The sequence below is a fragment of the Pseudomonas sp. UBA4617 genome, assembly GCF_002386445.1.
Lineage (GTDB): Bacteria > Pseudomonadota > Gammaproteobacteria > Pseudomonadales > Pseudomonadaceae > Aquipseudomonas.
Map to the genome: position 1 here is coordinate 225,876 of NZ_DGIR01000026.1, position 55,945 is coordinate 281,820.

Annotated in this window: 47 protein-coding genes and 1 pseudogene (1 of these 48 running past the window's edge); 29 read left to right on the top strand and 19 right to left on the bottom strand. The window is 62.9% G+C overall.

Annotated features, from left to right (window positions below; translation table 11 throughout):
• Positions 1–270, bottom strand: partial view of a murein hydrolase activator EnvC family protein gene (locus tag B4L76_RS12135; RefSeq protein WP_296232751.1) — the 5' end (the start) only. Its footprint begins 1,035 nt before the window's first position; only the first 270 of its 1,305 coding nucleotides appear in the window; the start codon lies at positions 268–270; its stop codon lies off the left edge, out of view.
• A 140-nt stretch (positions 271–410) separates the two neighbouring features.
• Positions 411–1,946, bottom strand: a complete 1,536-nt coding sequence (gene gpmI, locus B4L76_RS12140) for a 2,3-bisphosphoglycerate-independent phosphoglycerate mutase (RefSeq protein WP_296232752.1) — start codon at positions 1,944–1,946, stop codon at positions 411–413.
• Between the two features lie 204 nt (positions 1,947–2,150).
• Here gpmI and B4L76_RS12145 point away from each other — a divergent pair, with 204 nt between their 5' ends.
• From B4L76_RS12145 to secB, 3 genes are read left to right on the top strand one after another with little or no spacing between them, the layout of a single operon-like run.
• Positions 2,151–2,564, top strand: coding sequence for a rhodanese-like domain-containing protein (locus B4L76_RS12145; protein WP_186672247.1), 414 nt, complete (start codon positions 2,151–2,153; stop codon positions 2,562–2,564).
• Between the two features lies 1 nt (position 2,565).
• Positions 2,566–2,820 (top strand): glutaredoxin 3, encoded by a 255-nt coding sequence (gene grxC, locus B4L76_RS12150; protein ID WP_003249204.1) that lies wholly within the window; start codon positions 2,566–2,568, stop codon positions 2,818–2,820.
• A 39-nt stretch (positions 2,821–2,859) separates the two neighbouring features.
• Complete coding sequence (gene secB / locus B4L76_RS12155; RefSeq protein WP_296232758.1) at positions 2,860–3,345, top strand: protein-export chaperone SecB; 486 nt, start codon at positions 2,860–2,862, stop codon at positions 3,343–3,345.
• A gap of 73 nt (positions 3,346–3,418) precedes the next feature.
• Here secB and trmL read toward each other — a convergent pair whose 3' ends face one another.
• Positions 3,419–3,880 (bottom strand): tRNA (uridine(34)/cytosine(34)/5-carboxymethylaminomethyluridine(34)-2'-O)-methyltransferase TrmL, encoded by a 462-nt coding sequence (gene trmL, locus B4L76_RS12160; RefSeq protein ID WP_296232759.1) that lies wholly within the window; start codon positions 3,878–3,880, stop codon positions 3,419–3,421.
• On the opposite strand from trmL, the gene B4L76_RS12165 reads away from it, so the two are divergent.
• Positions 3,879–4,316, top strand: a complete 438-nt coding sequence (locus B4L76_RS12165) for a hypothetical protein (protein WP_296232760.1) — start codon at positions 3,879–3,881, stop codon at positions 4,314–4,316. The two genes, trmL and B4L76_RS12165, sit on opposite strands and share 2 nt — an antisense overlap.
• 300 nt (positions 4,317–4,616) lie before the next feature.
• Here the strand turns inward: B4L76_RS12165 and ntrC are convergent, their stop codons facing one another.
• The 4 genes from ntrC to glnA form a co-directional block, all read right to left on the bottom strand.
• Positions 4,617–6,053 carry a nitrogen regulation protein NR(I) gene (gene ntrC, locus B4L76_RS12170; protein ID WP_296232762.1) on the bottom strand — a complete coding sequence of 479 codons (1,437 nt, stop codon included), beginning with the start codon at positions 6,051–6,053 and terminating at the stop codon, positions 4,617–4,619.
• Entirely contained in the window at positions 6,050–7,135 is a 1,086-nt protein-coding gene (gene glnL / locus B4L76_RS12175) for a nitrogen regulation protein NR(II) (protein ID WP_296232763.1), read from the bottom strand. The genes ntrC and glnL overlap by 4 nt, the downstream gene beginning before the upstream one ends.
• Positions 7,136–7,405: 270 nt before the next feature.
• Entirely contained in the window at positions 7,406–8,059 is a 654-nt protein-coding gene (locus B4L76_RS12180; RefSeq protein WP_296232764.1) for a chorismate mutase, read from the bottom strand.
• A gap of 423 nt (positions 8,060–8,482) precedes the next feature.
• Positions 8,483–9,889: a type I glutamate--ammonia ligase gene (glnA, locus tag B4L76_RS12185; RefSeq protein ID WP_296232765.1), complete on the bottom strand. Its 1,407-nt coding sequence runs from the start codon at positions 9,887–9,889 to the stop codon at positions 8,483–8,485.
• Positions 9,890–10,378: 489 nt separating this feature from the next.
• On the opposite strand from glnA, the gene thiI reads away from it, so the two are divergent.
• Positions 10,379–11,833: a tRNA uracil 4-sulfurtransferase ThiI gene (gene thiI, locus B4L76_RS12190; RefSeq protein ID WP_296232766.1), complete on the top strand. Its 1,455-nt coding sequence runs from the start codon at positions 10,379–10,381 to the stop codon at positions 11,831–11,833.
• Between the two features lie 127 nt (positions 11,834–11,960).
• Complete coding sequence (gene typA / locus B4L76_RS12195; RefSeq protein ID WP_225779565.1) at positions 11,961–13,781, top strand: translational GTPase TypA; 1,821 nt, start codon at positions 11,961–11,963, stop codon at positions 13,779–13,781.
• Positions 13,782–13,896: 115 nt separating this feature from the next.
• Here typA and B4L76_RS12200 read toward each other — a convergent pair whose 3' ends face one another.
• The gene (locus B4L76_RS12200) at positions 13,897–14,301 is read right to left on the bottom strand and encodes a YkgJ family cysteine cluster protein (protein ID WP_296232767.1); all 405 of its coding nucleotides are present in this window, start codon (positions 14,299–14,301) and stop codon (positions 13,897–13,899) included.
• Between the two features lie 185 nt (positions 14,302–14,486).
• Between B4L76_RS12200 and B4L76_RS12205 the strand changes: the two genes are divergently transcribed.
• From B4L76_RS12205 to B4L76_RS12225, 5 genes are all read left to right on the top strand, one after another.
• Positions 14,487–16,937 carry a glycogen/starch/alpha-glucan phosphorylase gene (locus B4L76_RS12205; protein WP_296232768.1) on the top strand — a complete coding sequence of 817 codons (2,451 nt, stop codon included), beginning with the start codon at positions 14,487–14,489 and terminating at the stop codon, positions 16,935–16,937.
• 193 nt (positions 16,938–17,130) lie between these two features.
• Entirely contained in the window at positions 17,131–18,141 is a 1,011-nt protein-coding gene (locus B4L76_RS12210) for a class 1 fructose-bisphosphatase (RefSeq protein WP_296232770.1), read from the top strand.
• A 3-nt stretch (positions 18,142–18,144) separates the two neighbouring features.
• Entirely contained in the window at positions 18,145–18,741 is a 597-nt protein-coding gene (locus tag B4L76_RS12215) for a DUF924 family protein (protein WP_296232771.1), read from the top strand.
• Between the two features lie 227 nt (positions 18,742–18,968).
• Entirely contained in the window at positions 18,969–19,223 is a 255-nt protein-coding gene (gene bamE / locus B4L76_RS12220) for an outer membrane protein assembly factor BamE domain-containing protein (RefSeq protein ID WP_296232772.1), read from the top strand.
• A complete protein-coding gene (locus tag B4L76_RS12225; RefSeq protein ID WP_296232773.1) occupies positions 19,220–19,792 on the top strand; it encodes a lipocalin family protein in 573 nt (190 codons plus the stop codon). The genes bamE and B4L76_RS12225 overlap by 4 nt, the downstream gene beginning before the upstream one ends.
• Positions 19,793–19,825: 33 nt before the next feature.
• On the opposite strand, the gene B4L76_RS12230 is transcribed toward B4L76_RS12225, so the two are convergent.
• Positions 19,826–21,190, bottom strand: a complete 1,365-nt coding sequence (locus tag B4L76_RS12230; protein WP_296232775.1) for a formimidoylglutamate deiminase — start codon at positions 21,188–21,190, stop codon at positions 19,826–19,828.
• 143 nt (positions 21,191–21,333) lie between these two features.
• On the opposite strand from B4L76_RS12230, the gene hutC reads away from it, so the two are divergent.
• The 11 genes from hutC (at position 21,334) to hutG (ending at position 34,048) form a co-directional block, all read left to right on the top strand.
• On the top strand, positions 21,334–22,044 hold the full coding sequence (hutC, locus tag B4L76_RS12235; protein ID WP_296232820.1) for a histidine utilization repressor: 711 nt from the start codon (positions 21,334–21,336) through the stop codon (positions 22,042–22,044).
• Positions 22,041–22,616, top strand: a complete 576-nt coding sequence (locus B4L76_RS12240; RefSeq protein ID WP_296232777.1) for a HutD family protein — start codon at positions 22,041–22,043, stop codon at positions 22,614–22,616. Before hutC ends, B4L76_RS12240 begins: the two co-directional genes overlap by 4 nt.
• A 383-nt stretch (positions 22,617–22,999) precedes the next feature.
• Positions 23,000–24,679: a urocanate hydratase gene (hutU, locus tag B4L76_RS12245; protein ID WP_296232779.1), complete on the top strand. Its 1,680-nt coding sequence runs from the start codon at positions 23,000–23,002 to the stop codon at positions 24,677–24,679.
• 106 nt (positions 24,680–24,785) lie between these two features.
• On the top strand, positions 24,786–25,754 hold the full coding sequence (locus B4L76_RS12250; RefSeq protein ID WP_296232781.1) for an ABC transporter substrate-binding protein: 969 nt from the start codon (positions 24,786–24,788) through the stop codon (positions 25,752–25,754).
• Between the two features lie 26 nt (positions 25,755–25,780).
• Entirely contained in the window at positions 25,781–26,632 is an 852-nt protein-coding gene (locus tag B4L76_RS12255; RefSeq protein WP_296232782.1) for an ABC transporter permease, read from the top strand.
• Positions 26,629–27,459 carry a quaternary amine ABC transporter ATP-binding protein gene (locus B4L76_RS12260; RefSeq protein WP_296232783.1) on the top strand — a complete coding sequence of 277 codons (831 nt, stop codon included), beginning with the start codon at positions 26,629–26,631 and terminating at the stop codon, positions 27,457–27,459. Before B4L76_RS12255 ends, B4L76_RS12260 begins: the two co-directional genes overlap by 4 nt.
• A gap of 8 nt (positions 27,460–27,467) precedes the next feature.
• Positions 27,468–28,991: an HAL/PAL/TAL family ammonia-lyase gene (locus B4L76_RS12265; protein ID WP_296232785.1), complete on the top strand. Its 1,524-nt coding sequence runs from the start codon at positions 27,468–27,470 to the stop codon at positions 28,989–28,991.
• Between the two features lie 21 nt (positions 28,992–29,012).
• On the top strand, positions 29,013–30,545 hold the full coding sequence (gene hutH / locus B4L76_RS12270; protein WP_296232786.1) for a histidine ammonia-lyase: 1,533 nt from the start codon (positions 29,013–29,015) through the stop codon (positions 30,543–30,545).
• Between the two features lie 64 nt (positions 30,546–30,609).
• The gene (locus B4L76_RS12275; RefSeq protein WP_296232788.1) at positions 30,610–32,013 is read left to right on the top strand and encodes an amino acid permease; all 1,404 of its coding nucleotides are present in this window, start codon (positions 30,610–30,612) and stop codon (positions 32,011–32,013) included.
• Between the two features lie 15 nt (positions 32,014–32,028).
• Complete coding sequence (gene hutI, locus B4L76_RS12280) at positions 32,029–33,234, top strand: imidazolonepropionase (RefSeq protein ID WP_296232789.1); 1,206 nt, start codon at positions 32,029–32,031, stop codon at positions 33,232–33,234.
• Between the two features lie 10 nt (positions 33,235–33,244).
• The gene (gene hutG, locus B4L76_RS12285; protein WP_296232791.1) at positions 33,245–34,048 is read left to right on the top strand and encodes an N-formylglutamate deformylase; all 804 of its coding nucleotides are present in this window, start codon (positions 33,245–33,247) and stop codon (positions 34,046–34,048) included.
• A gap of 58 nt (positions 34,049–34,106) precedes the next feature.
• Here the strand turns inward: hutG and B4L76_RS12290 are convergent, their stop codons facing one another.
• Entirely contained in the window at positions 34,107–39,632 is a 5,526-nt protein-coding gene (locus B4L76_RS12290; protein ID WP_296232792.1) for a dermonecrotic toxin domain-containing protein, read from the bottom strand.
• Between the two features lie 168 nt (positions 39,633–39,800).
• On the opposite strand from B4L76_RS12290, the gene pip reads away from it, so the two are divergent.
• From pip to B4L76_RS12325, 7 genes are all read left to right on the top strand, one after another.
• Positions 39,801–40,772, top strand: a complete 972-nt coding sequence (pip, locus tag B4L76_RS12295) for a prolyl aminopeptidase (protein WP_296232793.1) — start codon at positions 39,801–39,803, stop codon at positions 40,770–40,772.
• Positions 40,769–41,206 (top strand): D-aminoacyl-tRNA deacylase, encoded by a 438-nt coding sequence (gene dtd / locus B4L76_RS12300; protein WP_296232794.1) that lies wholly within the window; start codon positions 40,769–40,771, stop codon positions 41,204–41,206. Before pip ends, dtd begins: the two co-directional genes overlap by 4 nt.
• 263 nt (positions 41,207–41,469) lie before the next feature.
• Positions 41,470–43,191, top strand: coding sequence for a glucan biosynthesis protein G (locus B4L76_RS12305; RefSeq protein WP_296232795.1), 1,722 nt, complete (start codon positions 41,470–41,472; stop codon positions 43,189–43,191).
• A complete protein-coding gene (mdoH, locus tag B4L76_RS12310; protein ID WP_296232796.1) occupies positions 43,184–45,757 on the top strand; it encodes a glucans biosynthesis glucosyltransferase MdoH in 2,574 nt (857 codons plus the stop codon). The genes B4L76_RS12305 and mdoH overlap by 8 nt, the downstream gene beginning before the upstream one ends.
• Positions 45,758–45,968: 211 nt before the next feature.
• The gene (locus B4L76_RS12315) at positions 45,969–46,766 is read left to right on the top strand and encodes a transporter substrate-binding domain-containing protein (RefSeq protein ID WP_296232821.1); all 798 of its coding nucleotides are present in this window, start codon (positions 45,969–45,971) and stop codon (positions 46,764–46,766) included.
• A gap of 79 nt (positions 46,767–46,845) precedes the next feature.
• A complete protein-coding gene (locus B4L76_RS12320) occupies positions 46,846–47,808 on the top strand; it encodes an amino acid ABC transporter permease (protein WP_296232798.1) in 963 nt (320 codons plus the stop codon).
• Positions 47,801–48,535, top strand: a complete 735-nt coding sequence (locus B4L76_RS12325; RefSeq protein ID WP_296232823.1) for an amino acid ABC transporter ATP-binding protein — start codon at positions 47,801–47,803, stop codon at positions 48,533–48,535. Before B4L76_RS12320 ends, B4L76_RS12325 begins: the two co-directional genes overlap by 8 nt.
• Positions 48,536–48,651: 116 nt before the next feature.
• Here the strand turns inward: B4L76_RS12325 and B4L76_RS12330 are convergent, their stop codons facing one another.
• The 9 genes and pseudogenes from B4L76_RS12330 to hisI all read right to left on the bottom strand — a co-directional run bounded on the left by B4L76_RS12330 (position 48,652) and on the right by hisI (position 55,768).
• Positions 48,652–50,595 carry a methyl-accepting chemotaxis protein gene (locus tag B4L76_RS12330; protein ID WP_296232799.1) on the bottom strand — a complete coding sequence of 648 codons (1,944 nt, stop codon included), beginning with the start codon at positions 50,593–50,595 and terminating at the stop codon, positions 48,652–48,654.
• Positions 50,596–50,781: 186 nt separating this feature from the next.
• A complete protein-coding gene (locus B4L76_RS24330; RefSeq protein WP_414707187.1) occupies positions 50,782–51,654 on the bottom strand; it encodes a methyl-accepting chemotaxis protein in 873 nt (290 codons plus the stop codon).
• Positions 51,637–52,755: pseudogene (locus B4L76_RS24335) on the bottom strand (methyl-accepting chemotaxis protein); the annotation flags it as partial. The pseudogene B4L76_RS24335 and the gene B4L76_RS24330, both read right to left, overlap by 18 nt.
• A gap of 45 nt (positions 52,756–52,800) precedes the next feature.
• Complete coding sequence (locus B4L76_RS12340; RefSeq protein ID WP_296232801.1) at positions 52,801–53,508, bottom strand: 16S rRNA (uracil(1498)-N(3))-methyltransferase; 708 nt, start codon at positions 53,506–53,508, stop codon at positions 52,801–52,803.
• Positions 53,505–54,296, bottom strand: coding sequence for a twin-arginine translocase subunit TatC (gene tatC / locus B4L76_RS12345; protein WP_296232803.1), 792 nt, complete (start codon positions 54,294–54,296; stop codon positions 53,505–53,507). The genes B4L76_RS12340 and tatC overlap by 4 nt, the downstream gene beginning before the upstream one ends.
• On the bottom strand, positions 54,293–54,670 hold the full coding sequence (gene tatB, locus B4L76_RS12350) for a Sec-independent protein translocase protein TatB (protein ID WP_296232804.1): 378 nt from the start codon (positions 54,668–54,670) through the stop codon (positions 54,293–54,295). Before tatB ends, tatC begins: the two co-directional genes overlap by 4 nt.
• 3 nt (positions 54,671–54,673) lie before the next feature.
• Positions 54,674–54,946 carry a twin-arginine translocase TatA/TatE family subunit gene (locus B4L76_RS12355; RefSeq protein ID WP_296232805.1) on the bottom strand — a complete coding sequence of 91 codons (273 nt, stop codon included), beginning with the start codon at positions 54,944–54,946 and terminating at the stop codon, positions 54,674–54,676.
• A 92-nt stretch (positions 54,947–55,038) separates the two neighbouring features.
• Positions 55,039–55,374: a phosphoribosyl-ATP diphosphatase gene (locus B4L76_RS12360; RefSeq protein WP_296232806.1), complete on the bottom strand. Its 336-nt coding sequence runs from the start codon at positions 55,372–55,374 to the stop codon at positions 55,039–55,041.
• 1 nt (position 55,375) lies between these two features.
• Positions 55,376–55,768 (bottom strand): phosphoribosyl-AMP cyclohydrolase, encoded by a 393-nt coding sequence (hisI, locus tag B4L76_RS12365; RefSeq protein ID WP_296232807.1) that lies wholly within the window; start codon positions 55,766–55,768, stop codon positions 55,376–55,378.
• Positions 55,769–55,945 lie beyond the last annotated feature (177 nt).

A 55,945-nucleotide genomic window follows, 5' to 3' on the forward strand; every position in this document is an offset into this window, starting at 1 on the left:
GGTATCAAGGCGCTCCAGCTCGCCCTCGGTCTTTTTTAGTTCTTGCTGCAGAGCCTCCACCTGCTTTTCGAGGTTGCCGATATCGGTCTCGGTGGCTTTGAGGTCCTTCTGCACACCGGCCTTTTCTTCCTGGAGCTTGCTCAGCGTCTTCTTGAGCTCGGCAATATCCTGGCGGGTGGCATCCAGTTGCTGCTGGGTCTGCGCACGCTCATCGGCGAATGCCGGACCGAGCAGGCAAGACAGGGCTAGGAGGATCAGGGCGCGAAGCATGGGGTTTGGCGTACCAAGGATGGAGACTGGCCTAGTATGCCCGCGTGGGCGTGCAAAAAAAATGCCTCGCTGCGGGTGCAGGGAGGCGTTTGTCTGGAATTCATGTGGAAAGAGGGCCGCAACGCGGCCCATGCACAGAATCAGGCGTCGACCAGGATCGAAGTACCGGTCATTTCCGCCGGTTTTTCCAACCCCAGCAGCTTCAGCATGGTCGGTGCCACGTCGGCCAGCACGCCACCATCACGCACTTTCAGGTTGCGCTTGCCCACATAGATGAACGGCACTGGCTCGGTGGTGTGCGCGGTATGTGCCTGGCCGGTGCTTTCGTCTTCCATCTGCTCGACGTTGCCGTGGTCGGCGGTGATCAGCGCTTCGCCACCCACCTTGTCCAGCGCGTCGACGATGCGGCCGACGCAGCCATCCAGGGCCTCGACGGCCTTCACTGCCGCTTCGAACACGCCCGTGTGGCCGACCATGTCGCCGTTGGCATAGTTGACCACGATCACGTCGTAGCGTTGCTGCTCGATAGCCTCGACGATGCGGTCGGTCACCTCCGGCGCGCTCATTTCCGGCTGCAGGTCGTAGGTGGCGACCTTCGGCGACGGGATCAGGATGCGTTCTTCGCCGTCGAACGGCTCTTCGCGGCCACCGGAGAAGAAGAAGGTCACGTGCGCATACTTCTCGGTTTCGGCGATGCGCAGCTGGGTCTTGCCGTTTTTCGCCAGGTACTCGCCCAGCACGTTGTTCAGGCTGGCCGGGGCGAAGGCGGCAGGTGCCGGGATCTTCGCCGAGTACTGGGTCAGGCCGATGTAGGCGGCCAGCTTGGGCAGGCGGGACCGCGGGAATTCGTTGAAGTCGGCTTCGACGAACACACGCGACAGCTCGCGGGCACGGTCGGCACGGAAGTTCATGAACACCACGGCGTCGCCATCTTCGACCTTGACCGCATCGCCGATGCGCGTGGCCTTCACGAACTCATCGCTCTCGTCACGGGCGTAGGCTGCTTCCAGGCCTGCCAGGGCGGTGTCGGCGGTGTACTCGGCAGCGCTGTCGACGATCAGGTTGTAGGCAGCGCTGACGCGGTCCCAGCGGTTGTCGCGGTCCATCGCGTAGTAACGGCCAATGAGGCTGGCGATGCGCCCCTTGCCCAGCCTGGCGAAGGTGGCGTCGAGCAGTTCGATGGACGACTGCGCGCTTCGTGGAGGCGTGTCGCGGCCATCGAGGAAGGCGTGCAGGTAGATCTTTTCTGCGCCTCGTTGCGCGGCCAGTTCGGCCATTGCCACCAGGTGGTCCTGGTGGCTGTGCACGCCACCGTCGGACAGCAGGCCGAGAATGTGCACGGCCTTGCCGGCAGCGGCGGCCTTGTCCACCGCTGCGGTCAGCACCGGGTTTTCGAAGAACTCGCCGTCGCGGATGGCCTTGGTCACCCGGGTGAAGTCCTGGTAGACGACGCGCCCGGCGCCGAGGTTCATGTGGCCGACTTCGGAGTTGCCCATCTGCCCGTCCGGCAGGCCGACATCCATGCCCGAGCCGGAAATGAGGCCATGCGGCTGGCTGGCGCGCAGGCGATCATAGACCGGTGTGTTGGCGGCGTAGATGGCGTTGTATTCGGGGCTTTCGCTGTGGCCGAAGCCATCCAGGATGATCAGGACCAGGGGTTTGGGCGTACTCATCAATCAAACTCACGGTTGTTCAAAGATGATAAAGACACGCATTTTAGGGCAAATACGCCATGGGCGGCGAATATTCGTCCCATCCGCCGACCGACGCGCGCAGGCACGGTGATGGGAGGAAGGTTTTGCCGCCGGCCCGTCGGGCTTTGGTGGCACTAAGGGGCTGTGTATACTGGCCGGCATTTTCAATCGCCTGGAACACCGCTGATGGTTGCTCACCTGATTCAATTCGCGACAGATCACTACATCCTGGTCGCGATCTTCGTTGTTCTGCTGGTCCTGCTGCTGCTCAATGAAATCCGCCGTGGCGGCCAGAGCCTGAGCAATGGCCAGCTGACCGCTCTGGTCAATGCTGACAAGGGCCTGGTCCTCGACATCCGCCCGTCCAAGGAATACGCCGCAGGCCATATCGTCGGCGCGATCAACATTCCGCAGGACAAAGTGGTCAACCGTCTGAGCGAGCTGGAAAAGCACAAAGCGAAGACCCTGATCGTCGTCGACGCAATGGGCCAGCAGTCCGGTGCTATCTGCAGCGAGCTGCTCAAGGCTGGTTACAACGCCGCCAAGCTGAGCGGTGGCGTTTCCAGCTGGAAAGCCGATAACCTGCCCCTGGTGAAGTGATATGAAGCCCGTCATCGTTTATTCCAGCGACTACTGCCCTTATTGCATGCGCGCCAAGTACCTGCTCGAGAGCAAGGGCGTTGCCTTCGAGGAAATCAAGGTCGACGGCAAGCCGCAGGTTCGTGCCGAGATGAGCCAGAAGGCCGGCCGTACATCGGTGCCGCAGATCTGGATCGGCAGCACCCACGTCGGTGGATGCGATGACCTCTATGCCCTGGAGCGCGCCGGCAAGCTCGACGCGCTGCTGGCGGCCTGATTTGCACTGCATTCAAAAACATTAGGATAAGGACCAGTCATGACTGACCAACAGACCAACGGCGCTGCTGCAGAAGACAACAGCCCTCAGTTCTCCATGCAGCGTATCTATGTGCGCGATCTGTCGTTCGAGGCCCCGAAAAGCCCACAGATCTTCCGTCAGAACTGGGAACCGAGCGTAGCCCTGGACCTGAACACCAAGCAGAAGGCCCTGGAAGGCGACTTCCATGAGGTGGTGCTGACCCTGTCGGTTACCGTGAAAAACGGTGAAGAGGTCGCCTTCATCGCTGAAGTACAGCAGGCCGGCATCTTCCTGATCAAGAACCTGGATGCGGCTTCGATGAGCCACACCCTGGGTGCATTCTGCCCGAACATCCTGTTCCCGTACGCCCGTGAGACGCTGGACAGCCTGGTGACCCGCGGTTCGTTCCCGGCCCTGATGCTGTCGCCGGTCAACTTCGACGCCCTGTACGCGCAGGAAATGCAGCGCATGCAGGAAGCCGGCGAAGCGCCGACCATGCAGTAACTTTGCTGTTTTGAAAAAGCGCCCTTCGAGGCGCTTTTTTGTTTCCTGTGCCGGCCCTGTCGCCGGCACTGCATCAGCTCCCGGCAAACCCGTTCTGCCGCCACGCCTCATACACCGTCACCGCTACGGTATTGGACAGGTTCAGGCTACGGCAACCTGGCCGCATCGGCAGGCGCAGGCGCTGTTCGTCCGGCAGGCTGTCCAGCACCTCGGCCGGCAAGCCACGGCTCTCCGGTCCGAACAGGAAGGCATCGCCCGGCTGGTAGGCCACTTCGTGAAATGGCCGCGAGCCCTTGGTGGTGAAGGCGAACAGCCGAGGGTTGCCCAGGCTTTCCAGGCATCCGGCCAGGCTCTCGTGGCGCTTGAGCGTGGCATACTCGTGGTAATCCAGCCCGGCGCGCCGCAGGCGCTTGTCATCCAGTTCGAAGCTGATGGGCTCGATCAGGTGCAGTTCGCAGCCGCTGTTGGCGCACAGGCGAATGATGTTGCCGGTATTCGGCGGTATTTCAGGTTGAAAAAGGATGACGTGAAACATGCACGGCTCCAAGCGTGAAGATGACGGGCATTCTACCCCTGAACCGGATGTGCGTTCGAAGGCGTTCCCGCGGGTCATGCTGTCGCTGGCGATTGTCGGGATCATGGTGGGGCTGATGATCGGCCGCCTGACCGCGCCCGAGGAGCGCGAACTGCAGCAGGTGCAGGTGGTGCAGGATGGCCTGGAGCTATGGTTCAACGCCGAGCCCCGGCTGCACGGCGAGAACGTGGAAGGCACGGTGGCGCTGCTGTTCCAGGCCCAGGGCAAGCGCCAGCAGGGGCAATTGAGCCTGCAAGGCAAACCGGTGAGCTGGAAAGTGCAGAAGAGCAAGGAAGGCTTGCTGCTGACGGTGGTGGCGGCGCGCCCCCTGCACGGCGAATGGGCCGGTGCAGAGGACGCTGGGCGCTGGCGGGTGCAGCTGAAACTGCACGAATAAAAGAGGGGATTTCCCGGCCTGCCTGTACCGAGGTCCCCAAAACGGGCGGTGTCGCGAATAAAAGAGGGGTTCACCCGGCCTGCCTGTACCAGGGCCCCCGAAACTGGGTATGTTTTAGTTAATGCAGGGGGCGTGCCAGTTCTGGAAAGCCTGTGAGTACTGGGCTTTCATGGGAATTTGGCCGTTTTTTGAGGGGATTTGTGCCTTCGAGAGGTGCATCGGGCACAGGATCGGTGCATCAGGGGCTGAAATGGCTGGGGCCGCAAAGCGGCCCCAAAGATCGAAGGGTTTATCCACTAGTCAGTGGTCATCACCTTCCTCATCGTCCCCACCTGCCACGTTCATCCCCAACTCCTTGATCTTGCGCGTCAGGGTATTGCGCCCCCAGCCCAGTAGCAACGCCGCATCCCGGCGGCGCCCGGCGGTATGCTTGAGCGCCGTCTCGATCATGATCCGTTCGAAGCTCGGCACTGCGCTGTCCAGCAGGTTGGACTGGCCACGGGTAAGTGCCTGGTCGGCCCACTGGCGCAGGGCCTGCTCCCAGTTGGTCACCGGCGCAGCGTCCTGCGGCAGGTTCAGCAGCTCGGGCGGCAGGTCGCCGATCAGTACTTCGCGGCTGGAGGCCATCACCGTGATCCAGCGGCACGTGTTCTCCATCTGCCGCACATTGCCCGGCCATGGCAGATTGCGGATGAACTCCTCGGTTTCCGGCTTGAGGATCTTCGGCTCGACCGCCAGTTCCTGCGCGGCACGGGCAAGGAAGTGGCGGGCCAGGGCCGGGATGTCCTCGCGCCGGTCGGCCAGCCGCGGGATATGGATGCGGATCACGTTCAGGCGGTGGAACAAGTCCTCACGGAATTTGCCGGCCTGTACCAGCGACTCAAGGTTCTGGTGGGTCGCGGCGATGATGCGCACGTCGACCTTGACCGGCACGTGGCCGCCCACGCGGTAGAACTCGCCATCAGCCAGCACCCGCAGCAGGCGGGTTTGAGTGTCGGCGGGCATGTCACCGATCTCGTCGAGAAACAGGGTACCGCCATCGGCCTGTTCGAAGCGGCCCCGGCGCAGGTTGGACGCGCCGGTGAAGGCGCCTTTCTCATGGCCGAACAGTTCCGACTCCATCAGGTCCTTGGGAATGGCGGCCATGTTCAGGGCGATGAAAGGTGAAGCCGCGCGCGGGCTATGGCGGTGCAGGGCGTGCGCGACCAGCTCTTTGCCGGTACCGGACTCGCCGTTGATCAGTACGGTGATGTTCGAGTGGCTGAGGCGGCCTATGGCGCGGAACACCTCCTGCATCGCTGGTGCTTCACCGATGATTTCCGGGGTGCGTGCCAGGTTCTGCGGCACGTCCAGCCCCTGTTGCTCCTGGGCGTGCTGATTGGCGCGCTTGACCAGCGAGACCGCCTCGTCCACGTCGAACGGCTTGGGCAGGTACTCGAAGGCTCCGCCTTGGTACGACGCTACGGCGCTGTCCAGGTCGGAATGGGCGGTCATGATGATGACCGGCAGACGAGGGTGTTGCTCGCGAATCTGCGCCAGCAGGTCAAGGCCGCTGGTGCCGGGCATGCGGATATCGGAAATGATCACATCCGGCTGCTGGCGTGCCAGGCGGCCCATTACGCCGTCTGCGCTGTCGAAGCTCTGGGTGGTCATGCCTTCCTGTTGCAGGGCTTTTTCCAGGACCCAGCGGATGGAACGATCATCGTCGACGATCCATACGGTTTCACTTCGGCTCATGAGGCGGTGGCTCCTTGTTCCAGGGGCAGGTAGATCGAGAAGGCGGTGTGGCCTGCATGGCTCTCACACTCGATCAGGCCTTGGTGCTGGCTGATGATGTTCTGGGTAATGGCCAGGCCCAGCCCGGTGCCGTCCGGGCGGCCGCTGACCATGGGGTAGAAGAGGGTGTCTTGCAGTTCCGGTGGAATACCGGGACCGTTGTCGATGAGCTCTACACGTGCCACCAGGCGATGGCGAACATGGCCGATGGTGAACTGGCGCAGGGCGCGGCTGCGCAGGGTGATGCGGCCCAGGCGCAGTTCGTTCTGGGAACTGATTGCCTGCATGGCGTTGCGCACGATGTTGAGCACGGCCTGGATCATCTGCTCACGGTCGATCAACACGTCCGGCAGGCTGGGATCGTAATCGCGCACCAAGGCGATGCAGCCCTGGCTTTCGGCTTCGACCAGGCTGCAGACCCGTTCCAGTACTTCGTGGATGTTGGTCATGGCCAGCGACGGCAGCTTGTTCGAACCGAGCATGCGGTCGACCAGGTTACGCAGGCGGTCAGCCTCCTCGATGATCACGTTGGTGTAGTCGCGCAGCCCTTCCTCGGGTAATTCGCGCGCCAGCAGCTGGGCTGCACCGCGAATGCCGCCGAGGGGGTTCTTGATTTCGTGGGCGAGGCCGCGCACGAGCATCTTGGTGGTTTCCTGCTTGCTCAGCTGGGCCTCTTCCTTGGTGATGCGCAGCAGCCGGTCACGCGGGTGCACCTCGAGCAGCAGTAGGGTCTGGCCCTGGTGCAGGATTGGCGTTACCGCGTAGTCGACAGTGATGGTCTGCCCGGTCAGCGAAGTGAGCTGCGCTTCGCGCTTGGTGAACGGGTGCGCCTGTTCGACAGCCTGGCGCAGCGAGCTGAGGGCCTCGCTCGATTCGGTGAACAGCTCGCTGATGAACTGCCCGTGGCTGCGCTGCCCACTGACCGCCAGCAGCATTTCCGCAGCCGGATTCATGTACTCCAGGCACAGCTCGGCGTTGAGCAGTAGCGTGGCAGTGGTCAGGTTGTCCAGAAGCAGACGGTGCTGTGCATCGCTGATGGTCATAAGGCGTCGGTGACCTCTTTTGGCGCTTGTCTGGCACGGGAGCGGGCATGGTTGGCCGCGTGTTGGATCCGCTGATTCCAGTCTCCTTGCGCAAATGCAAGAAACAAACCAAGGCTCCGAAAGGAAGCGGAAATCGGCCAATAACAGCCTGAAATTTCGCACATTTGCACCAGAATGTGCTGGTGTAACGGTTCATGTGATCTTTTTTGGGGTGCATTCAGGGGCGCGAGCCCACAAAATGCACCAATATGGAGCATAGAGGTTTCGTGGCTAATCGCATAATTGGCCAGTGGCGCGAATCAAGGCGTGTTTCATCAGCTGCGGCAAGGCACGCTCGTTGATCGAGGTCGCCAGGCGTTGGTTGCAATCGACCCTGGATTCGTTGGGCAGGCTGGCCAGACCTTTCAGCAACCTGGCTTGCAGGGCATCCAGTTCGGGGCGTAACTCATGCTGAAGATCCCGACGAGGTGTATCTGGCGCTTGGCCTTGGCTGTGCCATTGGTTAAGAAAACTGTATTGCACCATTTTGTGCGCCTCGATCTGGTCGGCAAAAAAGGACGCTGCCCGTTCGCCTGGCAGTCCATAGCGCCACGCGTTGTTGCGCACGTCATTCAGTATTTGCCGTTCGCGCTTGCTGTCCTGTACGGGTTGAGTCTTGTCCCATTTGTGCAGTGCGACGAACTCGGCATTTGCCAGGCGATGCTCGATATCATCGAGCAAGGTTTCCAGCGGCCCCTCATCTGCCGGTTGTCGCCTTGGGCATTGGCCTTGCGGTGTGGAAAAGGCCAGGTCTTCGTTTGCAGCATGGAAAACCATCACCGTGGCGGCTTGTCGCATGGTTTTGCCGCGGTGCACCTCGTCTACCAGCTCAGCCAGTGTGTCACCCGCGATCAGTCTTGTTCGCTCACCGTCGGTGGTTTCCACCTCCAGCTCACCTTCCGCCAGATAACCGAGGTTGAGCGCCTGATGGCAGTGCCAGTCGAGGGTGGTATGGGCAGGGATGCTGACTTTCACCAGCGATAGTACCGGCTGTCCTTCGGGGTACCGGGTGTAGGGGGTACCTTCCCAGCTGCCGGTGGCGCGATGAAGCACTTGCGTGTGTACCGTCCCGGGCTGGCTACTGCAACCAGAGAGGAGGGCGGACAAGGTCAGGACTGCGGGTAGAAATCGGCTCATTGCATGACGTCCGTTGATGAATGGACGTCTACCCTGCGAGTTGTTGCTGCGCAGAACTGTCAGTGGGATCCCTGCGCGCTGTAGGAACTAGAGCGAGAAAGCGAAGCAACGAAAACGGCCTCCCGAGGGAGGCCGTTGTGATCATGCCATCAGCGCAAGGCGCCGATCAGATCAGCAGCTGTAGTACAGCTCGTATTCCAGCGGGTGCACGAAGGTACGGACCTTGATCTCTTCTTCGCTCTTCAGTTCGATGAAGGCATCGATGAAGTCGTCGGAGAACACGCCGCCCTTGGTCAGGAACGCACGGCCTTTGTCCAGCTCTTCCAGGGCTTCCTTCAGGCTACCGCAAACCTGCGGAATGTCCTTGGCCTCTTCAGGCGGCAGGTCGTACAGGTTCTTGTCGGCGGCATCGCCTGGGTGGATCTTGTTCTGGATACCATCCAGGCCGGCCATCAGCAGGGCGGCGAAGGCCAGGTATGGGTTGGCCGATGGGTCCGGGAAGCGTGCTTCGATACGGCGGGCTTTCGGGCTGCCGACGTAAGGGATGCGGATCGAGGCGGAACGGTTGCGCGCCGAGTAGGCCAGCATTACCGGGGCTTCGAAACCTGGGACCAGGCGCTTGTAGGAGTTGGTCGACGGGTTGGTGAAGCCGTTCAGGGCTTTGCCGTGCCTGATAATGCCGCCGATGAAGTACAGAGCGGTATCGGACAGGCCGGCATAGCCTTCGCCCGCGAAGGTGTTCTTGCCGTCTTTCCAGATCGACATGTGCACGTGCATGCCCGAACCGTTGTCACCGTACAGTGGCTTCGGCATGAAGGTAGCGGTGCGGCCGTAAGCGTCGGCAACGTTGTGCACCACGTATTTCAGGGCCTGTACTTCGTCTGCCTTCTTCACCAGGGTGTTGAACTTGACGCCGATTTCGTTCTGACCGGCAGTCGCCACTTCGTGGTGGTGGACTTCGACGGTCTGGCCCATTTCTTCCAGTGCGTTGCACATGGCAGTACGGATTTCATGGTCGTGGTCGAACGGCGGGACCGGGAAGTAGCCGCCTTTCACGCCCGGACGATGGCCCTTGTTGCCGCCTTCGATGTCAGCGCCGGTCATCCACGAGCCTTGCTCGGAGAAGATCTTGAACATCGAACCGGAAATGTCCGACTGGAACTTCACTTCGTCGAAGATGAAGAACTCTGGCTCGGGGCCGGCGAATACGGTGTCACCGATGCCGGTGCTCTTCAGGTACTCTTCGGCGCGCTTGGCGATGGCACGTGGGTCACGGTCGTAGCCCTGCATGCTCGACGGGTCGACGATGTCGCAGGTCAGGATCAGGGTCGGCTCTTCGGTGAACGGGTCGAGTACGGCAGTTTCGTCGACCGGCATCAGGATCATGTCGGAGGCTTCGATGCCTTTCCAGCCTGCGATGGAGGAGCCGTCGAACATCTTGCCGACTTCGAAGAAGTCGTCGTCCAGCGCATCACGCGCCGGCATGGTCACGTGGTGCTGAGTGCCTTTGGTGTCCGTGAAACGCAGATCAATCCACTTGACGTCATGATCTTTGATGAGTTGAACCGACTTCGACATGTTGTCCTCCGGATGGTCTAGAGCGCGGTGGGCCGCTGCCCTGGAAAAAGGGTGTTGCCGGGCGCGGATAGTCGGCCAAGCGTACCTGCCTCACAAGGGAGCAAATTGCATGCCAGTGCCCGAAAATGGCGAGGGCGGGATAAAAAGGGGCGGTTGTGGGCATCTGGCAGGGGGTTGAGTCGGAAAAGTGCACTCTAACGAGGCGGTTTTCGGTGCCTGTGCACCAATAGTGTGCATTGGCTGATTATCGTGCGTTTTTTGAGGGCCTCTTCGTGGGTGAACCCCCTCCCACAGGAGCGCACAGATTTCGAAGGCTGTGACATTCCTGTGGGAGCGGGTTCACCCGCGAAAGGGCCGGGACAGGCAGCACAAACCCTGCTTCCTGCATTTATCTGCAAGCTTCTGATCAAAAGTTGGTCAAATCCTGAGCAATTTCCGCTATAATTCGCGCCCCTCATTTTCGGCAGGCCCTGCGCGCGCTGTTAACCAATGAAACTTATCGTCAAAGTCTTCCCAGAAATCACCATCAAGAGCCGGCCGGTGCGCAAGCGCTTCATCCGCCAGCTCGGCAAGAACATCCGCAACGTGCTCAAGGACCTTGACCCTGAGCTCGTGGTCGATGGTGTCTGGGACAATCTCGAAGTGGTCACCCGCGTCGAAGACGAGAAAGTCCAGCGCGAGATGATCGAGCGCCTCACCTGCACGCCGGGTATCACCCATTTCCTGCAGGTAGAGGAGTACCCGCTGGGGGACTTCGACGACATCGTTGCCAAGTGCAAGCAGCACTTCGGTCACTTGCTGGCCGGCAAGCACTTCGCCGTGCGCTGCAAGCGCGGCGGCCACCACGACTTCACTTCGATGGACGTCGACCGCTACGTCGGCAGTCAGCTGCGCCAGCAGTGCGGTGCGGCCGGCATCGAGCTGAAAAACCCGGACGTGCTGGTGCGCATCGAAATCCGCGACCAGCGCCTGTACGTGATCCACAACCAGCACCAGGGCATCGGCGGCTATCCGCTGGGCGCCCTGGAGCAGACCCTGGTGCTGATGTCCGGTGGCTTCGACTCCACCGTGGCGGCCTACCAGATGATGCGCCGTGGCTTGATGACCCACTTCTGTTTCTTCAACCTCGGCGGCCGTGCGCACGAGCTGGGCGTGATGGAAGTGGCCCACTACCTGTGGAAGAAGTTCGGCAGCAGCCAGCGCGTGCTGTTCATCAGCGTACCGTTCGAAGAAGTGGTCGGCGAGATCCTCAACAAGGTCGACAACAGCTACATGGGCGTAACCCTCAAGCGCATGATGCTGCGCGGTGCCGCACGCATGGCCGACCGCCTGGAGATCGACGCACTGGTCACTGGCGAGGCGATTTCCCAGGTGTCCAGCCAGACACTGCCGAACCTGTCGATCATCGACTCGGCCACCGACAAGCTGGTCCTGCGCCCGCTGCTGGCCAGCCACAAGCAGGACATCATCGACCAGGCCTACGCGATCGGTACCGCCGATTTCGCCAAGCACATGCCGGAATACTGCGGCGTGATCTCGGTGAACCCGACTACCCATGCCAAGCGCCACCGCATGGAGCATGAAGAGAAGCAGTTCGACATGGCCGTGCTGGAGCGCGCCCTGGAGCGCGCCCGGCTGATTTCCATCGACCACGTGATCGATGAGCTGGGCAAGGACATCGAAATCGAGGAAGTGACCGAGGCGCTGCCCGGCCAGATCGTCATCGATATTCGTCACCCCGATGCCCAGGAAGACGAACCTCTGGTGCTGGACGGTATCGAAGTCCAGGCCATGCCGTTCTACGCGATCAACAGCAAGTTCAAGCACCTGGACGCCAACCGCCAGTACTTGCTGTATTGCGACAAAGGTGTGATGAGCCGCCTGCACGCACACCACCTGCTCAGTGAGGGACATGCCAATGTGCGTGTTTATCGTCCGGCATAAGATGCCAGGGCTGTATGGCGGCAGCATCCGCCATCGCCCTCCCGACCATCGGGCCCGCTGAGCCTCAAAGCGTACATATTCGCCGCCTACACTGGCGGCAACCGAATCCTCTGATCGAGATACAGTTGTGATCGAAAATCTGCGTAACATCGCCATCATCGCCCACGTTGACCATGGTAAAACCACCCTGGTCGACAAACTCCTGCGCCAGTCCGGCACCCTGGAGCGTAACGAGCTCAACGACGAGCGCGTGATGGACTCCAACGACCAGGAAAAAGAGCGCGGCATTACCATCCTGGCGAAAAACACTGCCATCCGCTGGAACGACTACCGCATCAACATCGTCGACACCCCCGGCCACGCCGACTTCGGTGGCGAGGTTGAGCGCGTGATGTCGATGGTCGATTCGGTGCTGCTGCTGGTCGACGCCCAGGACGGCCCGATGCCGCAAACCCGCTTCGTGACCAAGAAGGCTTTCGAAGCCGGCCTGAAGCCGATCGTGGTCATCAACAAGGTCGACCGCCCGGGCGCACGTCCTGACTGGGTTCTGGACCAGATCTTCGACCTGTTCGACAACCTCGGCGCCACCGACGACCAGCTGGATTTCCAGGTTGTCTACGCCTCGGCCCTGAACGGCATCGCCGGCCTGGACCACACCAACATGGCCGAAGACATGACCCCGCTGTACCAGGCCATCGTCGACCACGTACCGGCCCCGACCGTTGACGTCGACGGCCCGTTCCAGATGCAGATCTCGGCACTGGACTACAACAGCTTCCTCGGCGTGATCGGCGTTGGTCGCATCGCCCGCGGCCGCATCAAGCCGAACACCCCGGTCATCGCCATCGACACCGAAGGCAAGAAGCGCAACGGCCGTATCCTGAAGCTGATGGGCCACCACGGCCTGCACCGCGTCGACGTCGAAGAAGCCACTGCTGGCGACATCGTCTGCATCAGCGGTTTCGACGAGCTGTTCATTTCCGACACCCTGTGCGACATGAACCACGTCGAAGCCATGAAGCCGCTGACCGTTGACGAGCCGACTGTTTCGATGACCTTCCAGGTCAACGACTCGCCGTTCTGCGGCAAGGAAGGCAAGTTCGTCACCAGCCGTAATATCAAGGAACGTCTGGACAAGGAGCTGCTGTACAACGTTGCACTGCGCGTTGAAGAAGGCGACTCGGCTGACAAGTTCAAGGTTTCCGGCCGTGGTGAGTTGCACCTGTCGGTACTGATCGAAACCATGCGTCGTGAAGGCTTCGAGATGGCCGTAGGCCGTCCTGAAGTGATCATCCGCGAGGTGAACGGCGTCAAGCAGGAACCGTACGAGAACGTCACCATCGACATCCCTGAAGAATCCCAGGGCAAGGTCATGGAAGAAATGGGCCTGCGTAAAGGCGACCTGACCAACATGGCGCCGGATGGCAAGGGCCGTGTACGTCTGGAATACAACGTACCTGCTCGTGGCCTGATCGGTTTCCGTAACCAGTTCCTGACCCTGACCAACGGTGCCGGCATCCTGACCTCGATCTTCGATCGCTACGACACCATGAAGCCAGGCCATATGTCCGGCCGCCTGAACGGTGTACTGGTTTCGATCGAGACCGGCAAGGCGCTGACCTACTCGCTGGAAACCCTGCAGGCGCGCGGCAAGCTGTTCATCGAGCACGGCCAGGATATCTACAACGGCCAGATCATCGGCCTGAACAGCCGTGACAACGACCTGGGCGTGAACCCGACCAAAGGCAAGAAGCTCGACAACATGCGTGCATCGGGCAAGGACGAAGTCATCGCCCTGGTACCGCCGGTTCGCCACACCCTGGAACAGGCCCTGGAATTCATCCAGGATGACGAGCTGTGCGAAGTCACGCCGAAGTCGATCCGCCTGCGCAAGAAGATCCTGGACGAAGGCGAGCGTACCCGCGCTGCCAAGAAAGCCAAGGCTTGATCGTCTAGCGTGAGCTGAAAGAAAACGCCCCCGGTCGCAAGGCCGGGGGCGTTTTTGTATGGCTTCGGATTCTGGGGCCGCAAAGCAGCCCTGAAATCTCACGCATTACGCGTTCTCAGCGCCCGACCACTTTCGGCTTGTAGGCACAATACCCCGGTCGGGGCCCGACCTTGGGGTGGTTGCGGCAAGTGTCCGGGCGCTTGTCGTAAATGGTGCACAGCCGGCTCTTGCGGTCCAGATACAGGCAGTCGTCGTTGCTCATGCGGGTCAGGGTGAAGATTCCCGACTTCTGGTTGAAGCGTTCGATGATGCCTTCTTTCTGCAGGCGCTTGGCGATGTTCTTGGGCGGTTCGTCTTTTTCGAACTCGTCGACCACGCCGATACGGATCAGATCCTTGATCTTCACCTCCACCGGCAGGGTGCAGCAGGTCGAATGGCAGCCATGGCACATGTTGCTGGTGTAGCGCTGCCAGGTCTCCAGGCGGTCGACTTCGGCCGCGGCGATCAGGGTCGTTTTCATCGTTATGGGGGTGTATCACGGTCTTGGGGCGCGCGATGATACCGGAATTGTTCAATTTATGAACAACCTTTTGCCGGAATCGCAGAGTGGGCATGAAAACTGCGAACGGTAACTGTCACTCCCTGTCGAAGGGTCTAGGCTCAAAAGTCTCCCTCCGTTTTCGTCAACTTGCCCGAGGATGCCGCATGTCCCAGGAACCCAAAGCTCGTGACGCCGAGGTGGCCGAATTCCGCGCCGCTGTACTGGACAAGCTGACCTACGCGGTTGGCAAGGACCCGGAACATGCCTTCGACCACGACTGGTTCGAAGCCATCGCCCTGGCCGCGCGCGATCACATGGTCGATCACTGGATGGACCACACCCGCCAGGCTTATCGCCGTAGCCAGAAGCGGGTCTATTACCTTTCCCTCGAATTTCTCATTGGCCGCCTGTTGTATGACAGCCTCAGCAACCTGGGCCTGCTCGACATCGCCCGCGATGCACTGCAAGGGCTGGATGTGGACCTGGAGCGGATTCGTCTGCTCGAGCCCGATGCGGCGCTGGGTAACGGCGGCCTGGGGCGTCTTGCAGCGTGCTTCATGGAAAGCATGTCGACCCTCGGTATTGCCGCCCACGGCTATGGCATCCGCTATGAACATGGGCTGTTCCGCCAGGCCATGGTCGATGGTTGGCAGCAGGAACAGACCGAGAACTGGCTGGATTTCGGCAACCCCTGGGAGTTCGAGCGCGCCGAGGTGATCTACCCGATCAGCTTCGGCGGCAGCGTCGAGACGGTGCATGATACGCACGGCCACCAGCGCCAGGTATGGTGGCCGGGCGAGACCGTGCGCGCGGTGGCCTACGACACACCGGTAGTCGGTTGGCGTGGCGCCAGCGTCAACACCCTGCGCCTGTGGCGTGCGCGGGCGCTGGAAGAGCTGCACCTGGAACGCTTCAATGCCGGCGACCACCTTGGGGCGGTAGCCGAAGTCGCGCGGGCCGAGAGTATCTCGCGGGTCCTTTACCCGGCCGACAGCACCGAAGCCGGCCAGGAGCTGCGCCTGCGCCAGGAATACTTCTTTGTCTCGGCCTCGCTGCAGGACCTGTTGCGCCGTCACCTGAACATGCATGACAACCTGCTCAACCTGCCCGATGCGGCGGCCATCCAGCTCAACGACACCCATCCGTCGATTGCCGTGGCCGAGCTGATGCGCCTGCTGGTCGACCAGCATGAAATTCCATGGGATACCGCCTGGGAACTGACCGTGGGCACCCTGGCCTACACCAATCACACCCTGTTGCCCGAAGCCCTGGAAACCTGGCCGGTGGCGCTGATGGAGCGGATGCTGCCGCGGCACATGCAAATCATCTACCTGATCAACGCCTACCATATCGACGCGCTGCGAGCGAAAGGCCTGCATGACTTCGATGTATTGCGGGCGGTGTCGCTGATCGAGGAAGACAACGGCCGTCGGGTGCGCATGGGCAACCTGGCATTTCTCGGCTCGCACAGCGTCAACGGGGTTTCGGCGCTGCACAGCAAACTGATGAAAAGCACGGTGTTCGCCGAGCTGCACAAACTTTACCCGCAGCGGATCAACAACAAGACCAACGGCATCACTTTCCGCCGTTGGCTCTACCAGTCCAACCCGCAGCTAACGGCCATGCTGGTCGAGGCGCTGGGCCCTGAGCTGCTGGATGACCCTGAGGGGCGCCTGGCCGGCCTGGTGCCGTTCGCCGATAAAAGCGCTTTCCGCAAGCAGTTCGCTGCCCAGCGCCTGCACAGCAAGCGTGCCCTCGCCAGCATCATCCAGGACCGCCTGGGCGTTACGGTGAACCCCGAGGCGCTGTTCGACGTGCAGGTCAAGCGCATCCACGAGTACAAGCGCCAGCTGCTCAACCTGCTGCACACCGTGGCGCTGTACCAGGCCATGCGCAATGATCCGGGCACCGACTGGGTGCCGCGGGTCAAGATCTTCGCCGGCAAGGCCGCGGCCAGCTATCACCAGGCCAAGCTGATCATCAAGCTTGCCAACGACATTGCCCGGGTGGTGAACAACGACCCCACGGTGCGTGGCCTGCTGAAGGTGGTGTTCCTGCCCAATTACAACGTCAGCCTGGCCGAATGCATCATCCCGGCGGCGGACCTTTCCGAGCAGATTTCAACCGCCGGCTACGAAGCGTCGGGCACCAGCAACATGAAGTTCGGCCTGAACGGCGCGTTGACCATCGGCACCCTGGATGGCGCCAATGTGGAAATGAGCGAGCAGGTCGGGACCGACAACATGTTCATCTTCGGCCTCACTGCGCAGCAGGTGGAAGCGCGGCGGCGCGGCGGAGATTTCGGCGCCACGGCGGCGATTGCCGCGTCCAGCCGCCTGAACGACGTGCTGCAAGCCATCCGCAGCGGGGTATTCTCGCCGGATGATCCGTCGCGCTACACCGCGCTGATCGATGGGCTGGTGGCCTATGACCGCTTCCTGGTGTGTGCCGATTTCGACGCCTACTGGGACGCCCAGCAGCGGGTCGAGGATTTGTGGCACAAGCCGCAGGAGTGGTGGCGCATGGCGGTGCTGAACACCGCGCGAATGGGCTGGTTCTCGTCGGACCGGACCATTCGTGAATATGCCAGCGAGATCTGGAAGGCTCTGGATTGATTCGAGCCTGAACTGGCCTGTTCGCGGGCATGCCCGTGAATAGGCCTATAACCAGACCGTTGGCCTGGCGCACGCTGAACTCCCGACCTATTGTGCCGTCTGAGAGCCGTGGCGAGTCTCATCACTCGCTAGCCTGCAACTCTCCCTGTAAACTGCGTGGGTTTTTATCCCGCCAATCCTTTCGGAGCCATACATGTCCCGCGTTACCCTGAGTCGCTATCTGATTGAGCAGACACGCAGCAACAATACCCCTGCCGATCTGCGCTTCCTGATCGAGGTGGTGGCGCGTGCGTGCAAGGAAATCAGCCATCACGTGTCCAAAGGCGCCCTCGGTGGCGTGCTGGGCAGCATGGGCACTGAAAACGTGCAGGGCGAAGTCCAGAAGAAGCTGGACGTGATTTCCAACGACATCCTGCTGGAGGCCAACGAGTGGGGTGGCCACCTGGCCGGCATGGCCTCCGAAGAAATGGACAACGCCTACCAGATCCCGGGGAAGTACCCGAAAGGTGCCTACCTGTTGGTCTTCGACCCGCTGGACGGCTCGTCCAACATCGACGTCAACGTGTCGGTCGGCACCATCTTCTCGGTACTGCGTTGCCCTAACGAGTACCTGAGCCAGAACGAAACCCTGAACGAAAACGCCTTCCTGCAGCCAGGCACCCAGCAGGTCGCTGCCGGTTACGCCATCTATGGCCCGCAGACCATGCTGATCCTGACACTGGGCAACGGCGTCAAGGGCTTCACCCTGGACCGCGAGCTGGGCAGCTTCGTCCTCACCCACGAAAACATCCGCGTGCCGGAAACCACCGCCGAATTCGCCATCAACATGTCCAACCAGCGCCACTGGGAAGCACCGATCCAGCGCTACGTAGGCGAACTGCTGGCAGGCGAGACCGGCCCGCTGAAAAAGAACTACAACATGCGCTGGATCGCCTCGATGGTGGCCGACGTGCACCGCATCCTCACCCGTGGCGGCCTGTTCATGTACCCACGTGACGCCCGCGAGCCGAGCAAGCCGGGCAAACTGCGCCTGATGTACGAAGCCAACCCGATGTCGTTCATCATCGAGCAGGCCGGCGGCGCTTCCACCAACGGTTACGATCGCATCCTCGACATCCAGCCTGAGAGCCTGCACCAGCGCGTGTCGGTAATCCTCGGCTCGAAGGAAGAGGTCGAGCGCGTTACCGCCTACCACAAGGAGTAAGTCATGCTCGCACCTTGGCAGCCGTTGCTGGAGTGGTGGTTCGGTTGGGGCACCAGTCCCCAGGCCGTGGCTGACGAGAAGAGCACGCTGTGGTTCGGCAAGCATCACGATGCCGAGGCCCATGCGCTGTTTGGTGATCTGGTCGAGCAGGCCCTGGCCGGCGGGCTCGACGAGTGGCAGCAGAGCCCGCAGGGCTGGCTGGGCCTGCTGATCCTGCTGGACCAGCTGCCGCGCATGATCTATCGCGACACGCCACGTGCCTTTGAAGGTGACCGGCGTGCCCAGGTAGTGGCCATGCAGGGCTTGCAGAAGGGCTGGGACTACCAGCTGCTGCCGATCCAGCGGGTATTCGTGCTGCTGGTGCTGGAGCATGCCGAGGTGCTGGACTGGCAAAACCTGTGTGTCGAGCGCTACCAGATACTGCTGGACGAGCAGCCTGAGGCGAACCGCCGCCTGTTCGAAGGCTTCCTCGACTATGCCGAGCAGCACCAGCGGGTAATCGCCCGATTCGGGCGCTTTCCGCACCGCAACCTGGTGCTGGAACGGCCGAGTACCAGCGAAGAGATGGACTTCCTGCTGGAGCCCGGGTCGAGGTTCTGAGGCCAGGGGGCCCGCCGCGCAGGCCGTCGTAACGCAAGGCCGCTTCTTCACGGAAGCGGCTTTTTTATTGCCTGCGCGGTTAATGCTTTGTGATTAATCGCACATTAGTGGCCATCCGACCAATGGTGTAAGGGGAAAGGGGGGAGGGCAGGGAACCTGGGAGGGATTTTTCCGTCGAAGGTCACTGCAGGCCACTCGCCTGTATCCCCTGTCCAGGAGTGTCCTTCATGTCGTTGCGTTCCCTCGCCCTGTTGTCGCTGTGCGTCGTCCTGACTGCATGCAGCAAGATCAATCAGGAAAACTATTCCAAGATCAAGGCCGGTATGACCAAGGCCGAGGTCGAGCAGTTGCTCGGCACACCGACTGAGTGTTCTGGCGCGCTGGGCATGAGCAGCTGCACCTGGGGGGACGAGAAGAGCTTCATCAGTGTGCAGTACGCGGCTGACAAGGTGCTGATGTATTCAGGGCAGGGCCTCAAATGAGGCGCCTGTACCTGCTGATGGGGGTATGCCTGGCGTTGCTGCTGGGTGGCTGTGCCGGCTCGGTGCATGACCCGCTCGCGCCGAAAACCGCTGGCAATGTCGACCTCAAGCGCTACCAGGGAAAATGGTACGAGCTGGCACGCCTGCCGATGCTATACCAGGACGGTTGTGAGCAATCCGAGGCGCACTACAACCTCAGGGTCGATGGCAGCCTGGGCGTGCTCAACCGTTGCCGCACGATGGGTGACGAATGGCTGCGTGCAGAAGGGCACGCGAACATTCAGGAGCCGGGCCACACCGACAAGTTGTGGGTCGAGTTCGACAACTGGTTCACCAAGCTGGTGCCAGGCGTGGCCAGGGGCGAGTACTGGATTCTGTATGTGGACGAGCGTTACCGCACGGCGGTGGTCGGCAGCCCCGACCGCAAGCACTTGTGGCTCCTGTCGCGTACGCCGACGCTACCGGCCTGGGAGCGCGAGAACCTGATGTCCAGGGCGCGGCAACAGGGGTATGACACCAGTCGCTTGATCTGGCGCGCTTCGGACCAGAAAATCGTCAAGATGCATTGAATTGTGGGGCTGCAAGGCAGCCCCAGTACATCTCTAGCCCAACAGCTGGCGCAACACCTCGGCAAATGCCTGCCCGCTGTCCTCTTCCTGCGCATGTCGCCCCTGGCGCACCACCCACTGCCCATTCACCATCACATCGCGCACCTGCCGATCACCGCCAGCAAACAGCCAGCGGTTGAGAATGGCATCACCCTCGGCCATGGCGATGTAAGGGTCCTGCCCATCGAGCACCAGCCAGTCGGCCCGCTTGCCCACCGCCAGCTCCCCGACCGCCTGCCCCAACGCTTGTGCGCCACCCGTCAGCGCCGCGTCATACAAGGTGCGCCCGACCATCGGCTGGTCGCCACGATGCAGGCGGTTACGCCGCTGGTCACGCAGCCGCTGGCTGTATTCCAGCCAGCGCAGCTCCTCCACCACGCTCAGCGATACATGGCTGTCCGAGCCGATGCCCAGGCGGCCGCCCTGTGCCAGGTAGTCCACCGCCGGGAAGATCCCGTCGCCCAGGTTGGCTTCGGTGGTCAGGCACAGTCCCGCCACCGCGCCGCTGCGGGCCATCGCGGTGACTTCGTCCGGCTCGGCGTGGGTGGCATGTACCAGGCACCAGCGCCGGTTCACGTCCACATGCTGGTACAGCCACTGCAACGGACGCTGGCCGCTCCAGGCCAGGCAGTCATCGACTTCCTTCTGCTGCTCGGCGATGTGGATATGTACCGGGCATTGCTGGTCGCTGGCTGCCAGGACCTCGGTAATCTGCCCAGGGGTCACCGCCCGTAGCGAGTGGAAGCACAAACCCAGTTGCTGTGCCGGTTGGCCGGCCAGCAGAGGGGCCAGCTGCGCTTGCAACTGCAGGTACCTTTCGGTGGAGTTGATGAAACGCCGCTGCCCGTCATTCGGCGCCTGGCCGCCGAACCCGGCATGGCTGTACAGCACCGGTAACAAGGTCAGGCCGATACCGCTGTCAGTGGCAGCCGCGCAGATGCGGCGGGACAGCTCGGCCGGGTCGGCATAGGCCTGGCCGGCCTGGTCGTGGTGCACGTAGTGGAACTCGGCTACCGAGGTGTAGCCAGCCTTGAGCATCTCGATGTACAGCTGGCGGGCGATGACCTGCAGTTGCTCCGGGCTGATCTGGCCGACCAGGCGGTACATCAGGTCACGCCAGGTCCAGAAGCTGTCGTTGGGATTGCCGGCCACCTCCGCCAGGCCCGCCATGGCCCGCTGGAAGGCATGCGAGTGCAGGTTGGGCATGCCTGGCAGCACAGGGCCACCAAGGCGCTCTGCGCCTTCGGCACTGGCCTCGGCTTCGACTGCCGCCAGAGTGCCGTCGGCGGCTACCTCGAAACGGACATTGTGGGCCCAGCCGGTGGGCAGGAGGGCACGTTCGGCGTAATAGGCGGGCATTGCGCTATCCTGTTATTGTTCAACTTGTATATACATATACAGCCGTTTGCCTGCCGGGTAAACTCCGGCAAGCTACCATCAATCTATTCGCACAAGGATCAAACGCCGTGCCGACACCTTCTGTTTCCGCGCTGGTGGCCCAAATGGGCGAGGGCCCGGCGCCGCTGTACGCCCGGGTCAAGCAGATGATCGCCCAGCAGATCGAAAATGGCAGCTGGCCGCCGCACCACCGCGTGCCGTCCGAAAGCGAGCTGGTCAGCCAGCTGGGCTTCAGCCGCATGACCATCAATCGCGCGTTGCGCGAGCTGACCGCCGAAGGGCTGCTGGTGCGCATGCAGGGGGTCGGTACCTTCGTTGCCGAGCCCAAGACCCGTTCGGCGCTTTTCGAAGTCAACAATATCGCCGATGAAATCGCCGCCCGTGGCCACCAGCATCGCTGCCAGGTGATCACCCTGGCCGAGGAAACCGCTGGCTCCGAACGCGCCCTGGCCCTCGATATGCGCGAAGGCCAGCGGGTGTTCCATTCGTTGATCGTGCATTACGAAAACGGCGTCCCGGTGCAGATCGAAGACCGTTACGTCAATGCCCTGATCGCCCCGGACTACCTCAAGCAGGATTTCACCTTGCAGACGCCCTACGCCTACCTGTCCCAGGTAGCGCCGCTGACCGAGGGCGAGCACGTTGTCGAAGCCATCCTTGCCGAGCCTGAGGAATGCAAGCTGCTGCAGATCGAGCACGGTGAGCCATGCCTGTTGATCCGCCGCCGCACCTGGTCCGGTCGCCAGCCTGTCACCGCGGCGCGGCTGATCCACCCCGGTTCCCGTCATCGCCTGGAAGGACGTTTCAGCAAATGAGCCAAGTGCACTGGCTGCGTGCCAAAGACTACCCGCGCATGCCGTGGAAGAACGGTGGTGGCTTCACCGAGGAAATCACCCGCGATGCCGGTGACGGGCTCGAGGGCTTCGGCTGGCGTCTGTCGATAGCCGATATCGAGGCCTCCGGTGGGTTCTCTACCTTTGCCGGTTATCAGCGCATCATCACCGTGCTGCAAGGGGATGGCATGCGCCTTACAGTGGATGGCCAGCCCAGCCGGCCGCTGGTGCCCTTCGATGCCTACGCGTTCAGCGGTGAAAGCCAGGTGAGCTGCGCGCTGCTGGGTGGGGCGATTCGCGACTTCAACCTGATCTACGCACCACTGCGTTACCGTGCTCGACTGCAGTGGTACCACGGCGGCAGCCGGTTGTTCAGTGCCGCCGGCACGGTGCTGGTGTTCAGTGGCCAGGCGCAATTGCAGGTGAGTATCGACGGCCAGTTGCAGCCGACGCTGGAGCTGTATGATTGCTTGCAACTGAGCGGTAACGACCGCCTGCTGGAAGTGGAAGTGCTCGGACGTTGCTGTGTTATCGAGCTGACTGCGCTTTCGTAATATCCGCCGGCCCTTCGCAACCCGGCGAAAGGGCCGCACATCGCCCACCAAGAGTTACCCGGTAACGCCCCGAAAAAGTCTGGTCTGTTACCGAACGCCCCAAGATGGCGCAATGCCCAGCGGGCCTCGTCCCCCTCGCCAATCTTCTCGCCAGTTTTTTTCAATTTCCTGCATCCCTTGAGCCATCGGGCCTGCAACGCCATAAGCGGCCCTCTGGAAGCGCCCGGAAAAGCAACTTGGCCGTCCGATTGCATATGCTTGTATGTACAAGTAAAGCCAAGTGAGCGAAAGTGGATAGGCCGTCCACTTCGCGCTGTACAAACCGCACCACTGGCCCGCCGATCGCGTCGGGTTTTGGATAGATCGCTCGAGGAGCACTTTTCGTGACTGACAACAAGCTGAACAAATTCCGTGACGTCGAGATCCGCGCCCCGCGTGGCAACAAGCTGACCGCCAAAAGCTGGCTGACCGAAGCGCCGCTGCGCATGCTGATGAACAACCTCGACCCGCAGGTTGCCGAAAACCCGAAAGAACTGGTGGTGTATGGCGGCATTGGCCGCGCCGCACGCAACTGGGCTTGCTACGACAAGATCGTCGAGAGCCTGACCCAGCTGAACGACGATGAAACCTTGCTGGTGCAGTCGGGCAAACCGGTCGGTGTGTTCAAGACCCACGCCAACGCCCCGCGCGTGCTGATCGCCAACTCCAACCTGGTACCGCACTGGGCCAACTGGGAGCACTTCAACGAACTGGATGCCAAGGGCCTGGCCATGTACGGCCAGATGACCGCCGGCAGCTGGATCTACATCGGCAGCCAGGGCATCGTCCAGGGCACCTATGAAACCTTCGTCGAGGCAGGCCGCCAGCACTACGGGGGCAGCCTCAAAGGCAAGTGGGTGCTGACCGCGGGCCTGGGCGGCATGGGCGGCGCCCAGCCACTGGCCGCCACCCTGGCCGGCGCCTGCTCGCTGAACATCGAGTGCCAGCAGAGCCGAATCGATTTCCGCCTGCAGACCCGCTACGTGGACGAGCAGGCCCACGACCTTGACGACGCTCTGGCGCGCATCGCTCGGTACACCGCCGAAGGCAAGGCCATTTCCGTCGCCCTGCATGGCAACGCCGCAGAAATCCTGCCCGAACTGGTCAGACGCGGCGTACGCCCGGACATGGTTACCGACCAGACCAGCGCCCACGACCCGCTCAACGGCTACCTGCCAGCGGGGTGGACCTGGGAGCAGTATCGCGACCGTGCGCAGACCGAGCCGGCTGCCGTGGTCAAGGCCGCCAAGCAGTCGATGGCCGTCCACGTGCAGGCCATGCTCGACTTCCAGAAGCAAGGCGTGCCGACCTTCGACTATGGCAACAACATCCGCCAGATGGCCAAGGAAGAGGGCGTCGCCAATGCCTTCGACTTCCCGGGGTTCGTCCCGGCGTACATCCGCCCACTGTTCTGCCGCGGTATTGGCCCGTTCCGCTGGGCCGCGCTGTCCGGCGATGCCGAGGACATCTACAAGACCGACGCCAAGGTCAAGGAACTGATCCCGGATGACGCCCACCTGCATCGCTGGCTGGACATGGCCCGCGAACGCATCAGCTTCCAGGGCCTGCCGGCCCGTATCTGCTGGGTTGGCCTGGGGCTGCGGGCCAAGCTGGGCCTGGCGTTCAACGAGATGGTGCGCAGTGGCGAGCTGTCGGCCCCGATCGTGATCGGTCGCGACCACCTCGACTCGGGTTCGGTTTCCAGCCCCAACCGCGAGACCGAGGCCATGCAGGATGGTTCGGATGCCGTGTCCGACTGGCCGCTGCTCAATGCGCTGCTGAACACCGCCAGCGGTGCCACCTGGGTTTCGCTGCACCATGGCGGTGGCGTGGGCATGGGCTTCTCCCAGCACTCTGGCATGGTCATCGTATGTGACGGCACCGATGCGGCGGCCGAGCGTATCGCCCGCGTGCTGACCAACGACCCGGCCACCGGGGTGATGCGTCACGCCGACGCGGGTTACCAGATCGCGATCGATTGCGCCAAAGAGCAGGGTCTGAACCTGCCGATGATCACTGGCTGATCGTCCACGGGGTGCTGCGGGCCGAGCCACGCAGCACCTTCATGGAGCCAGCTTTTTTCTTGCAAGGACTGCCGAATTCCACTTTCAAGTTTGGGAGCGTCACGCAATGAAAACCAACAAGACCTTGCTTGCTTCGCTGTTTGCCCTTGGCCTGCTCGGTGCTGCCGGTAGCAGCCAGGCCGCTGGCTGGTGCGAGTCTGGCAAGCCGGTGAAGTTCGCCGGATTGAACTGGGAAAGCGGCATGCTGCTGACCGACGTGATGCAATTCGTGCTGAAGAACGGCTATGGCTGCTCGACCGACAGCCTGCCCGGTAACTCCATCACCATGGAGAACGCGCTGGGCACCAATGACATCCAGGTGTTCGCCGAAGAGTGGGTTGGCCGCAGCGAGGTCTGGAACAAGGCCGAAGCCGCCGGCAAGGTGGTCGGTGTCGGCGCTCCGGTCGTAGGCGCGGAGGAGGGCTGGTACGTGCCGCGCTACGTGATCGAGGGCGACGCCAAGCGCAACCTCGAAGCCAAGGCGCCGGACCTCAAGCGCGTGGCTGACCTGGCCAGGTATTCCAGCGTGTTCAAGGACCAGGAAGAGCCCAGCAAAGGTCGCTTCTACAACTGCCCGGCCGGTTGGACCTGCGAGCTGGACAACACCAGGATGCTCAAGGAGTACGGCCTGGAGAGCAGCTACACCAACTTCCGCCCCGGCACCGGCCCTGCGCTGGATGCCGCCGTGCTGTCGAGCTACAAGCGCGGCGAGCCGATCCTGTTCTACTACTGGACACCCACCCCGCTGATGGGCCAGGTCGACCTGGTCAAGCTGCAGGAAAAGGACGGCGTGGACAAGACCGTGTCGATCAAGGTCGGCCTGTCCAAAACCTTCCACGACGAGGCGCCGGAGCTGGTCGAGGTACTGCAGAAGGTCAACCTGCCCATCGACCTGCTGAACCAGAACCTGGCACGCATGACCAAGGATCGGATCGAGTCGCCTGTGCTGGCCAAGGCGTTCCTCAAGGAACATCCTGAAGTCTGGCAGGCCTGGGTCAGCGAAGCGGCTGCCAAGAAGATCAACGCGGCGCTCTGAGCGTCCTCAGCTGATGAGTGGAACCTATGTTTCCTGACAACCTGACATTCTCCATCGCCGACTGGGTCAACGGCTGGGTCGACGCCCTGGTGACCAACTATGGGGATGTGTTCCGGCACATCTCCGATACCCTGCTGTGGGCGATCGTCAGCCTCGAAGGCATGCTGCGGGCGACACCCTGGTGGCTGATGCTCGGCGTGGTGGCTGTCATCGCCTGGCACGCCACCCGGCGTGTCGTGCCGACCCTGGTGATCACCGGCCTGCTGTTCCTGGTGGGGGCCGTCGGCCTGTGGGACAAACTGATGCAGACGTTGGCGCTGATGTTGGTGGCCACGCTGATCTCGGTCCTGGTGGGCATCCCCCTGGGCATCCTGTCGGCGCGCAGCAACCGCCTGCGCGCGGTGCTGATGCCGCTGCTGGACATCATGCAGACCATGCCCAGCTTCGTGTACCTGATCCCGGTGCTGATGCTGTTCGGCCTGGGCAAGGTGCCGGCGATCTTCGCCACGGTGATCTACGCGGCGCCACCGCTGATCCGCCTGACCGACCTGGGTATTCGCCAGGTCGACGGCGAAGTCATGGAAGCGATCAACGCCTTCGGCGCCAACCGTTGGCAGCAACTGTTCGGCGTGCAGCTGCCGCTGGCGCTGCCGAGCATCATGGCCGGTATCAACCAGACCACCATGATGGCCCTGTCGATGGTGGTGATCGCCTCGATGATCGGTGCCCGTGGCCTGGGCGAGGACGTGCTGGTCGGTATCCAGACCCTCAACGTCGGTCGTGGCCTGGAAGCGGGCCTGGCCATCGTGATTCTCGCGGTGGTGATCGATCGCATTACCCAGGCCTATGGCCGGCCACGCCATGAGGTGAGCAAATGAGCATGCAGCCGATCAGCAAGATCGAAGTGAAAAACGTCTTCAAGATCTTCGGCGATCGTGCCGACGAGGCCCTGCAGTTGATCCGCAACAACCACGGCAAGGACCAGGTGCTGGCGCAGACCGGTTGCGTGGTTGGCGTCAACGACCTGTCGTTGTCCATCGGCAGTGGCGAGATCTTCGTGATCATGGGCCTGTCCGGTTCGGGCAAGTCGACACTGGTACGCCATTTCAACCGCCTGATCGATCCCACCAGCGGGCAGATCCTGGTCGATGGCGAGGACATCCTGCAGTACGACATGGACGCCCTGCGCGAATTTCGTCGGCGCAAGATCAGCATGGTGTTCCAGAGCTTCGGCCTGCTGCCGCACCGCAATGTGCTGGACAACGTCGCCTATGGCCTGAAGGTGCGCGGCGAGAACAAGCAGCTGTGTGCCGAACGCGCCCAGCAGTGGATCGAGACCGTCGGCCTGAAGGGCTACGAGAAGAAATACCCGCACCAGCTGTCCGGCGGCATGCGCCAACGCGTCGGCCTGGCACGGGCGCTGGCGGCGGATACCGACATCATCCTCATGGATGAGGCATTCAGTGCCCTCGACCCGCTGATCCGCGCAGAAATGCAGGACCAGCTGCTGGAGCTGCAGAAGACCCTGCACAAGACCATCGTGTTCATCACCCATGACCTGGACGAGGCCGTGCGCATCGGCAACCGCATCGCCATTCTCAAGGATGGCCGCCTGATCCAGGTCGGCACGCCGCACCAGATCCTCCACGACCCGGCCGATGAATATGTCGACCGGTTTGTCCAGCGCCGCGCGGTCGCGGTATGAGAGGCAGCATGTTGCAGGTCGATACGGTCACTCTCAGCGGCGCAGCACTGCGCTGGCAGGACATCGCCGCGGTCGCCCGCCAAGGGGCGCGCCTAGAGCTGGCCCCGCAGGTCTGGGCGCGCATCGACAATGCCCAGGCGATTGTCCGCCATATCGTCGCCAGCGGTGAGCGCGCCTATGGCGTGAACACCGGGCTGGGCGCGTTGTGCAATGTTTCGCTGCAGGGCGAGCAGCTCAGCCAGCTGTCGCGCAACACCTTGCTCAGCCACGCCTGTGGTGTCGGCCCGGCGCTGGCCGATGAACAGACCCGGGCGATCATCTGCGCGGCCGTCTGCAACTACAGCCATGGCAAGTCCGGTATCCAGCGCAGCGTGGTCGAGGCATTGCTGGCATTGCTCAACCACGGCATCACCCCGCAGGTGCCGTCCCAGGGTTCGGTTGGCTATCTGACCCACATGGCCCATGTTGGCGTGTGCCTGCTGGGTATCGGCAAGGTCAGTTACCGCGGGCAGCTTGTCGATGCCGCCGAGGCCCTGGCCGATGAAGGCCTGGCACCGGTACAGCTGGGCGCCAAGGACGGCCTGTGTCTGGTCAATGGCACGCCGTGCATGACCGGGCTGGCCTGCCTGGCCCTGGACGATGCCAGCCGGCTGCTGCAATGGGCCGACGTGATCGGCGCCATGAGCTTTGAAGCGCTGCGCGGCCAGATCGCCGCCTTCGACCCCGAGATCATTGCCCTCAAGCCCCACCCGGGCATGCAGGTGGTGGGCGCGAACCTGCGAGCGCTGCTGGCCGACAGCGAAGTGATCGCTGCTAGCAAAGGCATCCGTACCCAGGACGCCCTGAGCATCCGCTCGATCCCGCAGGTGCACGGCGCCGCCCGCGACCAGCTGGTGCATGTGGTGCAGCAGATCGAGGCCGAACTCAACGGCGCCAACGACAACCCGCTGCTGCTGGGCACGCCGGACGACTTCCGGGTGGTCTCCCAGGCCAACCCGCACGGCCAGTCGGTGGCCCTGGCGGTCGACCTGCTGGCGATTGCCATGGCCGAGATCGGTGCGATCGCCGAGCGTCGCCTGGACCGCCTGGTCAACCCGCTGGTCAGCGGCCTGCCGGCGTTTCTGGTCAGCAACCCGGGGGTCAACTCAGGGATGATGATCGCCCAGTATGTGGCCGCCGCGCTGTGCGCGCAGAACCGTCAACTGGCGCAACCGGCAGTACTCGACAACTACGTCACTTCCGGGCTGCAGGAAGACCATCTGAGCCTGGGTACCAATGCAGCGCTCAAGCTGCACCAGGTGCTGGAGAACTGTTTCCAGATCCTGGCCATCGAGTACCTGCTGGCCGCCCAGGCCTTCGAATTCTTCAATGGCCAGCGCTTCGGCGTGGGTACCCATGCCGCCTGGCGCCTGCTGCGTGAGCAGGTGCCGGCGTACGTGGAAGACCGCTGGCTGGCGCCGGACATCGCCCGCGCCGCGGCCCTGTTGAAATCCTCGCTCGCGCCGCAGCCTGTGCTGCCGGCCGCGCACTGAACAATAGAAAGGAGACTTTACATGGAAGCCCTGAACCTCATTCCTGGCCAGCTGACCCTGGCCCAGCTGCGCGGTATCCACCAGGCGCCAGTGCACCTGAGCCTGGATGCCAGCGCCGCGCCTGCCATCGACGCCAGTGTTGCCTGCGTCGAGCAGATCATTGCCGAAGACCGCACCGCCTATGGCATCAACACCGGTTTCGGCCTGCTGGCCTCGACCCGCATCGCCAGCCACGACCTGGAAAACCTGCAGCGCTCGCTGGTGCTGTCTCACGCCGCCGGTGTCGGCGCGCCGCTGGACGATGACCTGGTCCGGTTGATCATGGTACTGAAGATCAACAGCCTCAGCCGCGGCTTCTCCGGCATCCGCCGCAAGGTCATCGACGCGCTGATCGCCCTGGTCAACGCCGAAGTCTACCCGCACATTCCACTCAAGGGTTCGGTGGGCGCCTCCGGCGACCTCGCCCCGCTGGCGCACATGTCGCTGGTACTGCTCGGCGAAGGCAAGGCCCGCCACCAGGGTCAGTGGCTGCCGGCCACCGAAGCCCTGGCGGTTGCCGGCCTCGAGCCGCTGACCCTGGCCGCCAAGGAGGGTCTGGCCCTGCTCAACGGTACCCAGGCTTCCACCGCCTATGCCCTGCGTGGCCTGTTCCAGGCCGAAGACCTGTATGCAGCGGCCATCGCCTGCGGCAGCCTGAGCGTCGAAGCGGCACTGGGTTCGCGCTCGCCGTTCGATGCGCGTATCCACGAAGTGCGTGGCCAGCGGGGCCAGATCGATACCGCTGCCTGCTTCCGTGACCTGCTGGGCGACTCCAGCGAAGTCTCGCTGTCGCACAAGAACTGCGACAAGGTTCAGGACCCGTACTCGCTGCGCTGCCAGCCGCAGGTCATGGGCGCCTGCCTGACCCAGTTGCGCCAGGCCGCCGAAGTACTGGGCATCGAGGCCAACGCCGTGTCGGACAACCCACTGGTGTTCGCCGCCGAGGGCGACGTCATTTCCGGCGGTAACTTCCACGCCGAGCCGGTGGCCATGGCCGCCGACAACATCGCCCTGGCCATCGCCGAAATCGGCTCGCTCAGCGAGCGCCGCATCTCGCTGATGATGGACAAGCACATGTCCCAGCTGCCGCCGTTCCTGGTGGAAAACGGCGGGGTCAACTCCGGCTTCATGATCGCCCAGGTCACCGCTGCGGCCCTGGCCAGCGAGAACAAGGCCTTGTCGCACCCACACAGTGTCGACAGCCTGCCGACTTCGGCCAACCAGGAAGACCACGTATCGATGGCCCCCGCCGCCGGCAAACGTCTCTGGGAAATGGCCGAGAACACCCGCGGCGTGCTGGCCATCGAATGGCTGGGTGCCTGCCAGGGCCTTGACCTGCGCAAGGGCCTGAAGACCTCGGCCAAGCTGGAGCAGGCGCGCCAGGCGCTGCGCAGCGAGGTGCCACATTACGACCGCGACCGTTTCTTTGCGCCCGATATCGAAAAGGCCGTGGAACTGTTGGCCAAGGGCTGCCTGACCGGACTGCTGCCGACGGGGGTGCTGCCAAGCCTGTAATACCCTGGGGCCGCACAGCGGCCCCGTCGACCTCACGACCACAAAAACAACTCAAGGACGTGACATGCAACAAGCTCAAGGTCTCAAGCGCGGCCTGTCAGCCCGCCATATCCGTTTCATGGCCCTCGGTTCCGCCATCGGCACCGGCCTGTTCTACGGCTCTGCCTCGGCCATCCAGATGGCCGGCCCGGCCGTGTTGCTGGCCTACCTGATCGGTGGCGGCGCCGTGTTCATGGTCATGCGCGCGCTCGGTGAAATGGCCGTGCACAACCCGGTTGCCGGCTCGTTCGGCCACTACGCCAGCACCTACCTGGGCCCCATGGCGGGCTTCATCCTTGGCTGGACCTACGCCTTCGAGATGGTCATCGTCGCCATTGCCGACGTCACCGCATTCGGTATCTACATGGGCTTCTGGTTCCCGGAAGTGGCACGCTGGGTCTGGGTGCTGGGCATCGTTTTCCTGATCGGCGGCCTCAATTTGTGCAACGTCAGGGTATTTGGCGAAATGGAATTCTGGCTGTCGCTGCTCAAGGTCGGTGCCATCGTGGCGATGATCCTGGCCGGCCTCGGCATCATGGCCTTCGGCTTCAGCCAGGCAGGCAGCCCGCAGGCCGGGGGCATCGGCAACCTGTTCGAGCATGGCGGCTTCATGCCCAATGGCGTGGGGGGGCTGATCGCCTCCTTTGCGGTGGTGATGTTTGCCTTCGGCGGCATCGAGATCATCGGCGTCACCGCCGGTGAGGCCAAGGACCCGCAACGCGTGATCCCCAAGGCGATCAACGCCGTGCCGTTGCGCATCCTGCTGTTCTATGTGCTCACCCTGCTGGTGCTGATGTGCCTGTACCCATGGCCGCAAATCGGCAGTCAGGGCAGCCCGTTCGTGCAAATCTTCAGCAACCTGGGCATTGGTTCTGCCGCCGCGGTGCTGAACATCGTGGTGATTTCCGCCGCGATCTCTGCCATCAACAGCGACATCTTCGGCGCAGGCCGCATGATGTATGGCCTGGCCCAGCAAGGCCACGCCCCGCGCGGCTTCGGCAAGCTGTCGAAACATGGTGTGCCGTGGATGACGGTATTGGTGATGGGCGCTGCACTGCTGATCGGCGTGCTGCTCAACTATCTGATCCCGGAAAACGTGTTCCTGCTGATCGCCTCGATTGCGACTTTCGCCACTGTATGGGTGTGGCTGATGATCCTGCTTACCCAAGTGGCCATGCGCCGCGGCATGAGCCGCGACCAGGTGGCCCGACTGCAATTCCCGGTACCGTTCTGGCCTTACGGCCCGGCCATGGCCATTGCGTTCATGGTATTCATCTTTGGTGTGCTCGGTTACTACCCCGATACACAGGCAGCGTTGCTCGTCGGCGTGCTGTGGGTGGTATTCCTGGTGGCGTCCTACCTGCTGTGGTGCAAGCCGCGCGCGGGGCAGGGCCAGCCGGCTGCGGAACCGGCCGAGCTGCACCGCTAGCAAAGGAGATTGTGCATGACAACCCTATGGCAGAACTGCCATGTGGCAACCATGGCCGAGGGCCGTTACTCGGCCATCGAGAACGCGGCCATCGTCACCCGTGACGGGCTGATCGAATGGCTCGGCCCGTGCGCCGAGCTGGCGACGGTCGAGGCTGAACGCACGGTGGACCTGGGTGGTGCATGGGTCACCCCGGGGCTGATCGACTGCCATACCCACGCGGTATTCGGCGGCAACCGTAGCGGCGAGTTCGAGCAGCGCCTGCAGGGCGTGAGCTATGCCGAAATCGCCGCTCAGGGTGGTGGTATTGCCAGCACCGTGCGGGCGACCCGCGCGGCCAGCGAAGACGAACTGTTTGCCAGTGCTCGCCAACGGGTCCAGGCGCTGATGCGCGATGGCGTCACCACTATCGAGATCAAGTCCGGCTACGGCCTGGACCTGGCCAACGAACGCAAGATGCTGCGCGTTGCCCGGCGCCTGGCTGACGAGCTGCCGCTGGCCGTGCGTAGCACCTGCCTGGCGGCGCATGCATTGCCGCCGGAATACGCCGGTCGGGCCGATGACTACATTGCCCACATCTGCGACGAAATGCTGCCGGCCCTCGCCGCTGAAGGTTTGGTCGATGCGGTAGACGCTTTCTGTGAACACCTGGCGTTCTCCCCGGCCCAGGTCGAGCGGCTGTTCATCAAGGCGCAGGAGCTGGGCCTGCCGGTCAAGCTGCACGCCGAGCAGTTGTCGTCGTTGCATGGTTCCAGCCTGGCGGCGCGCTACCAGGCGCTGTCGGCCGACCACCTGGAGTTCATGACCGAGGAAGATGCCATTGCCATGGCCAAGGCCGGCACGGTCGCTGTGTTGCTGCCAGGGGCCTTCTATTTCCTGCGCGAAACCCAGTTGCCGCCGATGGACGCGCTGCGCCGCCACGGGGTCAGGATTGCGCTTGCCAGCGACCTCAATCCGGGGACTTCGCCGGGGCTGTCGTTGCGCCTGATGCTGAACATGGGCTGCACCTGTTTCCGCATGACCCCGGAGGAAGCCCTGGCCGGCGTCACCCTGCACGCCGCCACGGCGCTGGGCCTGGGCGACAGCCACGGCTCGCTGGAAGTGGGCAAGGTGGCCGACTTCGTCGCCTGGCAGATCGAACGCCCTGCCGACCTGGCCTACTGGCTGGGCGGTGACCTACCCAAGCGCGTGGTGCGCATGGGCCTCGAAATTACCCACTGAGAGGGGCACGATGGACAAGGTACTGAGTTTCCACCAGGGCCGGCTGCCGCTGCTGGTCAGCATGCCGCATGCCGGCCTGAAACTGTCGCCGGTGGTACGAGATGGCCTGGTCGAACAGGCACGCAGCCTGCCGGACACCGACTGGCATATTCCACGGCTGTATGACTTTGCCCGTGAGATGGGCGCCAGTGTGGTGGCAGCGGAGTATTCGCGCTTCGTCATCGATCTGAACCGCCCGGATGACGACAAGCCGCTGTACGCCGGTGCTACCACCGGCCTGTACCCGGACACGCTGTTCGAAGGCGAACCGTTGTTCAAGGACGGTATGGCGCCGACTGACCAGCAGCGCAAGGGATACCTGGAGCAGATCTGGCGGCCTTACCACGACACCATTCGCAACGAACTGGCCCGGCTGCGTGAGCAGTTCGGCTACGCACTGCTGTGGGACGCCCATTCGATCCGCTCGCGGATCCCGCACCTGTTCGACGGCAAGCTACCGGACTTCAACCTGGGTACCTTCAACGGCGCCAGTTGCGACCCGGCCTTGGCCGAGCGGCTGGTAGGTGTATGTGGGCAAGCGCGAGGCTACAGCCATGTGCTCAACGGACGCTTCAAGGGCGGCCATATCACCCGCCATTACGGTGACCCGGCCAGGCACATTCATGCGGTACAACTGGAGCTGGCGCAAAGCACCTACATGGAGGAAGTCGAGCCATTCGTCTACCGTGACGACCTGGCGCGGCCGACCCAACAGGTGTTGAAGCAGCTTCTGCAGACGCTGCTGGAATGGGGGGCGGCGCGATACCGGCAATAAGGTTCGAGCATGCAAGGGGCGACGCGATGCAGGCATACGCGTCGCCCGTCCGCAAGCGTCAATTGGTGTTGACTTGCGCGATAGTAAGTTCGCGCAATAACTCCTGTTCCTCTTGCTCCTTGTCGTCTTGCAGGCCCTGCTGCAGTTTCAGCTCGTGCTCAAGTGCGTGGTCCTTGCTGGCCAGTTCAAGCACACGCAGGCGGAAGCGGGCTTCGATTTCGGCGAAGCGTTCGCTGAACTCGGCTCGCAAGCGTGCGGTCCAGTCGGCATTCGCCAGCATGAAATCCACCAGCGCGTCGCTCAGTTCATTCTGGCGAACCTTTTCCAGCACGCTGGAGAGTTCGTCACTCGCCAGGTTTGCCGCGCCACGAAAACGCATGCTATCGGCGATCGGCAAGTCCAGCTCCCTGGCCAGCCCGCGGCGGTAGGCCAGGCGCACCGAAACCAGGTCGCCCGGGCGGGACCGTTGGTTGGCCAGCAAGTCCAGCTGTTCCATCCGGAACAGTTGCAACAGGCGACGACGCAGGGCTTGCAGGCTATCGCCAGCCTCTGTCAGCAGGCGCTGGCTCATCAGGTACAGTTCGATGTTGTTGAATTCTTGCAGCGCGCCATCATGGCAGGTTTGCGAGCCGGTTTCCGGGTCGGGCAATGCTGCCGCGGCGATGCCTTCCATGACCGGGCGTTCGGTTTCGTTGCTCGCAGCCACAACCAGCATCAGTCGTACCCGCTCGCAGAAGGTGGTGCGCGTGTTTGGGTCGACGTATGGGGCCGCATTGTGCAAACGGCCTACCAGGCGTAACAGGTCACTGCCTTCGAGTTGTTCCCAGCAGTCTTGCAAGGCCTCGTTCTGCGCCGCGTTGCCGAGCATCCAGTCTTCGAGCCTGGGTGTATCGTCGCCGAGCAGCGGGAAGTGAGGGTGATCGAGGGAGCCTTCGCTCGAGGAGTCGACAAGCAGCAGGTTGCCGGGGATATCCAGGGCGAAGGAGTAGCTGTGTTGGCTGTCCGAGAATGCCCGCACGCGCAGGATGGTATCGAGTGGTAGTGGGTTATCGAAAAGCGCGATGGATGAGATCGGCATCGGATCGTTCAGGGTCGTCAGGATGTGCTCGGGCAACTGGCTGATATTGTTCGAACTCAGGTCCAGCAGCTCGAGGGGCAGCAGGCTGTCGCACCAGCTTGGCCAGGTCTGCAGGTTCATGTTGCTCAGCGACAGTGTCTGCAGGTTGCGGGACAGCTGTGCGGGCACCCGGTTGATGATGCCCACACGGTTGCCGGAAAGGTCGATCGAGCTGAGATGCTCCAACCCCGCGAAAATCTCGAGCACGGACTGGTCGATTTCCAGGCCCATGTTGCGGAACTCCAGGTAGGTAAGTCGGGGAACGCGCGCCAGGGCGGAGGCCAGCTCCGGAGTGGCTGCCTGATGAGCATCGATGGTCAACCGGGTGACATTGGGAAAGCGGCGCAGCAACTCATCGAGCTGCGCAGCGCTGCCTCGCAAACGGGTCAGGGTCATTGCCCGTACGCGCTCGCCGAAAAACGCTGGAAGCCGTCGGGGGAAATGCTCGATGGCCACATCTTCGAGTTGCAGGCGCAGGAACTGTTGCCCGCGCTCCTGCTGTTGCCAGAACTCACTGATCGCGGTGCCGATGCGTTGCCGGTCCGCCAACGCTTCCTGGGTGAGCGGGTTGCTTGAACTGGAGGCGTGGGCCCAGCCATCGATTGCATCACGCATCTGCTGTCGCTCATTGCGGATCCGGGTGAGTTGTTCGGCCAGCGCGGCGGGCTGGTCCGTGGTGATCCCGGACATGTCGACATGCTCATTCAACAGCAAACGCTGCAAATGGCTTTCATTGATGCTGTTGCCCTGCAGCGAGATGACCGGCGGGGCCGTGAGGGTTTCAGCTTCATGCAGCAGGAACGATGGCAAGGTCCTGAGGTTGTTGTCGCGCAGGGACAGGTGGGCGATGCGGCCAAGGGCATCACTGCCAATGCCGATCGGCCATTGGGACAATTGCATCTGGTTAAGGCCCAGGTAGTCCAGGGTCAGCTCGTGGAAACTGGGGCTGTTGTTCTGCGCCAGCCGATTACCGCTCAAGTCCAGGTACCTCAACTGGCCAAGGCCTGACAACAGGTTCAGGTCGCTGTCGGATAGCGCGATGTTCTGGTTGGTCAACGCCAGCCGCTGCAGGCCGGGCAAGCTTGCGGTGATGGTAGGAATGCTGAACATGAAGGAGGAGGGCGTTGCCCTGGGGTCATAAGCTCGGCTGATTTCCAGTGACTCGATCTGTGGCATCTGGCTCAGCAGGCGTTGCAGCAAGCGCTCGTTCTGTGCCCAACCTGCCAGGGTTCCTGATGGCAGGTCGACCAGGCTCAGCCTGCGCACGCGGGCAGTGAAGAAGTCGGGCAGCGTCAATGGGACATCGGCCAGAGGGACGCGGGTAATGCGTAGTTCGGTGTTCTGCCCGGCGCCTTCATCCAGCGCGACGTCGTACCAGTGTTGCAGGATCGATTCACGCAGGCTGTCGTAGTCGCGTGCGGCCTGGTCGTTTGTCGGTGTAATGGCTTCGCTCCAGTCTTCCAGGCGGCTCAGCAGTTCATTGCGCTGCTCCAGCAATACCTGCAAATGTCCGAGGATCTGCTGTGGCGAGCGGCCGGTGCTGGAAAGCGTCAGCAGCACCTGGTCCGCCGAGCGCCCGGTACCTGTGGCCAGCCCTGTGGCTTCGACCGCTTCGAGCAGGCGCTGGCGGGTAACGCCTGGTGCGGCTGCGCCGCCGCCACTGAGCGGGTAGCCCAGGCGGCCATCTGCCAGGCGCATGGGCGAGCGGTAGCCGGGGCGCACCGGCTGCATGCGCAGAAGCGCCCTCAGTGCCGGGCGGGGTAGCAATGGGCTTTCCTGTACCAGGTGCTCGAGCGCCTGCTGGTCGGCGATATCCATTTCTTTCATGACTGCCGGCAGCGCCTTGTACAAGGCGGCGTAAAGGTTCGGGTAGAGGTTGATGGCTGCACCCGGCTGGCCATCGTCGTGAACGATGTAGCCTGCCTTGGCGTGGGTAATGGTGTTGTACGGGCGCCCCTCCAGCGGGCCCAGCTCATAGTCCTCGGCCGGCCACGACATGCGCTGCAGCAGGCGTATCCGGGTTTCGGCAGGCCAGCCCGGTAGCTGCGCCAGGGTGTGCACGATCAACCGGTCGCTATCCCAGTTCGGCACGCACGACAGGTACAGCCCTTCGTAGGCGCGGGTAAGGCGGATCTGCTGCCGGTAGATGCGGATTTCTTCGCTCAGGCGCATGGGCACCTTGCCGTTGCCAAGCATCTGCAGTTCGCTGCTACTGGCGGCGCGGGCCAGTTCGTTGGCAACCACTGCCGGCAGTTGTGGATACACCCGCTGGAGGGCTTCGGCGCCCGGTGCCAGTGCGATCGGCAAGGCGGTGTAAGCCCTGTGAAATTCGACAGAGCGAGTGCTGGTGTCAGGTAGCTGGCGGAGGCTGTCGTCCAGTCTGAAGCGTTGCAGGGTGTCTTCGAGCAAGGCTGGCAGCCGCTGGTTGTTCGCCAAGGCCCGGCGCAATTGGTTTTCGTCGCTGCCGCTGAGGGCCACGATGCGTTGCAGCGTCGTCTCGTCGAAATGCGCGTTCAGGTGGCCGATACGGCGCAACAGCTGCATGCCTGACCAACTCAGTGGTCGATCCGTGCTGAGCAGCCAGGCCCCGGCACCATTGTGCCGCAACGGTGGTTGATAACGGCGGGGGTTTTGCGGGTGTTGCAGGCGATACTCGCCGGTTGCCGCGGACTGCTCGACGACGTACTGGTCGCCTTGCAGAACCAACCAGCGCCTGCCGTTGTGCTGGCGCAGGCCGAGCGCGTCTGCTTCGATGCCTTCGGGTAGTCTCTCGGTGCTCCGATAGGGTGCCAGGTCGGGTTTCCACAGGCGAGCCTGGCCATCGGCTGTTTCCACCTCTTCCAGTTCCTCGATGAATGAAGGCGTTTCCACCGGAATACGCTCTATTTCTGGCTCTTCATCATCGCTGTCACCGATCGCCTGCTCTTCCACGGCCGCGCCGGCCTCACCGCCCTTTGCGCCCTTCAAGGCTTTGGCTGCCGCGTTGAGCGCCGTCATGAGCGCTACGTTTTCGACTACATCGACCAGGTAACCAAAGGCGATGTCGCGTTCGTCGTTTTGCCAGGCCTCGATGCCGTCATACACCTCGCAGGCCAGTTGGGTCACGCACACGGCCAGCATCGCCTCACCCAGCCCGGGTACGAAGAACCCGGCGATGTTCAAGGCGGTCAACACACGCCCCGCTACCAGCTCCCGGTGCGCCTGCGCTGTGCGTCGGTCGACGATCTCGGTTGGCACGGCATGGAACAGCACATCCTTTTCATGGCGCTGGGCTTTCTGGAAAGCCATGACGCCCTGGAATGCATGGCCGAAGGGCTTTGTGACCGGATTCAGGGTGGCATGCAGGTCCGCAACAGGCTCTCGGATCCCTCGGGTACTCCAGCTCAGTGGTGTGAGTCGGTCCTTGAGGCGGGCGATAACGGACGGTTTGTCACGGTCGCAGATGTGTTTGTCCAGGTAGTGGATATCGGCCTGCAACCTTTCGCCGAGCTCGGCCAGCAAGGCTTCCTGGCTGGTGAACTCCTTCAGGGGTCGCGTACTGTCTTGCGGGATATACAGGGCCACGGCCTGGCGATCGGCTGCCTGCAGCGTGAGGAGCACGACGCCGGTCAGTTCCGCCTCCCACAAATCGAGCAAGCTGAACGTTACTGTCGAGTTGGCCGATGGCGCCTGGTCAAGTGGCGCGGCAAGGGCGGCGGCGTACAGCGTTTCGCTGATGTCCCCCTTGAGCCGGGCGAAATGCAGCGTTTGCCTGAACGCCGAAACCTCGGCCCGCCCCAAGGTTTCATAGATGGCCAGTGCGGCTTGGTCGGCGTCTGCTCGCGGCATGCCCGTCGGGTAGTAGATGGCATGCACCTGCTCATGGTACTTGCCGCCGATATCCAGCGTGCGACACAAGTCGGCAAACGCTTCGGCGGTGAGGTCTACCGTATTGGTGATCGGCACCGTGCCCATGAAGCGGCGGTGATCGAGGATGACTGACTTCTTCAGCAAGGCATCAGGCGCATCCATGCCGTGCTCCGCAGCGGCGGCCTGGTCGAAGTTGTGCAGCGCGCAGTGCAGCAGCGAACGGGTGGCCCGATCGATCGCCTGACGGCTGTCTATCGCGTTACGGCTATCGATCAGGCGGGCATCGACCAGGTAGGTGTTGCGCACGTCCAGGTCAAGCCCGAAGCGCTGCCTGATCGCCTCGGTCAGCATTTCGCTGGCGTAGGTTTCCAGGTCAGGTAGCTGCTCGAACAGTTTGTGCACCTGCGCCTGGTGCTCGCGGTGCCGTGCATGTTCTTTTTGCCAGGCCCTGGCGACTTCCGGTTGCTGCTGGATGGCTGCCGACAGCCAGGCGGGGGCCTGCTGCCAGTTGCGCATCGCACGATGGGTTTCGGGCGGGGCAAGCTTGAGCCAGGCGGGGATCTTGCGTTCGATGGTGGCGTAATGAGCGCCAGGCTGGGAAAGCGCTGGGTTTGGCATGTTGGCGGCCTCGCATGATAGGGCAAGGGACTATCAGCGGGGGGCCTGGCCTGTGGGAGGTAGATATGTCTGGCGCTGCGCGGCGGACGTGTCAGAGAGGACGGTGCTGAAAGCGCAATTCAGGTTTATGATGGCCCACGGCCGAATAATCCTCACACGGAGTGCGCAATGCAGACCCTGTACCCGCAGATCAAACCCTACGCCCGGCACGATCTGGCCGTGGAAGCGCCGCATGTGCTGTATGTCGACGAAAGCGGCTCGCCAGAAGGTCTGCCGGTGGTGTTCATCCACGGTGGCCCGGGGGCCGGCTGCGACGCCCAGAGCCGCTGCTACTTCGACCCCACGCTGTACCGCATCATCACCTTCGACCAGCGCGGCTGCGGCCGCTCCACGCCGCACGCGAGCCTGGAGAACAACACCACCTGGCATCTGGTCGAGGACCTGGAGCGTATCCGCGAGCACCTTGGGATAGACAAATGGGTGCTGTTCGGCGGCTCGTGGGGTTCGACCCTGGCCCTGGCCTACGCCCAGAAACACCCCGAGCGGGTGCACGGCCTGATCCTGCGCGGCATCTTCCTGTGCCGTCCCCAGGAAATTCACTGGTTCTACCAGGAGGGCGCCAGCCGCCTGTTCCCCGACTACTGGCAGGACTACATCGCGCCTATCCCGCCGGAAGAACGTGGCGACCTGGTCGCGGCTTTCCACAAGCGCCTGACCGGCAACGACCAGATCGCCCAGATGCATGCCGCCAAGGCCTGGTCGACCTGGGAAGGCCGCACTGCCACCCTGCGGCCCAACCCGCTGGTGGTCGACCGCTTCTCCGAGCCGCAACGCGCCTTGTCGATTGCCCGTATCGAATGCCACTACTTCATGAACAATGCCTTCCTCGAGCCGGATCAGCTGATCCGCGACATGCCGAAGATCGCCCACCTGCCGGCGGTGATCGTGCACGGTCGTTACGACGTGATCTGCCCGCTGGACAACGCCTGGGCGCTGCATCAAGCCTGGCCGAACAGTGAGCTGAAGGTGATCCGCGACGCCGGCCACGCGGCCTCCGAGCCTGGTATCACCGATGCCCTGGTGCGTGCTGCCGACCAGATGGCTCGGCGCTTGCTCGACCTGCCCCTGGAAGAAGCATGAAGGGCCTGCTACAGCGTGTGCGTGGCGCACGGGTAGAAGTGGCCGGGGAAGTCGTCGGCGCCATTGACCGGGGGTTGCTGGTGCTGGTGGCGGTCGAACCTGGAGATTCACGTGAACAGGCCGACAAGCTGTTGCACAAACTGTTGAACTACCGGGTGTTCAGCGATGAGCAGGGCAAGATGAACCTGTCGCTGAAGGATGTTGGCGGCGGGCTGTTGCTGGTTTCCCAATTCACCCTGGCAGCGGACACCCGCAATGGCATGCGCCCGAGCTTCTCGACGGCGGCACCACCGGCCCTTGGCGCCGAATTGTTCGACTATCTTCTGCAGCAGGCGAAGGCCTTGCATGGGGACGTCGCGAGTGGGCAATTCGGCGCGGATATGCAGGTGCATCTGGTCAATGATGGCCCCGTAACATTTATGTTACAAATATGAGGTCGAAAAACCCCGTGTTCACAGGAAAACAAGGGGTTTTGTACGATAAATAGTTGTTCCAGCCTGATGCGTTGTAACGCGACCTGCTGGATAATCGCGCGCTGCATGGACCTGCGTTCGCAGGTTCGTTTCACTCTGACTCGAGCATTGTCTGGATCCGTTTGGGGAATCATTACGCCCTCACGGGGTCCGAACAGTGCTCGCCAACCCGGCATTTGTCGCTGGCCGTTGGTTTCATGATCTGTTTTCGGCGAGGGTTGCTCGTGATTGTTAGTCCCCAAAATGCATCAAGAATCCCCGGTGTTCGGTTACGCAAGGCCTTGATGGCCGGCGTGGCAGTGGTCGGCCTGATGAGCGCGGGCCAGCTGTGGGCATTCAATCTTGACGATGTTGCAGCCAAGGCAAAGGATCTGGCCGGCCAGAAGTACGAAGCACCGAAAAGCAATCTGCCGGCGGTGTTCCGCGACATGAAGTTCGCGGACTACCAGAAGATCCATTTCCTGCAGGAAAAGGCCGAATGGGCCAAGGACAAGACCCCGTTCAAGCTGTCGTTCTATCACCAGGGCATGCACTTCGACACACCGGTGAAGATCAACCAGGTCACCGCCACCAAGGTCGAGGAAATCAAGTACGACCCGAGCCGCTTCGAGTTCGGTGACGTGCCGCACGACCCGGAAACCACCAAGAACCTGGGTTACGCCGGTTTCCGCGTGCTGTACCCGATCAACAAGGCCGACAAGCAGGACGAGATCATGACCCTGCTTGGCGCCAGCTATTTCCGTGTGGTCGGCAAGGGCCACGTGTACGGCCTGTCGGCCCGTGGCCTGGCCATCGACACGGCGCTGCCGTCGGGTGAGGAATTCCCGCGCTTCACCGAGTTCTGGGTCGAGAAGCCCAAGCCGGCCGACAAGCACCTGGTGATCTACGCACTGCTGGACTCGCCACGTTCCACTGGCGCCTACAAGCTGACCCTGCGTCCGGGCAACGACACGGTGGTCGATGTGCAGTCCCGCGTGTTCCTGCGTGACCACGTCAGCCGCCTGGGCATCGCCCCGTTGACCAGTATGTACCTGTTTGGCCCCAACCAGCCGTCCAAGATCCTCAACTATCGCCCGGCCCTGCACGACTCCGAAGGCCTGTCGATCCATGCGGGTAACGGCGAGTGGCTGTGGCGTCCGCTGAACAACCCGAAACACCTGGCCGTCAGCAACTTCAGCGTCGAAAACCCGCGTGGCTTCGGCCTGATGCAGCGCCAGCGCGCATTCAGTGACTACGAAGACCTCGACGACAACTACCAGAAGCGCCCGAGCGCCTGGATCGAGCCGAAGGGTGACTGGGGCAAGGGCACCGTCGACCTGGTCGAAATCCCGACTGCCGACGAGACCAATGACAACATCGTGGCGTTCTGGAGCCCGGAAAAACTGCCTGAGCCAGGCAAGCCGTTCGAGTATGCCTACCGTTTGCACTGGACCATCGACGAGCCGAAGTTCCAGGCGCCTGAGCTGGGCTGGGTCAAGCAGACCCTGCGTTCCACCGGTGACGTCAAGCAATCCAACCTGATCCGCCAGCCTGACGGCAGCGTTGCATTCCTGGTCGACTTCGCCGGCCCGACGCTGGCGGCCTTGCCGGAAGACACCGCCGTGCGCAGCCAGATCAGCGTCGGCGACAACGCCGAGGTGGTGGAGAACAACTTGCGCTATAACCCTGAGACCAAGGGCTGGCGCCTCACGCTGCGCCTGAAGGTCAAGGAAGCCAACAAATCGACCGAAATGCGCGCCGCGCTGGTGCGTGACGTGCCAGTCGAAACCGCCAAGCCTGCCGCCGATGCCAAGCAGGACAAGGCTGCAGCCAAGCATGCCAAGGCCGACAAAGCCGCCAAGGCCGAACAACCTGCCGCCGATGCGGCACCCACCAACGGGGCCCCGGCCACCACCGAGAAGGTGCTGACCGAGACCTGGAGCTATCAGTTGCCTGCCGATGAGTAACTCAAGCGCAAGGCCGGAATCGCTACGCGAATATCTGGCCCACCTACCACTGAGCGATGAGCAACGGGCGGAACTCGCCAGTTGCACGTCCTTCAGTGAGCTGCACCAACGCCTGGCGGCCAACCCGGCCGCCAGCTCTGCCGAGGCCGTGCAGGCCTCGGTGGGCCCGCGCCTGACCGTAGGCAGCGCCGCCGAGCTGGAAGACGCCGAAATGCTCGGCGTCGACGGCAGCGGTCGGCTGTGCCTGAAGATCGCCCCGCCGATCAAGCGCACCAAGGTCGTGCCCGAGCCATGGCGCACCAACGTCCTGATCCGCATGTGGCGACGCATGACCGGCCGTGCCAATGCGCCGCAGCCGCCCAAGCGAGAGCTGCCGCCGGCCCGCTGGCGCACGGTCGGCTCGATCCGCCGTTACATCCTGCTGGCGCTGATGATCGGCCAGACCATCGTCGCCGGCTGGTACATGAAGGGTATCCTGCCTTACCAGGGCTGGTCGTTCGTGGACTTCGACGAAGTCATCAACCAGCCACTGTGGGACACCGTGGTACAGGTCTGGCCGTACGCCTTGCAGACCTCCATCCTGGTTCTTTTCGGCATCCTGTTCTGCTGGGTGTCGGCAGGTTTCTGGACCGCACTGATGGGCTTCCTCGAGCTGCTCACCGGGCGCGACAAATACAAGATCTCGGGCAGCAGCGCCGGTAATGAGCCGATCGCGCCCGAGGCGCGTACCGCGCTGGTGATGCCGATCTGCAACGAAGACGTTCCGCGGGTGTTCGCCGGCCTGCGCGCAACGTTCGAGTCGGTAGCCGCCAGCGGCAACCTCGATCGCTTCGACTTCTTCGTGCTCAGCGACACCAACGACACCGACATCGCCGTGGCCGAGCAACAGGCCTGGCTGGACGTGTGCCGCGAAACCAAAGGCTTCGGCCGCATCTTCTACCGTCGCCGCCGGCGCCGGGTGAAGCGCAAGAGCGGCAACCTCGACGACTTCTGCCGTCGTTGGGGTGGCGAGTACAAGTACATGGTCGTGCTCGACGCCGACAGCGTCATGAGCGGCGAGTGCTTGAGCAGCCTGGTGCGCCTGATGGAGGCCAACCCGGACGCCGGCATCATCCAGACCGGGCCGAAGGCCTCGGGCATGGATACCCTGTATGCGCGCCTGCAGCAGTTCGCCACCCGCGTGTACGGCCCGCTGTTCACCGCCGGCCTGCACTTCTGGCAGCTGGGCGAGTCGCACTACTGGGGCCACAACGCGATCATCCGCATGAAGCCGTTCATCGAACACTGCGCCCTGGCGCCGTTGCCGGGCAAGGGCGCGTTCGCCGGGGCGATCCTGTCCCACGACTTCGTCGAGGCCGCACTGATGCGCCGCGCCGGCTGGGGCGTGTGGATCGCCTACGACCTGCCGGGCAGCTATGAGGAATTGCCGCCGAACCTGCTCGACGAACTCAAGCGCGACCGCCGCTGGTGCCATGGCAACCTGATGAACTTCCGCCTGTTCCTGGTCAAGGGCATGCACCCGGTGCACCGCGCGGTGTTTCTGACCGGGGTGATGTCGTATCTGTCGGCGCCGTTGTGGTTCCTGTTCCTGGTGCTGTCGACCGCGCTGCTGGCGACCAACACGTTGATGGAGCCGCAGTACTTCATCGAGCCGTACCAGCTCTACCCGCTGTGGCCGCAGTGGCACCCGGAGAAGGCCGTGGCGCTGTTCTCCACCACCATCGTGCTGCTGTTCCTGCCCAAGCTGCTCAGCGTCATCCTGATCTGGGCCAAGGGTGCGACCGAGTTCGGTGGGCGGATCAAGGTCACCTTGTCGATGCTGATGGAGATGCTGTTCTCCATGTTGCTGGCGCCGGTGCGCATGATCTTCCACACCCGCTTCGTGCTGGCTGCATTCCTCGGCTGGGCAGCGACCTGGAACTCGCCGCAGCGTGACGACGACTCCACGCCCTGGAGCGAAGCCGTGCGCCGCCACGGTCCGCAGACCCTGCTGGGTATTGCCTGGGCGGCGCTGGTGGCCTGGCTTAACCCGAGCTTCCTGTGGTGGCTGGCGCCAATCGTCGGTTCGCTGGTGCTGTCGATCCCGGTTTCGGTGATTTCCAGCCGCACCCGCCTGGGGCTGGCGGCCAAGGACGAAAAGCTGTTCCTCATTCCCGAGGAGTACGCCACGCCGCAGGAGCTGCTGGCCACTGACCAGTACACCCACGAAAACCGCTGGCATGCCCTGCATGACGGCTTCGTGCGCGCAGTGGTCGACCCGCGGCAGAACGCCCTGGCCTGCGCCATGGCCACTGCCCGCCACGGCCAGGCGGCGCCGATCGAGGCGCTGCGTGTCGAGCGTGTGGCCAAGGCGATGGAGGTCGGGCCAAAGGGGCTGGATCTCAATACCCGCCTGGCCCTGCTCAGCGACCCTGTGGCACTGAGCCGCCTGCACGAACAGGTGTGGGCCGAGCACAACGCGGCATGGATCGATGTGTGGCGTGCGTCGATAAAGAACGACCCGCATTCGCCACTGTTGCCGCTGCATCCGGAGAATGAAGGCCAGCCGGCACTCGTCGGCGCCTGATTCATCCCGATCGCGGATAAATCCGCTGCTGCGGGGCTACCCCTGTAGGAGCGGATTTATCCGCGATGTTTTTTTGGCCAACAAAGTCCCCGCCGGCTCTAGGTCCGAGAGCCGCCATGCGTTAGCATCCCTCTCCGACATGCCGCATCGGCCAGTACGGCCGTGCCAACAATAAGATTCGCTACTTTTCTTGCTAGGGGACCTGGTGATGATCAAGAAATACCTTTCGCGACTGCTGGTCGGTGTCACCGCCCTGGTCGCCGTGACTGCGGCCCAGGCCGGAGCCATCGATGACGCGGTCAAGCGCGGCACCCTGCGGGTGGGTATGGACCCGACCTACATGCCGTTCCAGATGACCAACAAGCGTGGCGAGATCATCGGCTTCGAAGTCGATATCCTCAAGGCCATGGCCAAGTCCATGGGCGTCAAGTTCGAGCCGGTGTCCACCGCCTATGACGGCATCATCCCGGCCCTGCTGACCGACAAGTTCGACATGATCGGCAGCGGCATGACCCTGACCCAGGAGCGCAACCTGCGCCTGAACTTCAGCGAACCCTTCATCGTGGTCGGCCAGACCCTGCTGATCCGCAAGGAGCTGGCGGGCGAGATCAAGTCGTACAAGGACCTCAACAACGAGAAGTACCGCCTGACTTCCAAGCTGGGTACTACCGGTGAGATGGTTGCCAAGAAGCTGATCGGCAAAGCCAATTACCATGGCTACGACAATGAGCAGGAAGCGGTGATGGACGTGGTCAACGGCAAGGCCGATGCCTTCGTCTATGACGCGCCTTACAACGTCGTGGCAGTGGAGAAGGCCGGTGCCGGCAAGCTGCTGTTCCTCGAAGAACCCTTCACCTACGAGCCGCTGGCCTTCGGCCTGAAGAAAGGCGACTACGACAGCATCAACTTCATCAACAATTTCCTGCACCAGATCAAGCATGACGGGACCTATGATCGTATTCACGACAAGTGGTTCAAGAACAAGGACTGGCTGAAGGAAATGGAGTAAGGCCCAGGCCACAAGCCCGGCTTTATGACCCCGACGCGCAGGCAAACCCTGCGCGTTCGCATTTACGGAAGTACCCCACGTGATCAAACACAAGAAAGCCCAGTGGCCTTGGCATGGGCTGACCGCCCTGGTTCTGGTGGGCCTGGCGTTCAGCCTGTACCTGGCCACCTCGATGATTTCCTACGAATGGCGCTGGAACCGTGTCCCGCAGTACTTCGCCTACAAGGCCGAGGAAGCACAGCGTGCCGCCGGTTACGGTACGGTGCAGGAAATCGTCATTTCCGGCGATAACGCCCGCGTCACGCTGAAGGACGAGAACGGCGACGAGCAGGTGCTCGACGTGGCCAAGGACAGCCTGCAGCTGGCCCGTGGCGATGATGTCGCGGAAGGTGACCAGATCGGTGTTACCCGCCACTGGGCCGCCGGCCCGCTGGCCTGGGGCCTGTGGACCACTCTGTGGATTTCGGTGGTGTCCGGTGCCCTGGGCCTGGTGATCGGCCTGTTCGCCGGCCTCTGCCGCCTGTCCAGCAACCCGACCTTGCGTGACCTGTCGATGGTGTATGTCGAACTGGTGCGCGGTACCCCGCTGCTGGTGCAGATCTTCATCTTCTACTTCTTCATCGGCACGGTGCTCAACCTGTCCCGCGAGTTTGCCGGGGTCGCCGCGCTGGCGCTGTTCACAGGCGCCTATGTGGCCGAGATCGTGCGTGCCGGTGTGCAATCCATCGCCAAGGGCCAGAACGAAGCCGCGCGCTCGCTAGGCCTGAACGCGGGCCAGTCGATGCGTCATGTGATCCTGCCGCAGGCGTTCAAGCGTGTGCTGCCGCCTCTGGCCGGGCAGTTCATCAGCCTGGTCAAGGACACCTCGCTAGTGTCGGTGATCGCCATCACCGAACTGACCAAGAGCGGCCGCGAGGCCATCACCACCTCGTTCTCGACTTTCGAGATCTGGTTCTGCGTGGCAGGTCTGTACCTGCTGATCAACCTGCCGCTGTCGCACCTGGCCAGCCGGCTCGAGCGGAGGCTTGCGCAAAGTGATTGAAGTCCGTGACCTGCTGAAAGTCTTCGACACCCGTGGCCACGTGGTACGTGCTGTGGATAACGTCACCACCCAGGTTGCCAAGGGCGAAGTGGTGGTGGTGCTCGGCCCGTCGGGGTCGGGCAAGTCGACCTTCCTGCGCTGCCTCAACGGCCTGGAGCATTTCGACGAAGGCCATGTGGCCATCGATGGCCTGCAACTGGCCGACCCGAAGACCGACATCAACGCCTACCGCCGCGAAGTCGGCATGGTGTTCCAGCACTTCAACCTGTTTCCGCACATGACCGTGCTGGAAAACCTGTGCCTGGCGCAGAAAGTCGTGCGCAAGCGCAACAAGGCCGAGCGCGAGGCCAAGGCCCGGGCACTGCTGGAGAAGGTCGGCATTGCGCAGAAGGCCAACGAATACCCGTCACGCCTGTCCGGCGGGCAGCAGCAGCGGGTGGCGATCGCCCGCGCCCTGGCCATGGACCCGAAAGTGATGTTGTTCGACGAGCCGACTTCGGCGCTGGACCCGGAAATGGTCGGCGAGGTGCTGGACGTGATGAAGACCCTCGCTCAGGAGGGTATGACCATGGTCTGCGTAACCCATGAGATGGGCTTTGCCCGCGAAGTGGCGGACCGCGTGCTTTTCTTCGACCATGGCAAGTTGCTGGAGGACGCGGCGCCAGCGGCGTTCTTCGCTGCGCCGAAGGACCCGCGGGCACAGGCCTTCCTGCGTCAGGTGCTGTAACCACGGGCGGCGCTTAGCGCCCCTTTCGCGACACAAGGCCGCTCCTGCAACAGGCCGCGTTCCTCGGCAGGAGCGGCCTTGTGTCGCGAAAGGGCTGCAAAGCAGCCCCGGCAATCTCACATGCTGAACCGCCTCACCATCCCGCGCAGCTGTTGCCCCAACTGCTCCAGTTCCCCGCTCGAAGTCGCCGTCTGTTCGCTGGCCGCGCTGGTCTGATCCGAAACGTCCCGCACATTCAGCACGCTGCGGTTGATCTGTTCGGCGACCACGCTCTGTTCTTCACTGGCCGTGGCGATCTGCTGGTTCATGCCCTGGATGCTCGACACCGTGTCGGTAATCTGGCCCAACGCATGCCCGGCCCTGCGGCTCAGTTCCACGCTTTGCTCGGTCAGGCTCTTGCTGTTGTCCAGCAGCCGGGTCACTTCATCGGTACCGTTATGCAAGCTGTCGATCAGTTGGCCGATTTCTTCTGTCGCTGTCGAAGTGCGCTGGGCCAGGCCACGGACTTCGTCGGCCACCACGGCAAAACCGCGCCCGGCTTCACCGGCCCGTGCCGCTTCGATCGCTGCGTTCAGGGCCAGCAGGTTGGTCTGTTCGGACACCGACTTGATCACATCGAGGATGCTGCCGATGCGCTGGCTCTCGCCGGCCAGGTGCTGCATGGCCGCCAGGCAATGGTCCATCTGCCTGGCCAGTTGCTCGATCCGCCCGATGGCTTCGGCCACCACCTGGTCGCCCATCTGCGCCTGCTGATCGGCATTGGTCGCGGCCATCGAGGCCTGTTCGGCGTTCTGCGCGACTTCTTGCACCGTGGCGCTCATCTGGTTCATGGCGGTGGCTACCTGATCGGTTTCCTCGCGCTGCTGGTTGATGCGCAGCTTGGTATCCTCGCTGCTGGTCGCCAGCTCCGAGGCGGCCTGTGACAGCTGGCCGACGCCTTGGTCTATGCCGCCGATCAGTTCGCGCAGGCTCAAGGTCATGTCGCGCATGCTGCCTTGCAACTGGCCCATCTCGTCACGACGCTGCACCGCTTCGACCTGGCTCAGGTCGCCTTTGGCAATCCGCGCAGCCACGCCCAGCGTCTGGCGCAGCGGCTGGGTAATCTGCAAGGTGATCAACCAGCTGGCCAAGACACCCACCACCAGCGCCAGCAGTGCCACGCTGGTCAGCAGCGAGCGGGCGGCCAGGGCTTCGCTGTCGCGTTGTTCGATCTTGCGCTTGCCCAGTTCCAGGCTTACGGCACGCAGTTCGTCGCCCATTGTTTCCAGGTTGTTCTGTAGCTGCTCGACGTGCACGGCGGCGCGGCGGTACTGCTCCAGGCTGGCGCGGTATCTGGCCAGTTCGACCGCCGGCTGTTCGGTCAGGGCGCGGGGCAAGCCTAGCGGGGCAAGGCCTTTGAGCAACTGTTCAAGGCTGCTGTCAGCGGCAGCCAGGGCGCTGTTTCCGACCTTGGCGAAGTCCTCGACAGGGGAGAAGGTGTAAGCCGGCACCAGGCTCTGCTGGTTGGCACCGTCGATATGCCGGCTTACCGTGTCCATCAGGCCGAGCACGCCTCTTTGCTGGCTGTCGGCGCCCATCCTCAGCAAGGCCTGGGTCTGCAATTCGTCGATCGCGTCGTTGAGTTTCTGCTCCTGGGCCTGCATGGCCTGGCGCAGGCTGGTACGGTTGGCGACGCTGCGTTGCAGTTCGCTGAAATCGTCACGCAGCCGCTGCAACAATGCCAGCTTTTCGCTGAGTATTTCCCGGGATTCGTCGACGTTGCTGCGTTGCTGCAGGGCGGTCAGCCTGTTGTTCAGTTGGTCGAGGATGTGGCTGATCTGCGTTTTGCTGCTGTCATCGCTGAGGACGCGGTAGGTAATGCGTTCCGCGCGCAGGTCCTTGGTCAGGTCGTTGATCTGGCCTATCTCGCTGAGTTGCTGCGAACGCACGATGGCGCCATCCAGCGCGCGCCAGCCGCTGATCGTGGTTGCCAGGGTAAGCAGCAACACCACAGCGAAGCCGAGGGCGAGCTTGGCACCGACACTGATGTTGCCGAGCTTGCGGTTGAGGTAGCCGAGCATGGTGAGTCTCCGTGCAATTGGGGAGGGGATGCGGGCGCAGTGCCAGCATCACACCTCTGCCAATCGGCAGCGGAGGTGTAGGACTTGACCTGAAAATCAGGTAGGAAATTTCACCGTAACTAGTAGGAATGATCTGCCTGTGCTGGTCCCTCCGCGGGAACAGCACAGGCTACCCCATTCACCAGATCAAAGCTTGAACCGCCCCACCAACCCTTGCAGGTGGGTACCCAGCCGCGCCAGTTCCACGCTCGAGCTGGCTGTCTCTTCACTGGCTGCCGAGGTCTGGTCGGAAATGTCCCGCACGTTCATCACGCTGCGGTTGATCTCCTCGGCCACCGCTGTCTGCTGTTCCGCCGCCGTGGCGATCTGCTGGTTCATCGCCTGGATCGACGACACGGTCCGGGTAATAGTTTCGAGGGAACTGCCTGCGCGGCGGGTCAGTTCGACGCTGCTGTCGGTCAACTGGCGGCTACTGTCCATCACGCTGGCCACACGCTGGGTGCCGCTCTGCAGGCCGGCGATCAGCTCTTCGATTTCCTCGGTCGATTGCTGCGTTCGCTGGGCCAGGCTGCGCACCTCATCGGCAACCACGGCGAAGCCACGCCCGGCCTCGCCGGCACGGGCGGCCTCGATCGCCGCGTTGAGGGCTAGCAGGTTGGTCTGCTGGGCCACCGACTTGATCACATCGAGCACGCTGCCGATCTTGTCGCTTTCGGCCTTGAGCTGGTTCATCGCCTCGCTGGAGTTGACCACTTCGCCCGCCAGGCGCTCGATCTGTGCCACCGCTTCGCCCACCACGCGGTCGCCTTCGCGGGCCTGCTGGTCGGCTATCAGCGCGGCTTCCGAGGCCTGCTCGGCATTGCGGGCCACTTCGTGCACGGTAGCGGTCATCTGGTTCATGGCGGTCGCCACCTGGTCGGTTTCGACTTTCTGGTTGTTGACCCCGGCACTGGTCTGCTCGGTCACCGCCGACAGCTCCTCGGCGGCGCTGGCGATCTGCGTGACGCCATCGCCGATGCCGCCGATCAGTTCGCGCAGGCCTTGGGTCATTCGCTGCATGCTGGCCTGCAGCTGGCCGAGTTCATCGCGGCGTTGCACCTGGGGCTGCTGGGTCAGGTCGCCACTGGCCACCCGTTCGGCGGCGCGCAAGGTCTGGCGCAGCGGGATGATGATCTGCCGGGAGATGATCCAGGCTGCCAGCAAACCCAGGGCCATGGCTAGCGCGGTGGCCAGGGCGAGCAGGCTCTTGGCCTGGGCGGCGCCGGCGTTGCGTACCTGAGTCTGCGAATCGGTCATCGCCTGGCCGGTCTGCAACAGCACCGTACCGTGCGCGACCATGTTTTGCAGGGCCTGCTCGGTAGCGGCCTGGGCGTTGCCGAACTGGGTTACCGCGTCACGGTAGCCCGCCATGGCAGTGGCAGCGTCGTCCAGGCTGGCGGCATGTTCGGCAGGCACCTTGGCCGGCAGCGCGCGCAACTCGGCCAGGGCCTGGTCGATGGCCTTGAGTGCGGTTTGCTGGAAATCGGCATTGCCGCTGTAGGTGTAGCCACGTACCTGGAAGCGCGCCTGTTGCAGCAAGGCACCGACTTCAACGGCGTACTGGTATTGGCTGATGTCGCCACCTTGCAACAGGCCACGCTGTACGCGGCCGACCAGTTCCGTGGCCTTGTCGGCTGTGTCGCCAAGCACGCTGCGGCTGGCCTCGCGGCGTTGCCCGGCCTGTTTCAGCTCGCTGAATGCCTGTTGGTAGCCGCGCACGGCCTCGCGCTGTTGCTCCAGGCGCTGGCGGTCGGCGGGTTGTTCGATCTGCGTGAGCATCAGTTGAACCTGACGGTCGAGATTGGCCAGGGCTTTTTCCAGCTCTGCCACCGAAGCATCGTCACGCTGGCGCTGGTATTGCTGGCGGGCGATGCGCAGTTCCTGGGTATATCCCAGGATCCCCGAGATGTTGCCCAGCTTGTCGCCACGGTCGACGATGCTGTCCATGCCGTGCCAGCCAGTCAGGGTGGTGGCCAGGGTCAGTAGCAGAACGAGACCGAAGCCCAGGCCCAGTTTGCGACTGACGCTCACGTTGCCCAACGATTGGGCGATCCATTGATACATGTGAAATCCCCTGGCCGGCTTGGCAGCACGAAAATGTGTTGTTGTTGCCAAAGCCATCGGCGCGGGGAAGGGAAACTTTATGGGTAAAAGTTGACCCGTTTGTCAGAATATTCGTGAAAGCAGTGCTGTCACAGCGGTCTCTACGCGCAGGATGCGCTCACCCAGTTGCACCGGGGTCAGGCCGGCCTGGCCCAAAAGCTCCACTTCGTAGGGGATCCAGCCACCCTCCGGGCCGATGGCCAGGGTCACGGCTTGCTCCACGGCACGTGGGCAGGCGGGGTAGGGGCCAGGGTGGCCGACCAAGCCCAGGGTGCCTGCGGCGATGGATGGCAGGCGATCTTCGACGAACGGTTTGAAGCGTTTTTCGATGATCACCTCGGGCAGCACGGTGTCACGTGCCTGTTCCAGGCCGAGGATGAAGTTTTCGCGAATGCTGTCGGGGTGCAGGAAGGGCGTTTGCCAGAAGCTTTTCTCGACCTTGTAGCTGTTCACCAGGATCAGCCGCGGTACGCCCAGGGTGGCTACGGTCTGGAACAGCCGGCGCAGCATTTTCGGGCGGGGAACGGCCAGCACCAGGGTCAACGGCAGTTTCGCCGGTGGCTGCTGATCGAAGACGACCTGCAGTTCGGCCTCGTGAGTTTCCAGGCGCAACACCGTGGCCTTGCCCATCAGGCCGTTGACACGGCCCACGCGCAGATTGTCGCCCACCGTCACGCGGTGGATCTCCTGCATGTGGGTGAAGCGCCGGTCAGCAAGAACGACGCGGTCGGCCGCGACGAAGTCGGCCTCTTCAAGAAGCAACAGGTTCACGGTTGGGTCGCTGGCGGCTGGTCGTTGTGGTCGTTGGCGGGGTTATCGTCGGCTTCGCTGCGCTTGCGGATCAGGCTGCCGCACAGCACGCCGATCTCGAACAGCAGCCACATGGGTACAGCGAGCAGGGTCTGGGAGAAGATGTCCGGCGGAGTGAGGACCATGCCGACCACGAAGCAGCCGATGATCACGTAGGGGCGGATCTTCTTCAGGTACTTCACGTCGACCACGCCGATCCACACCAGCAGTACCACCGCCACCGGGATCTCGAAGGCCACGCCGAAGGCGAAGAACAGCGTCATCACGAAGTCCAGGTAGCTGGCGATGTCGGTCATCATCGACACGCCTTCTGGCGTGGCACTGGCGAAGAAACCGAAGATCAGCGGGAACACCAGGAAGTAGGCGAACGCCATGCCGGCGTAGAACAGCAGGATGCTCGATACCAGCAGCGGGATGGCGATGCGCTTTTCATGACGGTACAGCCCGGGTGCGATGAAGCCCCAGATCTGCTGCAGGATGAACGGGATCGCCAGGAACAGCGAGACGATCATGGTCAGCTTGAACGGTGTCAGGAACGGCGAGGCCACGTCGGTGGCGATCATCGTCGCATTCGCCGGCAAGTGCTCGCGCAGTGGCGCCGAGACCAGCGTGTAGATCTGCTGGGCGAAGGAGAACAGCCCGGCAAAAATGAGGAAAATGACAGCAACGCAGCGCAACAGGCGTGTGCGCAGTTCGGTCAGGTGCGATACCAGCGGCATCGGCTGGTCGTGTTCCGGGTTCTCGCTCATGGGGCTCGCGGCGGTTGGGGCGGTTCGGAAGGTGTGGCCGGGGCGGCAGCTGTCTCGACTGGCCGGGCTTCAAGCCCGGCAGGGGGCTGCACGACTGCAGTGGTGACGGGCGGCTGTGCCGGTGGGGTCATCGGGTTGAGGATGCGTTTGGCTTCCTCTTCCATCTGCAGGATGTGCTCGTTGTGCAGTTGGCGACGGATTTCGTCGGCGCCGATTTCGCGCTCCACTTCCATCTTGATGCTGTTGAAGCTGCGCTTGAGCCGACCGATCCACAGGCCCGCCGTGCGTGCGGCACCGGGCAGGCGCTCGGGGCCGAGCACCAGCAGGGCGACCAGGCCGACGAGCAGCAGCTCGCTGAAACTGATGCCGAACATGGGTCAGTCTTTCCGCTGCGGCTCTTGGACCGGCTGGGCCTGGCCTTCGATGGTATGCGCCTGGTTCGGCTGGGCGGTGTTCTGTACCGGGGGGACGGGCTGGGCTGGCGGTGGGGTCTGCTCGGCCGGCTTGTTCTCTTCGTCGCTCATGGCCTTGCGGAAACCCTTGATCGACTCGCCCAGGTCGCTGCCGAAATTCTTCAGTTTCTTGGTGCCGAACACCAGGACCACGACGACCAGCAGGACGATCCAGTGTTTCCAGTCAAAGATACCCATTTCTTACTCCTGAAATTGTGTGTGGGCGCAGGACATCTGTGTTGCATCCTCTGTGGGAGCGGGCACGCCCGCTCGCACAGGCCTTTGATACATCAGGCAGAGGGCTGGCGTGCTGCCTTCTCATCGTGCCCGGACAGCCCGAAGCGGCGTTCCAGTTCATCGAGCACGGCTTGCGGATGCTGGCCCAGCGCGCTGAGCATCACCAGGCTATGAAACCACAGGTCGGCGGTTTCATAGATGACATCGCTGTAATCCTTGCTGAGCGCAGCATCCTTGGCGGCAATGATCGTCTCGACCGATTCTTCGCCGAGCTTTTCCAGAATCTTGTTCAGGCCCTTGTGGTACAGGCTGGCCACGTAGGAGCTGTCGGGCGCCGCTTGCTTGCGTTCTTCAAGCACGTCGGCCAGGCGATTGAGGGTGTCGCTCATGTCAGTGTCCTGCGCTGTAGATGGCATCCGGGTCTTTCAGGACCGGGTCGACGGTTTTCCACTGGCCGTCTTCGAAAACACGGTAGAAGCAGCTTTCACGGCCAGTATGGCAGGCGATATGGCCCAGTTGCTCGACCATCAGGATGACCACGTCGGCATCGCAGTCCAGGCGCATTTCCTGCAGCTTCTGCACATGCCCGGACTCCTCGCCCTTGCGCCACAGCTTGCCACGCGAACGCGACCAATAGATGGCACGCTGTTCGGCGGCGGTCAGGGCCAGCGATTCGCGGTTCATCCAGGCCATCATCAGCACGCGTCCGGTCTTGTGGTCCTGGGCGATCGCCGGTACCAGGCCCTCGCTGTTCCACTTGATCTCGTCCAGCCAGTCTTTCATCGTCGACTCCAAAGCGGGCCCGCTCCTGTGCCGGGCCCTTTGCGCTAGTGTGCCAGCCATGGGCGCGGCTGGCTATTGGCGCACGATCAGGTAAAGGCCAGCGGCCAGCATCAGCCAGGCCGGCCAGGCGCTCGGGGCGGCCAGGCTGGCTGCCTCGGCGGCTCCCGCGGCCAGCAC

What these genes read in the sequence shown, in the direction of transcription:
- B4L76_RS12145 (WP_186672247.1), top strand. Translation starts at nt 2,151, where the DNA reads ATGGTTGCTCACCTGATTCAATTCGCGACAGATCACTACATCCTGGTC.
- thiI (WP_296232766.1), top strand. Translation starts at nt 10,379, where the DNA reads ATGAAACTTATCGTCAAAGTCTTCCCAGAAATCACCATCAAGAGCCGG.
- B4L76_RS12215 (WP_296232771.1), top strand. Translation starts at nt 18,145, where the DNA reads ATGCTCGCACCTTGGCAGCCGTTGCTGGAGTGGTGGTTCGGTTGGGGC.
- hutH (WP_296232786.1), top strand. Translation starts at nt 29,013, where the DNA reads ATGGAAGCCCTGAACCTCATTCCTGGCCAGCTGACCCTGGCCCAGCTG.
- tatB (WP_296232804.1), bottom strand. Translation starts at nt 54,670, where the DNA reads ATGTTCGGCATCAGTTTCAGCGAGCTGCTGCTCGTCGGCCTGGTCGCC.
- B4L76_RS12330 (WP_296232799.1), bottom strand. Translation starts at nt 50,595, where the DNA reads ATGCTCGGCTACCTCAACCGCAAGCTCGGCAACATCAGTGTCGGTGCC.
- secB (WP_296232758.1), top strand. Translation starts at nt 2,860, where the DNA reads ATGACTGACCAACAGACCAACGGCGCTGCTGCAGAAGACAACAGCCCT.
- ntrC (WP_296232762.1), bottom strand. Translation starts at nt 6,053, where the DNA reads ATGAGCCGAAGTGAAACCGTATGGATCGTCGACGATGATCGTTCCATC.
- B4L76_RS12255 (WP_296232782.1), top strand. Translation starts at nt 25,781, where the DNA reads ATGTTTCCTGACAACCTGACATTCTCCATCGCCGACTGGGTCAACGGC.
- B4L76_RS12205 (WP_296232768.1), top strand. Translation starts at nt 14,487, where the DNA reads ATGTCCCAGGAACCCAAAGCTCGTGACGCCGAGGTGGCCGAATTCCGC.
- bamE (WP_296232772.1), top strand. Translation starts at nt 18,969, where the DNA reads ATGTCGTTGCGTTCCCTCGCCCTGTTGTCGCTGTGCGTCGTCCTGACT.
- hutC (WP_296232820.1), top strand. Translation starts at nt 21,334, where the DNA reads ATGGGCGAGGGCCCGGCGCCGCTGTACGCCCGGGTCAAGCAGATGATC.
- grxC (WP_003249204.1), top strand. Translation starts at nt 2,566, where the DNA reads ATGAAGCCCGTCATCGTTTATTCCAGCGACTACTGCCCTTATTGCATG.
- B4L76_RS12290 (WP_296232792.1), bottom strand. Translation starts at nt 39,632, where the DNA reads ATGCCAAACCCAGCGCTTTCCCAGCCTGGCGCTCATTACGCCACCATC.
- hutI (WP_296232789.1), top strand. Translation starts at nt 32,029, where the DNA reads ATGACAACCCTATGGCAGAACTGCCATGTGGCAACCATGGCCGAGGGC.
- hisI (WP_296232807.1), bottom strand. Translation starts at nt 55,768, where the DNA reads ATGAAAGACTGGCTGGACGAGATCAAGTGGAACAGCGAGGGCCTGGTA.
- B4L76_RS12210 (WP_296232770.1), top strand. Translation starts at nt 17,131, where the DNA reads ATGTCCCGCGTTACCCTGAGTCGCTATCTGATTGAGCAGACACGCAGC.
- B4L76_RS12240 (WP_296232777.1), top strand. Translation starts at nt 22,041, where the DNA reads ATGAGCCAAGTGCACTGGCTGCGTGCCAAAGACTACCCGCGCATGCCG.
- B4L76_RS12275 (WP_296232788.1), top strand. Translation starts at nt 30,610, where the DNA reads ATGCAACAAGCTCAAGGTCTCAAGCGCGGCCTGTCAGCCCGCCATATC.
- tatC (WP_296232803.1), bottom strand. Translation starts at nt 54,296, where the DNA reads ATGAGCGAGAACCCGGAACACGACCAGCCGATGCCGCTGGTATCGCAC.
- glnA (WP_296232765.1), bottom strand. Translation starts at nt 9,889, where the DNA reads ATGTCGAAGTCGGTTCAACTCATCAAAGATCATGACGTCAAGTGGATT.
- pip (WP_296232793.1), top strand. Translation starts at nt 39,801, where the DNA reads ATGCAGACCCTGTACCCGCAGATCAAACCCTACGCCCGGCACGATCTG.
- B4L76_RS24330 (WP_414707187.1), bottom strand. Translation starts at nt 51,654, where the DNA reads ATGCAGCGAATGACCCAAGGCCTGCGCGAACTGATCGGCGGCATCGGC.
- B4L76_RS12165 (WP_296232760.1), top strand. Translation starts at nt 3,879, where the DNA reads ATGCACGGCTCCAAGCGTGAAGATGACGGGCATTCTACCCCTGAACCG.
- B4L76_RS12230 (WP_296232775.1), bottom strand. Translation starts at nt 21,190, where the DNA reads ATGCCCGCCTATTACGCCGAACGTGCCCTCCTGCCCACCGGCTGGGCC.
- B4L76_RS12200 (WP_296232767.1), bottom strand. Translation starts at nt 14,301, where the DNA reads ATGAAAACGACCCTGATCGCCGCGGCCGAAGTCGACCGCCTGGAGACC.
- mdoH (WP_296232796.1), top strand. Translation starts at nt 43,184, where the DNA reads ATGAGTAACTCAAGCGCAAGGCCGGAATCGCTACGCGAATATCTGGCC.
- trmL (WP_296232759.1), bottom strand. Translation starts at nt 3,880, where the DNA reads ATGTTTCACGTCATCCTTTTTCAACCTGAAATACCGCCGAATACCGGC.
- B4L76_RS12250 (WP_296232781.1), top strand. Translation starts at nt 24,786, where the DNA reads ATGAAAACCAACAAGACCTTGCTTGCTTCGCTGTTTGCCCTTGGCCTG.
- B4L76_RS12265 (WP_296232785.1), top strand. Translation starts at nt 27,468, where the DNA reads ATGTTGCAGGTCGATACGGTCACTCTCAGCGGCGCAGCACTGCGCTGG.
- dtd (WP_296232794.1), top strand. Translation starts at nt 40,769, where the DNA reads ATGAAGGGCCTGCTACAGCGTGTGCGTGGCGCACGGGTAGAAGTGGCC.
- B4L76_RS12360 (WP_296232806.1), bottom strand. Translation starts at nt 55,374, where the DNA reads ATGAGCGACACCCTCAATCGCCTGGCCGACGTGCTTGAAGAACGCAAG.
- glnL (WP_296232763.1), bottom strand. Translation starts at nt 7,135, where the DNA reads ATGACCATCAGCGATGCACAGCACCGTCTGCTTCTGGACAACCTGACC.
- B4L76_RS12260 (WP_296232783.1), top strand. Translation starts at nt 26,629, where the DNA reads ATGAGCATGCAGCCGATCAGCAAGATCGAAGTGAAAAACGTCTTCAAG.
- hutG (WP_296232791.1), top strand. Translation starts at nt 33,245, where the DNA reads ATGGACAAGGTACTGAGTTTCCACCAGGGCCGGCTGCCGCTGCTGGTC.
- B4L76_RS12225 (WP_296232773.1), top strand. Translation starts at nt 19,220, where the DNA reads ATGAGGCGCCTGTACCTGCTGATGGGGGTATGCCTGGCGTTGCTGCTG.
- B4L76_RS12355 (WP_296232805.1), bottom strand. Translation starts at nt 54,946, where the DNA reads ATGGGTATCTTTGACTGGAAACACTGGATCGTCCTGCTGGTCGTCGTG.